Source organism: Sinorhizobium sp. CB7 (genome assembly GCF_041357635.1).
Classification (GTDB): domain Bacteria; phylum Pseudomonadota; class Alphaproteobacteria; order Rhizobiales; family Rhizobiaceae; genus Rhizobium.
This window is the reverse complement of record NZ_JAULLL010000010.1, coordinates 57126-112634: the sequence shown is the minus strand read 5'-3', so window position 1 is coordinate 112634 and position 55509 is coordinate 57126. Positions and strand designations below refer to the sequence as shown.

The following is a 55509-nucleotide window of genomic DNA, read 5'->3' as shown; positions in this document are numbered from 1 at the left end:
GGTCGAAAAGGATTTCACCACCTATGGCGAGGAAGTGAAGTTCGGCGGCGGCAAGGTCATCCGCGACGGCATGGGCCAGAGCCAAGTCACGCGCGCCGAGGGAGCGGTCGACACCGTTATCACCAATGCCGTCATCGTCGACCATTCGGGTATCATAAAAGCCGACATCGGTCTCAAGGACGGCCGCATCGTTGCGATCGGCAAGGCGGGAAATCCGGACACGCAGCCGGGTGTCAACATCATCGTCGGTCCGGGGACGGAGGCAATCGCGGGCGAGGGGAAGATCGTCACCGCGGGCGGGATGGACAGCCACATCCATTTCATCTGCCCGCAGCAGATCGAGGAAGCGCTGATGAGCGGGCTTACCTGCATGCTCGGCGGCGGTACCGGACCGGCGCACGGGACGCTCGCGACCACCTGCACGCCCGGCCCCTGGCATATTGCCCGCATGATCGAGGCGGCCGATGCCTTTCCGATGAACCTCGCCTTCGCCGGAAAGGGCAACGCTTCGCTGCCTGGAGCGCTGGAGGAGATGGTGCTCGCCGGCGCGACCTCACTGAAGCTGCATGAGGACTGGGGCACCACGCCTGGCGCGATCGACTGCTGCCTCTCCGTCGCCGATCAGTATGACGTGCAGGTCATGATCCATACCGATACGCTAAACGAGAGCGGCTTCGTCGAGGATACGATTGGCGCCATCAAGGGGCGGACAATCCATGCCTTCCATACCGAAGGCGCCGGCGGAGGTCACGCGCCTGATATCATCAAGATCTGCGGGCAGCCGAACGTCATTCCGTCCTCGACCAATCCGACCCGGCCTTACACCGTCAACACGATCGCCGAGCATCTCGATATGCTCATGGTTTGCCATCACCTCTCTCCGTCGATCCCGGAAGATATCGCTTTCGCCGAAAGCCGCATCCGCAAGGAGACGATCGCCGCAGAGGATATTCTGCATGATATCGGCGCCTTCTCGATCATCTCGTCCGACAGCCAGGCCATGGGCCGCGTCGGCGAGGTCGCGATCCGCACCTGGCAAACGGCCGACAAGATGAAGCGTCAGCGCGGGCGCCTCAAGGAAGAGAAAGGTGACAACGACAATTTCCGCGTCCGTCGCTATATCGCCAAGTACACGATCAACCCGGCAATCGCTCACGGCCTCAGTCACGAGATCGGTTCCGTCGAAGTCGGCAAGCGCGCCGATCTCGTCATCTGGAACCCGGCCTTCTTCGGCGTGAAACCGGATATGGTGCTGCTCGGCGGCTCGATCGCGGCCGCTCCCATGGGCGATCCGAATGCCTCGATCCCGACGCCGCAACCGGTGCACTACCGCCCGATGTTCGCCTCGTACGGCAAGAGTCTCACGAATTCCTCCGTCACTTTCGTCTCGCAGGCTTCGTTGGATGCCGGCATCGCTGGCAGGCTCGGCGTCGCCAAGAGCCTCGTGGCGGTCAGGAATACACGCGGCGGCATATCCAAGGCATCCATGATCCATAACAGTCTGACGCCGGAAATCGAAGTCGATCCGGAGACCTACGAAGTCCGTGCCGATGGTGAGCTCCTGACCTGCGAGCCGGCGACCGTTCTTCCGATGGCGCAGCGCTATTTCCTGTTCTGAAACGGCTGCGATCATCGGCTCCCTGCGCAGAATTTAGGCGGTCCGCTACCGCTGCCATGTGTAGCGTGCATGGCAGCGATGCGCCATGTTTTTGGTGCTGCATTGCAGCAAAATCTTGGTTAGGAAGAACTCTTAATTTTCCGGCTACGGGTTCCCAAGACCGTGGCCTCGCAACACAAGGAGAGTTCGATGATCGGCAAGAAAGTTCCCGCCGTTACCTTCCGTACCCGCGTTCGCGACGAGGCCGTCGGCGGTCCCAATCCGTTCCGTTGGGAAGACAAAACCTCCGACGATTATTTTGCCGGCAAGCGCGTTGCTCTCTTTTCGCTGCCGGGCGCTTTCACTCCAACCTGCTCGACCTATCAGCTTCCCGATTTCGAAAAGCTTGCGGGCGAGTTCAAGGCTGAAGGGATCACTGAGATCTATTGCATCTCCGTCAATGACGCGTTTGTCATGAATGCATGGGGCAAGTCGCAAGAGCTCGAAGCCGTCAAACTCATTCCGGACGGTTCGGGTGAATTCACTCGCAAGATGGGTATGCTTGTCGCAAAGGACAATCTCGGCTTCGGCATGCGTTCCTGGCGTTACGCCGCAGTCATCAATAACGGCGTCGTAGAGCAGTGGTTCGAGGAAGAGGGCTATGCCGATAACTGCGAGAGCGATCCCTATGGCGTGTCCTCGCCGCAGAACATTCTTGAGACCTTGAAATCGGTCAAGCAGGCCGCTTAACAAGCTTCTCATCATATGAGACTAGAAGGCCCGGCTCCGGGCCTTTTTCGTCCCTTGCTTCCTGCTGGCAGCGGCAGGACGATCCCGCTCGGGAGGAATTGGCAGATGCGGACCAGCGATATTGCATGGGTGGCATCGGCTTTAGGCTGTCGTTGCCGGAAAAAGCGCTGCACACCGACATGCATGAGAGGCGCCGCCGATTGGTCCTTGCACTGTGAGGCTCTATTTTGCATGGTCACAATCTAGTCAGAACGGAAGAACCATGCAGCGCGTAACGTCCTATCTGCCCGCCGGCACTCCATCCTCCAATCCCATCGGCAAGGTTGTGCTGGCTCACGACCTGCGCCATCTGCGGCGCAAGCTCCTTCATCTCGAAGATGGCACCATGGTCATGCTCGACCTCAAGGAACCGGTTCTGTTTGCAAACGGCGACCTGCTGGTTCTGGAGGACGGCGAACTGATCGAGATCGTTGCCGCGGAGGAAAAGCTGTTCGAGATCAGGGGCCGAGACCGGCAACATCTCATTGAGCTCGCCTGGCATCTCGGCAACCGCCATCTGCCCGCGCAGATCGGCGAAGATCGGATCCTGATCCTGCGCGACCACGTCATTCGCTCGATGCTGGAAGGGCTGGGCGCAACCGTGACGGAGGTGAGCGAGGCCTTCCAGCCAGCGCGCGGTGCCTATCATTCCCACGGCGGTCATGGTCACAGCCATGATCACCACCATCATTCCCACGACTGAGCTCGCATGAGCGAGGATGCTGAACTTCAGGCTCTGATGCGACTGACAGCCTGGTTATCTCCAGCTTTCCCCATCGGCTCCTTTGCCTATTCCGGTGGATTGGAGCGGGCGGTGCACGACGGACTGGTCTCGGATGCCGACGGGCTTGCAGAGTGGATTTCGGCGCTCATCCGTCATGGCTCGGTGTGGAACGATGCCGTCCTGCTGGCAGGCGCGCATGGAGCCAGCGGCGACCTCGGGCAATTGACTGAGATTGCCGAGCTTGCGGAAGCGCTAGCGGGCTCACAAGAGCGGCATCAGGAAGCGATGCTCCTTGGCGAGGCATTTCTAGCAGCCGCAGGCGCCTGGCCGCATCCGGTGCTGCAGTGGCGGGACGGGCGGATGGCCTATCCCGTCGCCGTCGGACTGGTCACCGGTATTCATGGCATTGCTCTTGAGAGCGTGCTTGCCCTATTTCTTCACGCACTCGCCTCCCAGGGGGTGTCGGCAGGCATCCGCCTTGGCATCGCGGGACAGAAGGATGGCGTGAGGATATTGGCCGGGCTCGAACATCTTATCGCGCAAACGGCAAGACTGGCGGCACGCTCAAGCCTGGACGATCTAGGCTCTGCAGCTGTGCAGGCGGATATCGCCAGTCTGCGGCACGAGACGCAGACGACCAGACTGTTTCGCTCGTGAGAAATGCGAAGTTGCGGGATATCTTGCGTCTTGCCACGGTCCTACGTCATTCGCCGGTGTGCAGCGGACAGGCGCCTGGCTATCATATTGCTTTATCGGAGTTCCAGCCATGAAATCGAGAAATGGACCCTTGCGCGTCGGCATCGGCGGACCCGTCGGCTCCGGCAAGACGGCGCTTACGGAGAAGCTGTGCAAGGCAATGCGTGCGGATTATTCCGTCGCGGTCGTTACCAATGATATCTATACGACGGAGGACGCGGAAGCGCTGGTGCGCATGCAAGCACTGCCTTCGGATCGCATCGTCGGCGTGGAAACCGGCGGCTGCCCCCACACGGCCATCCGCGAGGATGCCACGATCAACCTCCAGGCCATTGCCGGCTTGAACCAGCGCTTTCCTGACCTGGATATCGTCTTCATCGAATCCGGCGGCGACAACCTCGCGGCAACTTTCTCGCCGGATCTCGCCGATATCACGATCTATGTCATCTCCGTCTGCCAGGGAGAGGAGATCCCACGCAAGGGCGGGCCGGGAATCACCAAGTCCGACCTTCTGGTGATCAACAAGAAGGACCTCGCACCTTATGTCGGGGCCGATCTCGAAGTCATGGACCGCGACGCCAGCCGCATGCGTTCCTCACGCCCATTCGTATTTTCGGATATGAAACGTGGCGATGGCGTCAGTTCCATCGTCAATTTTCTGAAGGAGCAGGGCGGTTTGTGACGCCAAATTAAAAGCCGGCGACGCCGGCTTTTAAGATCCTATTCGGCAGCGAAGGGCGGCAGGCGGAGCACGTTGCTCTGGTCGCCGGCTGCGCTCTTTCCCCTTTCTTCCGGTCTTTCGATGGCATCCAGGCGCTCCTCGAGCGAAGCGAGCGACGTGCGGTTCTCATCGACCGCGCGTGTGAGCTCTTCCCTCGTCAAGCTTTCCTCCTCCTTTTCCTTCTTGCCGACCATGCGGCTGAAGATCCAGGCGAGCAGCCGCGACAAGTCATCCATAATCAGGAAGAAGGATGGCACGACGACAAGGCTGAGGACGGTCGAGACAATGATGCCGCCGATCACCGCGATCGCCATTGGCGCACGGAACGTGCCGCCTTCGCCAACGCCGAGCGCAGACGGCAGCATGCCCGCAGCCATCGCGATCGAGGTCATGATGATCGGGCGCGCACGCTTGCGGCCGGCTTCGATTACTGCATCGACGCGCGGCATGCCTCTATGCATCATCTCGATTGCGAAGTCGACGAGCAGGATCGCATTCTTGGTGACAATGCCCATCAGCATCAGGATACCGATCATGACCGGCATCGAGAGCGGGTTGTTGGTGAGCATCAGGCCAAGTGCGACGCCACCGATGGCGAGCGGCAGCGAGAGCAGGATGGTGAACGGCTGGATCACGTCCTTGAACAACAGGATCAGCACCGTCAGAACCAGCAGCAGGCCCATCAGCATGGCGTTGCCGAAGCTTTGCTGCATCTCGCCCTGGACTTTCGCGTCACCGCTTTCGGCCAGATGCACGCTGGCCGGGATCTTGGCATCGGCCACAATCTGGCGGAACCGGTTGGAAGCCGTATCCAGCGCCACACCCTGCGGCAGATCGGCGCCGATTGCGACGACCCGATAGCGGTTGTTGCGCTTTATGGAGCTCATCCCTTCCGAATAGTCGATATCCGCCACGCTTGACAGCGGCACAGTGCCACCGCTCGCGGTCTGAACCTTCAGCGCACGGATGGCCGCCAGATCGCGGCGCATGTCCAGCGAGGCCTGTACCCGGATCGGGATCTGGCGATCGTCGAGCGAGATCTTGGCGAGAGCGGAGTCGATATCGCCGATCGTGGCGACGCGGACCGTTTCAGACATCTGCTGCGGCGTGATGCCGAGACGGGCGGCCTCGTCCTTGCGCGGGCGGATCTGCAGTTCCGGCCGGGGGAGGGCGCCGTCAGTGCTGACATTGGCAAGCAGCGGATCGGCGCGAAGCTTCGCCTCGAGGATGCCGACTGCCTCGTTCAGATCCTTGTCGCTTCTCGACAGGAAGTTGAAGGACAGGTCGCGCTCGCCGCGGTCATTGAGCTTGGTGATGCGAACGTCCGGGATCGAGCGAAGTTTGGCGAAGACTTCCTTTTCGACGTCCCACTGCGGTCGAACGCGGCCGTGGACGGCAACCTTGGGAAGATGCGGGCCAATGACCGGGAGCGAACCCAAAACATCGTTGACAAGCTTCTTGACCAGCGAATGGTCGATCTTGTGAAGCGCAAGCGTCACGGTGGCGCGGCGCAGTTCGAGATCGCCCTTGGGTGAGGCGCCGCCGAGGACGAAGACGCTGTCGATGTCGGCGATATCCTTCACCCGATCATAGACGATGTCGGTCGCCTTTTCGGTGTCGTCCAGCCGTGCATTGGGTGGCAATTCGACTGAGAGCACGATGCGCGATGCATCGTCCGGCGGCAGAAAGCTGCCGGGCACGAACACGATCAGCGCCACGACCGAGGCGATGGAAAACAGAAACGCCGCAATCAACGTCGGATAGCGCGTGTACCATTTCTTCGTCGTTACACGCACCAGCCCCGTATACCGCCGCATGAACCAGCCGTCATTGTCGTGGTGGTCGTCGACGGCGTCCTCGGCGCGCATCAGATAGGCCGCCATCATCGGTGTGATCAGGCGTGCGACAAGCAGTGAGAAGAACACCGAGAAGGCGACGGTCAAGCCGAACTGGATGAAATACTGTCCCGGAATGCCCGGCATGAAAGAGACGGGCACGAAGACGGCGATGATGGTGAAGGTCGTGGCGATGACCGCAAGACCGATCTCGTCGGCCGCCTCGATCGCGGCGCGATAGGGCGTCTTGCCCATCTTGATATGGCGCGCGATGTTTTCGATCTCGACGATGGCGTCATCGACCAGGATGCCTGTCGCAAGCGTAAGCGCCAGGAAGCTGACGAGGTTCAGCGAAAACCCGATCAGATCCATGACCCAGAATGTAGGGATCGCCGAGAGCGGCAACGCGACGGCCGAAATCAGGGTCGCCCGCCAGTTCCGCAGGAACAACAGGACCACGATGATGGCGAGCAGTGCCCCCTCCATCAGGGTATGGATTGCCGCCTCATAGTTTCCGTAGGTGAAATAGACCGAGTCGTCGATGAGTTCGATGGAAACACCCGGGTTCTCGGCGCGTACCTTATCGAGGCTGTCGGCGACCGTCTTTGCGACCGTCACCTCGCTTGCACCTTTCGAGCGGAAGACGCCGAAGGTTACGACAGGCGCGTCGTTGAAGCGCGAAAAGGATTTCGGCTCCTCGTAGGTATCCTTGATGACCCCGAGGTCCGATAGTTTTACGAAGCGGCCGTTTGACAGGGCGATCGTGGTATCGGCGAGCTGGGCGACGTCTCGTGCGTCGCCGAGGACGCGGATCGCCTGCTCACTGCCGGCCACCTGGCCACGGCCGGAGCCAAGATCGATATTCGTTCCGCGAAGCTGCTGGCTGACACCCGCTGCCGTGATGCCGTGAGCATTGAGCTTGTTGGGATCGAGCTCGATACGGACTTCGCGGTCAGCGCCGCCATAGCGGTCGACACGGCCGATGCCGACCTGGCCCTGCAGCGCGCGTTTGACCGTATCGTCCACGAACCATGAGAGCTCCTCGAGCGTCATGTTCGGAGAGGAGACCGCGAAGGTCTGGATCGCCTGGCCTTCAACGTCCACCTTGGAAACGATCGGCTCGTCGACATCGGCCGGAAGATCGCCGCGAATGCGGTCGATGGCGTCCTTGGTGTCCTGAACGGCCTGCTCCGTCGGCACCTCAAGGCGGAACAGGACAACCGTCTGCGACTGGCCGTCGGTGATGGTCGACTGAATTTCGTCGATGCCGTTGATGCTGGCGACCGCGTCCTCGATCTCCTTGGTGACCTGCATTTCGAGCTCGGCCGGCGAGGCGCCGCTCTGGGTCACGGTGATGTTGACGACGGGGACGTCGATATTCGGAAAGCGGGTGATCGGCAGCTTATAGAAAGCCTGTACGCCGACAATCATGAGCAGGAAGAACGCCAAGAGCGGCGCTACGGGATTTCGGATTGACCAGGCTGAAAAGTTCATCGGGTCATCTTTCAATTGGACGCAGCTGGGGCATCGCGGACGGGCGTGATGCGATCGCCGTCGCGTACATAAGCACCGGCCTTGGCGACGACTTCATCTCCGGCCGCAAGTCCCTTGCGGATCTCGATATAGGCGCCGTCCTGGATGCCAGTCTCGACATTTACAAATTGCACGACATTGTTTTCGACCTTGCGGGCAGACGAACCGTCCGAGCCGGTGAGCACTGCCGTCAGGGGCAACGCAACGCCTTTGGTCTCACGGATGATGATCTCGGCGCTGCCATACATGCCGGCACGTGCCTTGCTGTCGTCGTCGATGGAGATATGCACGAGGCCGAGACGGCTGACCGGGTCGACAGTCGGCGATACGAGGCGTATGGACCCCGAGAGTTTCTCCGGACTGCCGGCAAGCACAATGAATGCCTTCTGTCCCGCCTGCATCTTCGTGATGTCGCTTTCCGAAACCTCGGCGACGAGTTCCACGGCACTGTCTCGGATCACGGTGAAGAGCGGATCGCCCGTAAAGTTGGCAATCGCGCCAACCTTCGCATTCTTGGCAGAAACGGTGCCATCGACCGGAGTCTTGACGTCAGTGCGCGCCAGCCGCAGATCCGTGTCGGCGATCTGGCTGTCCACGACCTTGAGGTCAGCTTCCGCAACGGCGATTGCCTGTTCGGCGGATTTCACACGCGCCCTGGTGGCGGCTGCGAGAGCCGTCGATGTCTCCACCTGCGAAGTCGAGGTGGTTCCCTTCTGTGCCATCGTCACGGCGCGAACACGCTGCTGTTCCGCCTGTTCGGCGTTTGCCTGAGCCTCGATGAGCTGGGCGCGTAGCTGGGCGAGGGTAGCTTCGCCTTTCGCCTTGGTGGCCTCCATCTGGCTCTTTTGCAGAAGCAGTGCGTCATCGTTCAGCGTCGCCAACACGCTATCGGCTGTCACCCTGTCGCCTACGTCGGCGTTCAGCTTGCGGATCGAAAGCCCGTCAACCTGCGGCTGGATGTAAATTTCCTCGACGGGCCGGATCGTACCGGTCGCCACAACGCGATCGACAAGATTACGGGTCTGAGCCGTGGTTACGACGATTGCCGGAAGATTCTGTTGCGGTGCTCCGACTGCCGTTTCCTGTGCAACAATTGGGCTGGCTGCGAGCATCGTCAGCAGCAGGGTCGAGGCGCGTAAAATTCCAAGTGGCGTGTAGGCCATGCATCATGATCCAGGTTGACGACATAAACATCCACTCCGCACCATTCTAATGGTTGCAAAGTGGCCTCGCTACATTTCTATTGCCTGCGAACGGGTCCCATCATCCCATCCAATTGCCGCTGTAAAGCCTCTCAAGCGACAAAATAGGCCTTGTACGTGGTAGCGATTTGCTCGATTCACAAGACTGTCAGAAAATATTCCTCACGGGCGATCCTTTATTCGTCATTGAAAGCGAGATCAATCCAGAGGCGCTTATGCATGCATTCCAATGAATGATCTCTCTCTATGACGTTTGGTCTTTTAAAGATGCGACAGCTACACGCCACTTTTTTATTGACCCTGTTACAAAATGAAAAAAACGCGCGGATACTCTTCCGCGCGTTCAGCAGCCAACGGCTCGGATTTACTTCCCGACAGCGTCCGTGATCTCGTGCGTCCAGGCGCCTGACGGCTCCTTGTTGATGATCTTCTGGTCGAGCAGTGCCTTGGCCGTACGGTCGTAAAGCGCTTCATCGAGTTTGCCGCTGCCGTCGCCGATCAGTTTGGCGACTTCGCCCATCATGCGCTTCTGATGGTTCTCGTCCTGGCCGCCATTGTCGACGACGATCTCTGCCGCTTCGTCGGGATTATCGATGGCGTATTTCCAGCCCTTCAGCGAGGCGCGGACGAACTTCACCATCTTTTCCTTGAAAGCAGGGTCCTTCAGCTTGTTCTCCATGACGTAGAGACCGTCTTCCAGAAGGTCGTTGCCCATCTGCGTATAGTTGAAGACCGTCAGATCCTCCGGCTTGAACCCGGCATCGATCGCCTGCCAGTACTCGTTATAGGTCATCACCGAGATGCAATCGGCCTGCTTCTGGACGAGCGGTTGTACGTCGAAACTCTGCTTGAGGACGGTGACGCCGTTCGGACCTCCTTCGGTCGAAAGGCCAAGCTTGTTCATCCAGGCGAAGAACGGATATTCATTGCCGAAGAACCAGACGCCAAGCGTATGGCCCTTGAAATCTGCCTCCGTCTTGATCGGCCCGTCCTTGCGGCAGACCATTTCCAGTCCGGATTTCTGGAATGGCTGGGCAATATTGACCAAAGGTACGCCCTTTTCACGGGCAACGAGGGCACCGCCCATCCAATCGACGATGACGTCGGCGCCGCCGCCGGCGATCACCTGCTCGGGCGCGATGTCGGGGCCGCCGGGCTTGATTTGGACGTCAAGTCCTTCCTCCTCATAGTAACCTTTGTCCTTGGCGACATAGTAGCCGCCGAACTGGCTCTGGGTGACCCATTTGAGCTGCAGGACGACCTTGTCGGCGGCCATCGCCTGGACCGCGGCAAGCGACATTGCGCCCGCCATCAACGAAATCATCAGCTTTTTCATCCCGTTTTTCCTTTTTCCCTCTGAAGTTATGCCGTGATCCCAAGAGGATCTCGGCCGCGTCTAGCCACCACGGATAGACGGATGCCAGAATGTCGTGGCTCTTTCGGCAAGCGCGACGAGGCCGTAGAAGATGGAACCCGCCAGCGCGGCAACCGCGATTTCCGCCCAGACCATGTCCACGTTCATCCGGCCGATCTCGGTCGAGATGCGGAACCCCATGCCGACGATCGGAGTGCCGAAGAATTCCGCTACGATGGCACCGATCAGGGCAAGCGTCGAGTTGATCTTGAGCGCGTTGAAGATGAAGGGCATTGCCGCAGGCAACCTGAGCTTAAGCAGCGTCTGGGTATAGTTTGAGGCATAGGTGCGCATCAGATCGTGTTCCATCAGTCCCGCGGCGGAAAGACCTGCGACCGTGTTCACGAGCATCGGGAAGAAGGTCATGACGATGACGACGGCCGCCTTGGATTGCCAGTCGAAGCCGAACCACATGACCATGATCGGCGCCACGCCGATGATCGGCAGCGCGGACACCATATTGCCGATCGGCAGAAGGCCGCGGCGCAGGAATGCGATCCTGTCTGCCAGGATGGCCGTGAGAAAGCCGGCGACGCAGCCGATGGCATAGCCGATGAGGACCGCCTTGAAGACCGTCTGACGAACGTCGGCGCCGAGTATGGGCAGTGACGCAGCGATCCGGACGCCAATCGCGCTCGGCGGTGGGAGCAGAATGAAGGGAATTCCTGCGCCGCGCGTGACCGCCTCCCAGATGATGAGGATCCATGCGCCGAAGATTGCCGGGATCAGCAATCGGAGCGACCATTGTGCCAAGGCGGAAGCCGGGTACATGCCCGAAAGCAACGTGACGCATCGCCAGGCTAACAGCCAACTTGCAGCCAGAAGAAGAAAGAAAGGCGCGCGCGCCAGGCCCTCATGACCGGCGATACCAGTCAAAAGCAGCCAGGCCGCCTCATGGGCGCCGAGAAAAAGGATGGTCGCGGCGATCGCGGGCGGCAAACCGACCTGTGAAAGAAGCGCCGAGATGATGACGAGGAAGAAAATGAGAATGACGACGCCGGAGGAAAGCTCCTCGGCACCTCCCTCCTTCAGCAATGGCAGCGTCAGGGCGGCGACTATACACAGGAGCAGCGCGAGCATATTCTGCCAGGCGGGTGTCAGGATTTTCATGCCGGCCTCCCGCCCATCGAGCGGTCCACGATGCGCGCGATGATGCCGACGATGGTGACTAGAGCCGCTGCCAGCACGGAGCCAGCGATCAGGGCGGCCCAGATGTCGATGGTCTGGCTGTAATAGGAGCCGGCGAGCAGCTTCGATCCGATGCCCGCCACCGCGCCGGTCGGCAATTCGCCGACGATCGCGCCGACGAGGCTTGCGGCGATTGCCACCTTCATCGATGTGAAAAGGTAAGGCACGGAAGCCGGCACCCGGAGCTTCCACAGGATCTGGACCGTGCTGGCATTGTAGGTGTGCATCAGATCGAGATGTGTGAGTTCGGGCGAGCGCAGTCCCTTCACCATGCCAACGGTCACGGGAAAGAAGGAAAGGTAGGTGGAGATCAGCGCCTTCGGAAGCAGGCCGGTGATGTTGACGGCCGCGAGCACGACGATGACCATTGGCGCGATCGCCAGGATAGGCACCGTCTGCGAGGCGATGATCCAGGGCATCAAGCTGCGGTCGAGCGTGCGCATATGGACGATGCCGATGGCAATGGCGATGCCGAGCAATGTGCCGAGAGCAAAGCCCAGCAAGGTGGAGGAAAGCGTCACCCAGCTATGGTAAACGAGGCTGCGATTGCTGGAGACCCTCCTCAGGAAGGTGTTCTCGAAGACATTCTGCGCCACCTGATGCGGTGCGGGCAGGACAGGCTTCGGCTGGGAAAGGGTCCTTCCGATGAACTCGATCATGCCCGGCGTCTGGCCGGAGCGGCTATCCATGTCGCGTTGGAATGGCGCGTTCAGCATCACGGCGAAGACGTACCAGATCGCGATCAGGATCAGCAGGATTGTCGTCACCGGAACAAATTTTTCCCTGAAAAACAGCTCCTTTTCCATGATCACGTCTTTCCCTGCATTGGAAACAGCATCAGCACCATCGAGACGATGCCGAGACCGACCCCGGCCAGCTGCATCGTGTTCAGCCGCTCGTTGAAGATAGCGAAGGCGATGATATTGATGAGGAGGAGTTGGGCGACGGCTGAAGCCGAGATTGCCAGCCCAAGGCCTGCTTCGCGCATCAATCGCACCATCATCAGGTTGCCGACGCAGTAAAGTGAGAGCGACAGGATGAGGAGGTACAGGTTGCTGTTGGCAATATAGGCGCGTGAGGTCGTTGCGGCACTCAGAAATACCGCGATTGCGGCTGCAAGCCAGAGGAGGAACTGCGGCTTCATGAACCCAGACACCTCGCGAACATCTCATTCCTCATAGCTATGCCCCGCCCGCAGGCCTTCACGCACACGATGGGCGATCTCCAGGAATTCCGGCGTCTCGCGAATGTGAAGAGGGCGCTCGGCAGGAAGTGTGGATTCGATGACATCGGTGACCCGCCCGGGACGGGGCGACATCACGACAATCCGGGTGGAGAGATAGACTGCTTCGGGGATCGAATGCGTGACGAAACAGATCGTCTTGTTGGTACGCGCCCAGAGCTTCAGCAGTTGCGCGTTCAAATGGTCGCGGACGATCTCGTCGAGCGCACCGAAAGGTTCGTCCATCAGAAGCAGGTCGGCATCAAAAGCGAGCGCCCGGGCGATCGAGGCGCGTTGCTGCATCCCACCCGAAAGCTGCCACGGGTATTTCTTCTCGAAGCCGGATAGGTTGACGAGTTCCAGCGTCTGCGCGATGCGCGCCTTCCGCTCCGCCTTGCTGTAGCCCATGATTTCCAGCGGCAAGGCGATGTTCTTCTCGATCGTCCGCCAAGGATAGAGCGCTGGTGCCTGGAAGACGTAGCCGTAGGCACGGGCCTTGCGAGCCTCCTCAGGCGTCATGCCGTTGACGGCGATGTCGCCGAGCGTCTTTTTTTCGAGATCGGCGATCACGCGCAGAAAGGTGGTCTTGCCGCAGCCCGAGGGGCCGATGAAGGAGACGAAGTCGCCTTTCCTCACCTCAAGATTGACGTTGCTGAGGGCGTGAACGGGGCCGTCACTGGTTTCATACGTAAGACACAGGTCCTTTGCGGACACCACGGAAAAACTCGAGGAACTCATGAAGGCTTACCGCTCTTGTTTTCACAGCATCGGGAAGACGTATTGCGTGATATTCTTTCCGCGAGCAGGAATAAAGACGGCAAGCTCGGAGGCTCAGCCGCAATTCTAATGGAGGATGACGATGGATGCGAAATCAAAACCTACCTGCCATATTGTTCGCCCGAACCACACCTATGACGGGAAGCAGGGGCTCAGCTATTTCGAAGGGATCGCGGCGCAAACGGTCGGTTCGACAGGCATCTGCATGCATCTCCTGACGATTCCGCCGGGTATTCGGGCCAAGGCGCATCTGCATGAGGCGCATGAGACGGCCATCTACATGCTCTCCGGCGAGGCGCACACCTGGTACGGCGATCGGCTCGAAAACCATGTCGTCGTGCATGCGGGCGAGCTGTTCTACATCCCGGCCGGCGTGCCGCATCTGCCGGCGAACCTCAGCAGCACGCCCTGCACGGCTATCATTGCCCGCACCGACCCGAACGAGCAGGAAAGCGTCGTTCTGCTGCCGGAGCTGGATGCACTCGTTGAAACATGAGCCCAAAGAAGGGCCCATGAAACGCACACGTGAAGTGGCATTGCCAATGCTTCGCCTGAGATCGGCGCGTTTGGCGCGCCGTTCCACACGGCCTTGGTCGCCTCGTTTCTCTGGACACTTCTCCCCGGTGGGGAGAAGTGGAAGGAAGAGAATTTCCGACATGACGGGCACGAGCGAACAGTGTTGGTCCGAGGATGCCAAACGTTACACCCCGCTTGCCGGAATGCCGCTGCGCTGAACCTTGCGCGGCGCAGTGACGTCCTTCCACTTCGACAGCGACTTGGCGACTGCGGTAAATGGCTCGCGCCGGACGAATTCGCCGTGGCCTTCGCGAGTCTTTATCGCATCCTCCTCGATGGCGACGACCCCGCGTGTCAGGGTGTAGCGTGGTAGACCGGTCACCGTCTTGCCCTCGAAGACATTGTAGTCGATCGCTGATTGCTGCGTCTTCGCAGCAATCGTCTTCGATCGGCTCGGGTCCCAGACGACAATATCCGCGTCGGCACCGACGAGGATTGCGCCCTTCTTCGGATAGATGTTGAGGATCTTGGCGATATTGGTCGAGGTCACGGCCACGAATTCGTTCATCGTCAGGCGTCCGGTGCTGACGCCATAGGTCCAGAGCATCGGCAGACGGTCTTCGAGGCCGCCGGTGCCGTTCGGGATCTTGGTGAAATCGCCAAGGCCGAAGCGCTTCTGTGCGGTGGTAAAGGCGCAATGGTCGGTCGCGACGACCTGCAGCGAGCCGGACGCGAGCCCTGCCCAGAGACTGTCCTGGTGCAGCTTGTTGCGGAAAGGAGGCGACATGACGCGGCGGGCGGCATGGTCCCAGTCGGGATTGGCGTATTCGCTTTCGTCGAGCGTCAGATGCTGGATCAGCGGTTCGCCATAGACGCGCATGCCCTTGGCGCGCGCGCGGCGGATTGCTTCATGCGCCTGCTCGCATGAGGTATGGACGATATAGACGGGGGCGCCGGCCATGTCGGCGATCATAATGGCGCGGTTCGTCGCTTCACCTTCCACCTCGGCAGGACGGGAATAGGCATGGGCTTCCGGACCGTTGTTGCCTTCGGCGAGCAATTTCGCCTGCATCTGCGCCACGACGTCGCCGTTTTCCGCATGGACGAGGGGAAGCGCGCCGAGTTCCGCGCAGCGCTGGAAGGAGGAGAACATCTCGTCGTCATCCACCATCAGCGCGCCCTTGTAGGCCATGAAATGCTTGAAGGTGTTGATCCCCTTGTCCTTGACCACCGTCTCCATCTCGTTGAAGACCTGCTCGCTCCACCAGGTGATTGCCATGTGGAACGAATAGTCGCAATTGGCGCGGGTCGACTTGTTGTCCCACATCGTCAAAGCTTCCAGCATCGACTGGCCGGGCGAGGGGAGCGCGAAGTCCACGACCATGGTCGTGCCGCCAGCCAGAGCGGCACGCGTTCCGCTCTCGAAATCGTCGGAGGAATAGGTGCCCATGAACGGCATTTCGAGATGGGTGTGCGGATCGATGCCGCCCGGCATGACATAACAACCGGAAGCGTCCAAGGTTTCGTCGCCCGCAAGGTTTGGTCCAATTTCGACGATCTTGCCGCCTTCGATTTTCACATCCGCCCTGTAGGTCAGGTCGGCGGTTACGATGGTTCCGTTCTTGATGACTGTGCTCATTCCCCGAACTCCTTGTCGCTGCGCGGCGCTTGCGTCAGCTGATTATCCAATGACTGGCGGTAGCGGATGCAGCCCCGCATGAACTGCGGCCAATCCGGCACGATCTGACCGCCTGGCGGCGAATCCGGAAGCAGCGCCCACAGATCGGGATGATGCCAACAGAGTTCGTGGCCGGAGGAATCCCGATGAACGCGTATGGCGTGCCGCATCGCCCGCGCAGCCGCCAGGAGATCGGTATGGCTCATCCGATCCAGATCTGCGTCGGGGTCGCTTGTCACGCGACCATCTCCGCCGTTTCGAGGACGGCGTGGAAGAGCACATCGGCTCCGGCCGTCGCCCATTCCTTGGAGATCTCCTCAGCCTCGTTATGCGACAGCCCGTCGACGCAGGGGCACATGACCATGGTAGTGGGCGCTACTCTCGCGGCCCAGCAGGCGTCGTGACCCGCGCCGGAAATGAGGTTCATATGGCTGTAGCCGAGTCTCTCGGCGGCGCCGCGTACCCTGCTGACCAATGTCGGATCAAAGGTCACGGGCTCGAAATGCCCGATCGCCTCGATCGAACAGCCGACAGCGAGGGCATCGCAGATCTTCGGCGCCTCGGCCTCGATTTTTGCTCGCATGCCATCGAGCTTCTTCTGGTTGGGCGAGCGGATGTCGACGGTGAAGATCACCTTGCCGGGCAATACGTTGCGCGAATTCGGCGTGAAGAAAACCTGGCCGACGCCACCGACGGCGCCGGGCTGGTTCTCCATCGCCACGCTTTGCACCATCTCCAAGATCCTCGCCATGGCCAGGCCGGCATTGACGCGCAGATCCATCGGCGTCGAGCCGGTGTGGGCTTCCTTGCCGGTCAGGGTGAATTCCAGCCACCATAGACCTTGACAGTGGGTGACGACGCCGATCGTCTTCTCCTCCGCCTCGAGGATTGGGCCCTGCTCGATATGATACTCGAAATAGGCGTGCATCCTGCGGGCGCCCACCTCCTCGTCACCCTGCCAGCCAATCCGCTTCAGCTCCTCGCCGAAGGTCTTGCCTTCCGGATCCTTGCGTCCATAGGCGTATTCGAGCGTATGGGCGCCCGCGAATACGCCGGAGGCGAGCATTGCCGGAGCAAAACGCGCGCCTTCCTCGTTAGTCCAGTTGGTAACGACGATCGGATGTTTGGTCTTAATGCCAAGATCGTTCATTGTGCGCACGACTTCGAGAGCGCCGAGCACACCCAGAACGCCGTCATACTTGCCGCCGGTCGGCTGCGTATCGAGATGGGAGCCGACATAGACCGGCAGTGCTTTGGGATCGGTGCCGGGGCGGGTCGCAAACATGGTGCCCATCTTGTCGACGCTCATGGTCAGGCCGGCGTCATCACACCATTTCCGGAAAAGGGAACGGCCTTCCGCATCGGCATCCGTCAAGGTTTGGCGATTGTTGCCCCCCGCAATGCCGGGTCCGATCTTCGCCATTTCCATGATTGCGTCCCAAAGTCGGTCGCCATTGACGCGCATGTTTTCGCCTGGTGCTGCCACCATATGCAGTCCTCGCCTATTTGTTCGGGCATGCTGACTCTGCACGCCTGCTTGTTCCCGTGGCCATTCCAGGCGCTTTTGTTTTTGTGTTGCGCCCGGGAAACGACAGTTGCCTTTATTTGGCATCTGGCTGATAATTTGACCGACTGGTAAACATTACAACTTCCATTGCGACGCTCAAGACGAAAATCACCAAAAATGCAGACAAAATTACAGGCGTTTGCCTAAATTAATGGCAAGAATGCCCTGTGATCGTCGTGAGCGAAAGGGTTGAATCTGAAGGGGAAACAGAAACGACATGGCGATTCCGAGAGCGGCGAAGACCCAGCGCCGGACGCGCATTCAGGAAGAAAAGGAAGAGCAGATTCTGGAGGCCGCGCTGGACGTGTTTTCCGTCCATGGCTTTCGCGGCTCGACCATCGATCAGATCGCCGAAGTCGCCGGCATGTCGAAGCCCAATCTCCTCTATTATTTCCGGACCAAGGAGGCGATGCACCGGGCGCTGATCGACCGCGTGCTCTTTACCTGGTTGGAGCCACTCAAAGCTCTGGATGCAGAAGGCAATCCGGAAAACGAGATTCGCAGCTATATCCGTCGCAAGCTGGAAATGGCGCGTGAATATCCGCGTGAAAGCCGCCTGTTCGCCAATGAGATGCTGCAGGGTGCGCCACATGTCGAAGACGAACTCAAAGGGCCGCTGAAAAGCCTGGTCGACGAAAAGGCGGAAGTCATCCGTGCCTGGGCCAAGGCCGGCAAGATCGTCGAATGCGATCCCTATCACCTGATCTTCTCGATTTGGTCGACGACGCAGCATTATGCGGACTTCGATGTCCAGGTTCGCGCCGTACTGGGGCAGGAGCATTCCGGGGAAGGGCGCTTCGAGGACGCGGCGCGCTATCTCGAGCAGCTTTTCCTTCATGGCCTCATACCGAAACGCGGAGCGACCTGAGTTTGTGCGCATACAATTAAGAAATTACGTTATGAATTATCTATAAATCTTTGTAATCAAGAAAATATTTTCTTCTCAAAAATGATTTCCCCGAAAATCGGCGCCCGATTTTCGGGGGTGCTTCGTTCCTGATCCTGCTTATCTATTCAGCCGCTTGCCGCGCCATGGGATTATTGGGATGCGTGGTCCAGTTGGCATAGTTCGGATCGACGACCTTGCCGGTGCGCTTGTCGAGCGTGCCGGCTGCGAGCGGTTCCATGGTGATGCAGTTCTCGACGGGACAGACACTGACGCAGAGATTGCAGCCGACGCATTCCTCTTCGATCACTTCGAAATGGCGCACGCCGTTGACGAAGCTGGTGATCGCCTGATGCGAGGTGTCTTCGCAGACGATATGACAGCGCCCGCACTTGATGCAGGCATCCTGATCGATCTTCGCTTTGGCGATATAGTTGAGGTTCAGATATTGCCAGTCGGTGACGTTTGGAACGGCACGGCCGATGATGTCATCGAGCGTGCGGTGACCTTTCGCGTCCATCCAGTTGGAGAGGCCGGAGATCATTTCCTGCACGATCTTGAAGCCATACGTCATGGCGGCAGTGCAGACCTGCACGTTGCCGGCCCCGAGAACGAGGAATTCGGCCGCGTCGCGCCAGGTGGTGATGCCGCCGATGCCTGAAATCGGCAGGCCCTGGGTTTCGTGATCGCGGGCGATCTCCGCCACCATGTTGAGCGCGATTGGCTTCACCGCCGGGCCGCAATAGCCGCCATGCGTGCCTTTTCCGCCGACTGTCGGGTTCGGGGCAAAGCTGTCGAGATCGACGGAGACGATCGAATTGATCGTATTGATCAGCGAGACAGCATCCGTGCCGCCCGCCTTGGCGGCACGTGCCGGCTTGCGGATGTCGGTGACGTTCGGCGTCAACTTGGTGATGACGGGCATACGCGTATACTGCTTGCACCAGCGTACGACCATCTCGATATATTCCGGCACCTGGCCGACCGCAGAGCCCATGCCGCGCTCGGACATGCCGTGCGGACAGCCGAAGTTGAGCTCGATGCCGTCGGCGCCGGTTTCCTCCACGAGCGGCAGGATGGCCTTCCAGGCGTCCTCGACACAGGGCACCATGATCGAGGCGATCAGCGCCCGATCCGGCCAGTTCATCTTCACCTGCTTCATTTCCCGAAGATTGGTGTAGAGGTCGCGGTCGGTGATGAGCTCGATATTGTTGAAGCCGAGCAGCCGCCGGTCGGCGCCCCAGATCGCGCCGTAGCGCGGGCCGTTGACGTTGACAACCGGCGGCCCCTCTTCGCCGAGCGTCTTCCAGACGACGCCCCCCCAGCCAGCCTTGAAGGCGCGCTCGACGTTGTAAGCCTTGTCCGTTGGCGGCGCCGAGGCCAGCCAGAACGGGTTAGGGGATTTAATGCCGACGAAATTGTTGGTGAGATCAGCCATGGTTCATCTCTCCCTCAGGCGACGGCGCTGGCCGGTTTGACTGCCACGGTGAGCACGCGGTGGATCGATTCGGCCGCATCGCGGCCGTGGGCGACGGCGGAGACCGTCAGGTCCTGACCGCCAAGGACACAATCGCCACCGGCCCAGACACCGTCGAGCGACGTGCGCCCTTCGCCATCCACGACAATTCGGCCGCCCTGCATGCGCAGGGCTCCGAGACCCGATGCATCGAAGGTCTGACCGATCGCCTTGAAGATCTGGTCGGCAGCGATCGCGCCGGTCTCACCGGTCGTGGCCAATCGGCCTTCGGTGAGCTTGGTATACTCGACTTCAATGCCGGCGACCTTGCCGTTGCGGGCGATGATCGACTTCGGCGCCAGCCAATGGCGAATGATGACGCCTTTGGATGTGGCCAAATCCTGCTCGAACTCCGATGCGTTCATATGTTCCTTGCCGCGGCGGTAGCAGATCGTCACTTCCTCGGCGCCAAGCAGCTTGGCCTGCACCGCGGCATCGATCGCCGTCATGCCGCCGCCGAGAACGACGACGCGTCTGCCGATTGCTACCTCGGCCTTGTCTTTTGCCTGGCGGAGCGCTGCAATGAAGGCGACCGCGTCATCGACACCTTCGAGACTTTCGCCGTCCACACGTAGCGCATTGACGCCCGCGAGCCCGATGGCGAGGAAGACGGCGTCATATTGCAAGGTCAGATCCGCGAGCGAAAAGTCGTCACCGAGCCGCTGGTCGTGGCGCATGTCGATGCCGCCGATCGAAAGCACGTAATCGACTTCCTTCTGGGCGAAGTCGTCGACCGTCTTATAGGTGGCGATACCATATTCGTTGAGGCCGCCGGCCTTCGGTCTGCTGTCGAAAATCACCACCGAATGGCCCTTCATCGCAAGACGGTGGGCGCAGGCGAGACCCGCCGGTCCGGCGCCGACGACCGCGATTGTCTTGCCCGTGGGTGCGGCGCGCGCGTAGAACTGCTTGTTCTGCTCCATGGCTGCGTCTGTCGCGTATCGTTGCAGCCGACCGATTTCGACCGGCTTTTCTTCGGCGGTGTTGCGCACGCAAGCCTGCTCGCAGAGCTGTTCGGTGGGACAGACGCGGGCGCACATGCCACCCAGAATGTTCTGGTCAAAGATAGTTTTCGCCGAGCCAAGCGCATTGCCTGTCGATATCTGGCGGATGAAAAGCGGGATGTCGATGGAGGTGGGACAGGCCGTCATGCACGGCGCGTCATAACAGAAATAGCAACGATCTGCGGCAACCAGCGCCTCGTGATTGTCGAAGCGTGGATGGAGATCGGAAAAGTTCGCTTCATACTCGGCGGAAGCAAGCCTGCCGGCATGAATCCCACTTTCCAGTCGTTCCATTGAAGTTCCCTCATTATAGTAAACGGCTGATATTTTAGACGGTAGCTCAGTATAAAAATTTTATCAAATGGTAAAACTTCACCGGATACGCCTATCTGCCCGACGGAACTGCGCAGAGGTCCTGACCGTTCTTATTTTCGAAGCGCCGTGGGGCGAAAAAAAATTAAAAAAATTTATAATCCCTGGAACTATTGCTTCGGCCGCTCGTTAGGTGGGTATCCGGAGGATAATCGCATCGACCCAACATGCGCGCCCCAACCCATCCTCCGGACATACTCACGGTCCCCTCCCGGTGAGTGAAGACAGCTAGTGCGCCGCCCTCGCACTGGCTGTTTTCGTGTGCGGGGATATCTGTTGAAGGAGAGCGTCGTATCGGAATTTCGATCTGCGCACGCGCAGGTTCTGCCTCTCATTGTCCTCTCGTTCCCCTTGCGGGGAGAGGGGGGCAAAACTCTCAACGAATCCGATAGTTGCGGATCAAAATCGAGCGCCGCGACAGCCCCTCATCCGACCCTTTGGGCCACCTTCTCCGCGCAGGCGGGGCGAAGGGGGAGTCGCACCCTCCGTCATCCCTCACGGGCGATGGTTTGTAGCCGCCGTCTGCTCGATTGTCCCCTCTCCCCGCGCGCGGGGAGAGGGCTAGGGTGAGGGGCAGAACTCTCGCCGAATCCGATAGTTGCGAACAAAAATTCGAGTACCGCGACAGCCGCTGTACCCTTTTAGATGCGGTTCCTCATCCGCGTGTTCGAATTCTCCTAGAAACTCTACGAGCGTTTCAGGATTTCATATTCCGTCTCGGGGATCGTGATCCGGTATTCGATATGATCCGGCGCCACCAGAAATGCGGCTTGCGCGTTCATGGAGGTCGGTGCGATGCGTTCTAGGATCATTCGGCCGAAAGTGTTGCCTTCCAGTTCGAGGCCTGCATCCGCGCGTGACACTTTTTCATTCCACTTGACCTCAATGGCGTTACGTCCCTCGAGCGTCGTCTCGGCGCAATTCAGCTTGATAGCAGTCGAGCCTCCGGAAATCGCCCCATGGGATGCCGAGTTAACGATGAGCTCATGTAGCGCAAGGCCGAGGTGAACCGCCGCATTTGGCGTCAGATGCGCATTGACCCCAAATATCGGCATCGCCGTGCCCGCGTCGGGCCAGTAGGGAGCGAACTGTTTCTCCGCCAATTCGAAAAGATAGGCACCACGCCAGCTCGAATCCGTGATGAGGTCTTGCGAATTGGAGAGGGACTGAAGACGGCCGCGAAACTTGACCAGGAAATTATCCACGGAAAGCGTTTGCCTCGCCGTCTGTGTGGCGATGCCCTGAATGATCGCAAGGAGGTTCTTCGATCGGTGCGAAAGCTCTCGCAGGAGCGACTTCAGGATCTTTTCGCGATGACGGATCTCCGTCACTTCCGAGATGACGGTCAGTATGCCATAGGATGGGCTGCTACCGACCCGTTCGATCTTGAGTTCGAAGGTTCGTGTTTCGTCCGGATCGACACTCTCTATTTCAGCATTGGCAGATTTGCCGTCCTTCAGGACTTGCAACTTCAGCGGCAAAAGACGCTCGCCGTCTTTCTCTCCAAACAGATCGACATCGTTCGCGCCGGGGAAGAAGGCGGGCTTCAGGTGTTCGGGGAGATTTTCGGCATATCGGATCGCCAGGGCGGAATCCTGATAAATAACTGAAATGCCGGCGCTACTTAGCGCCCGTTCCATCATTGCGGCCTTGCTTTCCCGCGAGAAAGACGCGCCGGACAATGGTTCAGTCTTGTTCACTCAGCCGCCTTTCCTCGGTTTCTCGCGACGTCGCTGGCATTCGCCTGAAGAACCTGACGTTACTTATACCCATATAACCATGCGTTGCAAAATTTTTAAGCGTCCCAGTGTTACCGGAACGCTTCCCACTCCGCATATTTGCAACGGGTTGCAAGTCGTTCAGGCAGCCACCTTTGTCGACTCGTTGAAGAACAAAGCCTGACTGATCAAGGCCTTCACCATGTCGGGATTGAAAGGTTTGGTCACCAGGAAGGTCGGTTCCGGCCGCTCGCCCGTCAGTAATCTTTCCGGGAATGCTGTTATAAAAATAACCGGTATACTGGAATTTTTCAGGATGTCGTTGACAGCATCGATTCCTGAACTGCCGTCTGCAAGCTGGATGTCGGCGAGAACCATATTGGGTTTGGTCGCGTTGTAGAGGGTGACAGCTTCGCTGTGGGTCCGGGCTATACCCGTAACCTTATGGCCAAGGCTTTCGACCATCTGTTCGATATCCATGGCGATCAGAGGCTCATCTTCGATGATCATGATATCGGTTGCGACCTGACGCGAGATTTCCTGCGACGCCTGGTCGAGCAGCCGCATGACATCTTGCTCTTCGACATCCAGGATCTCGGCGATCTCCGGGATATGGAAACTCTCGACCGAGGCGAGGATGAAGGCCTGACGCGCAACCGGTGACACCTTGGCGAGATTGAGCGAGGCGCGTTGTTCCCAAGCATAGGGGGAAGTCGGTTCCGGGATCTGGATCGCAGTGGAACCGAAGAGGCTCGTGAAAAGTTTATAAAGTGCGACGCGATCGTTCGCGGTATCCGGAAAAATCGAGATATCGGCTATGATCGCTTCCAGTACTGCCGCAACATAAGCATCGCCAGATGTCTGTGTTCCGGTAAGAGCGCGAGAATAGCGACGCAGATACGGAAGATGCGGCGCGATTCGAGTCGAAAGTGTCATTAAATAACTCCCATCAGCGGGGCCCCTCAGAGGCGCGATAATAAGAATGAACGTTATCATCCCAAAAAAGTTCCAAAGTGACGGAACTTTTTTTATTTCCGGGCATTATGGTTGCCGACACAGGGGGCGGATTTATACGCTCGGTTGCCGAAATGAGGGTTCGGCTCTTGTGGCATCATCCGTAGGCCCGATCAGGCCCACGAAACAAGCGGAAATGGCCAACGAATGAAACACATGAGAAGTGGCGAGTTAATGACGACGCAAAAAAACGAAGAAACAAACAATCGGCGGCCTGATCTTAGAGCTGGTGATATACTAGATCCGAACAATCAGATCGGTATGCGGCTGCGTTCGCTTTATGCCGCAGCGCAGGACGAGGCGATTCCGGACCGCTTCCTGGATCTGCTTGAAAAGCTGGATCAGGCCGAGCGCCTGGCGTCAGCCAAAGTGGCTGATTAGGACGTGCCCATGGAAGAGGCGAAGACAAGCTTCAAGCGCGAGCTGTTGGCGGCTTTGCCCAGCCTTCGTGCGTTCGCCATCTCGCTTATCGGGCGTCATGATCGTGCCGACGATCTCGTTCAGGATACGATCATGAAGGCCTGGGCCAAGCAGGACCATTTCGAGATGGGCACCAACATGAAGGCCTGGCTGTTCACCATTCTCAGAAATGAATTGTACAGTCAGATGCGCAAGAGCGGCCGCGAGGTGCAGGACAGCGACGGCCTGTTCACTGAATCGATGGCAACACATCCCGCCCAGTACGGTGCGCTGGATCTGGAAGATTTCCGCAAGGCACTCGACAAGCTGCCAGCGGATCAGCGCGAGGCGATCATTCTGGTCGGTGCGTCGGGTTTTTCCTATGAGGAGGCGGCCGAAATCTGCGGCTGCGCGGTCGGCACCATCAAGAGCCGTGTAAATCGCGCCCGTCAGCGGCTGCAGGAATTGCTGCAGATCAGCGGAGAAGCGGACTTCGGTCCGGACGCGACATCCGCGCCCCTGACCTCAAAGGCATTCGCATTCTAGAGCGGTTCTGCTTTATCGTGGAATTGCAGAACCGCTCTACCCTTTGTTTTTACGCAATTCCGAACGGAAAACCGCGTTCCGCACTTTTCCTGGAATTGCTCTAATCCGTAGGAGGAGCATGAAAGAGCCGGCGATCCACCATGTGGAGCGCCGGCTCTTTACGCTAAGTCGATAAATCCCGGATGCTTTGCAATCAAGGAATGACGGCGTCCTTTGCGTGGCGTCATCACTCCTTCTTCGATCCAACGAAGCTCGAGGCAAGAAGTGCCATGACCACTGCCGCAGTCAGCATCGGCTGTGAGCGAACCATTCCCAATCCGGCTGTCGCAGCAGTTTCCAGGGCGAGCCGGCGTTCACGGGCTTTTCGAGCTTCCTGGGCATCGACGATCGCCATGATGACCAGAACAATCAGTCCCAGGAGGAAGGCGGCGGCGGCGATGAAGAGCGCCGCTCCGGCAGCGCCATAAAGCGGCGTGAGCCAGACGGCGGCCGCGACCATCGCGAAGACATAGGCGGTCAGCAGCAGCAGTACTACGATTGCCAGAAAAATACCGTTGCGCCGCGTGCGCACAACGGTTCTATGCAGGCTGTTTGTCAGCAGCAGGCTAAGGAGCGGGTGCAGCATCATCTTTCTCAGCGGCGACGGGCGAGAAAGGCAAGCGTCAGGCCGACGACAGCGGCGGCTGCGACGGTTGCGGCCGGATGGCGACGCACCGTTTCGCGCATTTCGCGGGCACCACGAATGGATCCATCCTGAAGGTCACGCAGCATATCCTCACCCCTGCTGATCAGTTCGTCGAAGCCGGTTTCGGCCTGATCACGAAGCTTATGCCGCTGGCTGGCTGCGTTCTTTCTGACGAGGCTCGCGAGCGATGCGATCTCGTCACGCAGTTGCGCGATCTGATCCTCGATCCCCGCTTCGATGTCATGCAGCGTGCTGGTGCCGTTGCGCTTGCCGCGGATAGAGTGGAGGATGGAAGATGGCATGATTGTCTCCCTTTTTCGGGCGCGTGATGGCCGTTGCGGTTAGCCCGGACGATCGCACACGGAAAGCCGGTCGGCATTGATCCATGCCGTTGACGAATGAACGTCGGAGTGCATCAAAGGTTCCAGATAACCCGGCAGTTGCGCCCAAAGCCCATCGCGTCAAAAGAGATTCACGCATGACGCCCGAAAACCGCGCTTACTTTTCGGCATGCCCCGCTAGCCTGCGTCTTTCAGTGCGCTATGGGCAAGGACGAATGGGGTGCCATCGGAGGGGATCTTATTGACCCGCAAACGGCAGCCGAAGACGGAGAGCAATCTTTTATCGGTCAGCACATCGCGAATTGGTCCGGTTGCTGACAGCTGGCCGGACTTCAGCAGCACCATTTGGTCGGCAAAAAGAGCCGTCAGATTGAGATCGTGCATGACGGCGATGACGCCGCCGCCGCGCTCGCAAAAGCTTCGTGCGAGCGTCATGATCGTCAGCTGATGGCTGATGTCGAGACTGGAAACCGGCTCATCGAGAAGCAACCAGCAAGGGAGGCCGTCAACTACCGGCTCCGATATCTGGCAGAGCACGCGAGCGAGCTGGACACGCTGCTGCTCGCCGCCTGAAAGTTCCTGATAGAGGCGGCCTTCGAAGCCCGCCAGATCGACGGCGGTGAGCGCTTCGGCAGCGATCCGGTCGGCCTGTTCCGGTCGACTGTTCCTGCCGGAAGCAAGTCCCATGCGCACGATCTCGCGCACAGTGAAGGGAAAGGAGATCGCGCTTGCCTGCGGAAGCACGCCGCGCATCGTGGCGAGCCGCCAGGGTTCCATCGTGGTGACTTCGGCGGAATTGATCCGGACGGAGCCCTCGTAGCCGAGTTCACCGGAGATCGCCTTCATCGTCGTCGTTTTGCCGGAGCCGTTGGGGCCGGCGATGGCGGTCAATTCGCCCGGCCGAGCGGTGAAGGAAACATCACGCACGACGGATGTGCCGGACAGGCGGACGGAAAGGCCGGAAACTTCGATCATGGAACAAACTCAAAGGCTGAGGCGCGAACGGTTGCGCAGCAGAATCCAGAGAAAGAACGGTCCGCCCACGCCGGCCGTGACGATGCCGATAGGCAGTTCAGCAGGGGCGACGACGGTCCTGGCGAAGACGTCGGCAAAGATCAGCAGCGAGCCGCCGAGAAGGGCGGAAGCCGGCAGCAGGAAACGGTTATCCGGACCGATCAGGAGGCGCAGGACATGCGGTACGATAATGCCGACGAAACCGATGCCGCCGCTGACGGCGACCGAAGCTCCCGTCGCAGCTGCGACCGCGACGATGGCGGTATTCTTGAGGCGCTGCACGGGAATGCCCATGTGGAACGCCGCCGCTTCGCCAAGCGTAATTGCGTTCAGTCCCCGCGCCATCAGAGGAAGGCTCAGGAAGGAAATGAGGATAATCGGCGCGGCGGCCGCTATCTTGATCCAGGTGGCGCCGGCGAGCGATCCCATGCTCCAGAAGGTCAGATCGCGCAGCTGCTTGTCGTCAGCCATGTAGATGAGGATGCCGGTGATGGCGATCGCCAGCGAACTGACCGCTATGCCCGCAAGCAGCATGGTCGCAACGGACGTCTGTCCGTGCCGTGTTGCAACCCTGTAAAGGAGAATGGTGACGACGAGGGCACCGACGAAAGCGGCGACGGGAAGGGTGAAAATACCGAACATCCGGTAGGCCGGGGCAGCGACCGTCGAGCCGAGCACGATCATGGCGACCGCACCGAGGCTCGAACCGGCGGTGACGCCGATCAAACCCGGATCGGCGAGCGGATTACGGAACAGTCCCTGCATGACCGCGCCGGAAACGGCAAGCGCTGCGCCGATCAGAAAGCCAAGGATCGCGCGGGGCAGGCGGATATCGAGGATGATGATGCGGTCCCGCGCACTGAGGACGGACTCGCTTCCATTCCTGCCGAGGGGGCCCCGGATGACGTCGACGACCGAGGCATCCGACGCGCCGCTCGTCATTGAGAACGTCAGCGAAAACAGCGCACCTGCCGCAAGGAACGCAATGACGATCAATGCCAGTTGTGAACGATCGCCCGTGCGGTAGCGCTCGCGAAAACGCGCTGCCGATCGTGTTGGCCGCAGTTTTGGGATGGCTACATGTAGTGACATGTTCAGCCTCCGTAAATGGCAGCGTTCAGCTCCCGCACCGCACTTGCCGTTCTCGGGCCGAAGCCCAAAAGATGGAGCCCATCCATGCGGATGATCGCCTTCCGCTGCGCCGCGGGCGTCAGCGCAATTGCCGGCTGCCTCAGCAGCTCGTTGTCACTCGATGCATGCTCGCCTCCCCTGGTCATCATCAGGATGACGTCCGGTTTCGCCTCTATGATGGCTTCGTCGCTGAGCGGTTTATAGCCCGGGAAGTCGCCGACGGCATTAGTGGCACCGGCAAGCCTGATGATCCCGTCGGCCGCCGTGCCAGAGCCCGAAGCCATGATCTTGCCGCCCTGCGTGCTGAGGATGAAGAGAACGCGCCTGCGCTCCGTTTCCGGCCGCTTTGCCGAGTCGGCGATCGCCGCATCGAGGTCGGCCGCGACCTTCTCCTCCAACGCCTTCGCCTTGTCGTCGACGCCGAGCAGGGAGCCGATCCTGTCGATCTTCGTCAGGATGCCGTTACGATCGAAGGTGCTGGGTACGGTCTCAAATGGGACGCTCGCACTGCGCAGCACATTCAGCGCTTCCGGCGGACCGGACCCTTCGACGGCTATGATGGCAGTCGGATTGACGGCGAGGATGCCTTCCGGCGAAAGCGCGCGCATATAGCCGATATCGGGCAGCTTGGATGCGCCCTCCGGATAAAGACTTGTCGAGTCGCGGGCAATCAGCCTGCCTTCCTCACCAAGCGCATAGACGATTTCCGTTACGTCGCCGCCGATGGAGACAAGCCGTGACGTATCGATCTCTCGGGAATCGGCGGCGTGGGCGGCCCTGACCGGCCCATATCCGCCGTTCGATATGATGCCGGGGATAAGCGGCATCACCAGGACGGTGGCGGTGAGGACAATTTCCCAAAGCCCTATGCGTCGGAGATTCCTTGGCATCTTCATGGTGCTTCCTCGCTATGCCGCCACACTTGCGCGGGCCTTCGGGAGACCCTCGACGATGGTGCGCCAGTCGCCGCGCTCACCGGAACCTTCATGTCTCTTGCCGAAGAACTGGATGATCATCTCGCCGCTGGCGTTATAGGCCTCCAGCGAAGTGACGTGCCCGTCCTTGGTCGGCTTGCGCACCGCCCAGGCTTCGGCAATGTGATCCTGGCGCAGGTGCAGATGGAACGTCGGATCCATGATGTTGATCCAGGGACCCATGGCCTGGACGTTGAAGATCGGTCCGGAGTGGATCTGCACGATGCCGTTATTTGCCACGAAGCACATGATCGGCAGACCTTCCTTCGCGGCGGCATGCATCATATCGGCAACGGCGGTGTTCTCCAATTGCCAGGCGAAGTCCTCGCCAACGGTGCGGATCGCTGCCTGTCGGCCGATCCTGAGCTTCTTCAGCATGCCGAAGAATTCGTGCGTGTCGGTCATCCTGCTCCAGTGATCGCGAAGCTCGTCGCGGCTGACGTCTCCATCCTCGTCGAGGTCGTTGGTGGAGGCAATCTCGACGAATTCCTGCGACTGATCGTCCAGACGGAGATCGGCGACGATCACATGATAGGCCTCGACATTGGAATCCGGCCGCAGATGCACCTTGTGGACCGCGTTGCCCGCTTTGTCGAAGAACTGCAGACTGAGCCGCTCCCGATCACGATCCCTCTTGGTCACGGCGAAACCATGCGCCCAGCGGCTTGGGAAAATACGAAGATCGATATTCTCGCCAAGCACAATTGCGGCCGACGCGCCGGCTTTGATATTTTCGTAGATGCCGATCTTCTCGTGAACGGCACTTTCGTTGCGTGAGAGGGCCATGACCTCGCCGAGCTCGGCTACTCTCTCCAGAAAGCGATTGGCATCGCCATCGATGCGGATCGCCGTCAAGCCTACCTCGGCCGCGGCCAGGGCTGCTTCCGAAATGCCGAGACGACCGGCTATGTCGCGTTCGCGCATTTGCGGGTTTTCTGCGCGGAAGCTGCGGATAGCTGCCGGTGTCGGTCTTGTTTCTTCTGTCATGTCAAACCTACTTGTTAAGAATGAGCTTGCCTTGCCGGGTGATCTTCATCCGGTAGAGGACCCCCTCATGGCGAATAATGATTTCGCTTTGTCCGCAAAAAATATCGGCGCTTTCCAGCACCCTGGTTTCGGCCGCGAGCTGCGTCGCCCGCGCCTGCGGTTGTCTGTATGTATCGAGCTTTTCAGCCACCATTTCGGCTTGCTTTTTCCGCGCAAATTCAAAGGACCGTTGGTCCCGGTTCAGAGATAATTATCTTGACTTTCTTACTCATAGTTTTTTAAAGACGCAATAGAAGACAATTACAGTCAAGTTTGTTTTTGTAGCTTGGCGAGGGGCGCCTCGCTCACGCCGCGTGGTGGATATTGGAGAGTGCTGATGCTGTCGAAAGAGATCGTTGTGTTCCTGAGCGCAGCCATGTTTGCCGTCTCTTCGGAAAGCGTACTGGCTCAGGATGCCGCGGCGACGGCTCCGGCAGCGCCTGAGGCGCCTCCGGCAGCCACTCTCAACGTCGATCTCAACGCACTGACGCCCTCACAGAAGGGATGCATGATGACCTTCGTGGCCCAGAACAATCTGGCCGCGCCGGTCAACAAGATCTCGTTCGAGCTCGCCTTCTTCAACGACAAGAACGCCGTCGACCGAATCACGGTGCTCGATTTTCGCGACCTGCCGCTCGGGAAGAAGCGCGTCCGCCAGTTCGATATGCCGAATGTGAAGTGCGAAAGCGTCACCCGCATCCTCATCAATGATACGCCGGTCTGCGACGGACCGGAAAAGGGCGCGTGCATGAAGGGTCTCGTCACCCGCTCGCAGATTTCAGTTCCGTTTGAAGGGTAAGCGGTCGACGCCGGAAGCTATCCGGCGTTTCTCAGCGGCAGGAGTTAAGCGACCAGTTTGCAAGTGGTCCGAGGCACAGGACATGGTGAATTCAGCGAAGTCCAGATCGAAGAACGCTTTCGTGGCGGATACGCAAAATGTCGGCAGTTTGAACGACAACAATCCGGGAATGCATCCGGGTCATCAATTGTCGGATCTCGATGGGGTGCCCCGACAGCCTGCCGGTGAATCCGTCGTCCATTATGGGCGTTTCGCGCAGATCGGATCTTTTCCCGAACACCCATCAGACCGTGATCCTGCAACGAAGACCGATGCGCCAGAGATGGATGCGTCGCCGGAGAGGCACGCGGAAGGTATCAAACCCGGCGGGAAACGGGTCACATTTGCCTGTCTTGCTTCTGCATTCTTTCATATGAGCCTGGTTCTCGCGATCGCGGTGGTAGTTGGAGCACCTCCGCAGCTGCCGGACAACGAGGCCGGCGAGGTTGTGAACCTTATCATGCTGGGCGCTTCGGAGATGGATGAGGCTGCAGCCGGCAAACCCGAGGAGGACCCTCCACCGGAGGAGATCGTGCCCGAAGCGGTACAGCCGGAAATAGTTCAGACTACCGAGGTGCAGCCCACCGAAGTTCAGCCGACGGAGGTGCAGGAGGTGATGCCTCAGGCCGCCGAAACCGTTGAGGCTGAGCCGAGCGAACCTACCCAGCAGACGCAAGAGATCTCACCCGAAACCGTGACGGCCGCTGAGCCGGAAGTGTTGACATCGCTCGGGCCAGCGGAGACTTCGGTGGTTCAGCCGATGGCAGCCGCAGTGCCCGACGAAGTAAGCCCTGTCGAACCTCAGGAGCCCGTTGAAGTACTGCCGGAACCGCCTCCACCACAAGATGTAGCCGTGCCGGTCGCGAAACCGCAGACGACGAAATCGATCGAAAAGCCGAAGGAGGTTGTGAAGAAGCCGCCACCCAAGAAGGCGAAGGTTGTTGCCGGCTCCGATGGCGAAGGCAATCGGAATTCCACGAAGGGATTCGCTGATGGGACGGAAACCGGAAAATCCGATCAGAATTCCAAGGCGGCAAAGGACAAGTATGGCTCCAAGGTAACAGCGCGGATTCGCCGCGCGCTGCGCGGAGCGCCGGCGGAGTACACGCGCATGGAAGTTACTGTGTCTGTCCAGATCCGAATCGAATCCGACGGAGCACTGACGGCTCTTTCAGTGGTGCGCAGTTCTGGCGTCCCGGATTTGGATCAGTTTGTGCTCGATGCCGTGCGCCGCGCTGCACCTTTTCCGACAATTCCCGCCGACGTCGTCAAACCTGCGATCTTTACCCAGGCGATCGGAGTTAAACGGTGACATTCGTGAAGGAAAATATGACTTCTATCCTCAACTTTATACTTTACTCTAAAAATCAAGTTTAATAAGGTCCCGTTCGTGCACGGAAAGCGTGCCTTTGAAACGCGACAGGCGAACGGGTGGATATATGGCTCGAAAGGCGAAGAGGGGATCGAACCGCGACGACCGGGATATCGTGGTGGAGCCTTCGGGGCAGCAGTCCGGCAAGTCACGGCTGGATGGCCGCAGTTTTCTCTATGTCGGCGGGCGTGATTGCCAGGTGGCGCATCTGCGACAGATCGCCAGCAGCTTCGGCGCCGAGCTCATTCATCATGACGGCGGCCTGCGTGAGGCGGTCTCGCGTATCGACACGGTTCTGCCATCCGTCGACTGCGTCTTCTGCCCGATCGACTGTATCAGCCATGATGCCTGCCTGCGGGTGAAGACCGGCTGCAAGAAATTCGGCAAGGCCTTCATTCCGCTGCGCAACGGCAGCAAATCCAGTCTGGAGCGCGCGCTGCAGACCATGAACGAACGAGATAATTCCAGATGAACAGCAAGCGCCCGGAAGGGTTTCTCATGATCGGCCTGCACAAGCTGGCCGCACAGAATGGCGACGGCCTGGTGCCGGAACTCTACGAGCTTCTCACCAGGAATGCCGGCGATCCGCATCATGCCAATGTGACCGAGTTTCCGATCCACGAGGCGCGCATGCCCGGCGAAACGTCTGAGATCCGGTCGAATGGCGATAACGTCATTGCATTCCGGCAGCGGACGTTCGAAGCTTCCGGAAGGAAGCAGAAGAACTGAGGTAGGCCGATGTACATAGCCATGAACCGGTTCAAGGTGTCGACCGGATCCGAGGAGACGTTCGAGGCGGTTTGGAAAAATCGGGATTCGAGCCTGCCGCAGGTTCCGGGTTTCGTCGAATTCCGCCTGCTTCGCGGCAGGGCCAACGAGGAAGAGGGCTACACGCTCTTTGCCTCGCACACGATCTGGCGCAGCGAGGAAGATTTCCAGAACTGGACGAAATCGGAGAACTTTCGCATGGCGCATCGCAATGCCGGCGAGCACAAGGCCATGTACAAAGGCCCGCCGGTTTTCGAAGGCTTCAATGTGGTCGAGGGAATTTGAGGCAACGCGGCGTTCGTCGTTCCGGCGAATTCCTAAAGCCTGTCGCGTGAAGGTAGGCTCACGCGACAGGCTTTAGCTTCTTTCATGCATGTCGTTGCCGCAAAACCGCTGCACACTTTTGCGCGACATGCATTACAGCGCTCTTTCCATAAAGACAGTGATGGGCTTCAGGCTTGCTGGAACCGTGCGAAAATGGCCGCTCTTTTTGAAGCCGAAGGCATCGTAGAGGGCTATGGCCTCGCTCATAAATGTGACTGTTTCCAAACGGACGATCGCGTATCCATCGCGGCGCATCGCGTCCAAGCACGCGGTCATCAAGCCTCTGGCAACGCCTTTGCCTCGTGCTTCCGGTCGAACATACATTTTCTGCAATTCTGCAATTCCGTCATCTGACTTCGAATAGCCAGCACACCCGGCAAAATTTTTGTCTATGCGCGCCAAAAAGAAACCTGCATCGCGTTGGCTGAACTTCTTCATCAGGGTTTCGGGTGTGTGTCCGTAGATGTATTCGATCAATTCAGCATCTGGCACTCCGAACTTGCGAGACTGTTCGGCGTCCCATTTGCTCATGGCGTCGATAAGCGCGCATGCCTCTTCGAAATCAGCAAGAGAGCCTATTGCGCGGATTTCCATCAACTTGTCCCCCATGCCGGTCCTGAAAAGTGCCCGGCGAAAGAAGGTCGCCCAAGCGCTCGCCAAAGGCAAGGAGTGTCACTACCAGCCAAAAGGATGATCTAAGGAGTGAGTGCCAGGGGACGCGGCGCCAATAGCGGCTACTGTAGCTAGCGCCCGTTCAGCGTTGAAGAGTAATGACCTTATCGGAAGTGTTTACCATCACTACAGGATGAGGGATCGATCGACAGCTTCATGTGATGCGCGATCTGCCTCCGATGTTCGTCCCAGTCGCGGCAGATGATCATCGAATTGCTCCATGTCAGCCCTGGCGCCCAGCGCGACGCTGGATCCTCAGCCAGGACGGCGCCCGAATTGTGGTCCCGGAAGGAACGCGCCGATTGCAACCGCAATCCAGCCTACGATCATGGCGAGACCGCCAATTGGTGCCGCGAAAAGAAACAGGCTGGCCATGCCGTAATGCCTGACCACGAGATCGAGGCCGAACAGCAATGTCCCCAGGCCGAGCAGCAGACCGGCAACAGCTGCGGTGCGGATACGATCAAAGCCCGCGTGGAGTGCGAGAAGGGCAGGGGCGTGTGCCAGGCACATGGTCGAAGCTGAACCGAGAAGATGGGTATCGCCGCCATGTGAAGCTGCGGCCGCAAGCGCCACGCCGGCAGCGCCGAGGACGCCCGACAATACCAGGACGAGCGGACGGATCGTGCCATTGATGCTCATGCGGATTCCTGTTCGCTGTTCTGCATGTGATGGGCGAGGCGTTCGACCGGATCCCAGATGATCGACCGCAGCTTCTCGCTCTCGATGGTCTCCTCCATGGCTCGGCGAAAGCACAGCAGCCATTCGTCACGCTCGAGAGGGCCGATCGTCGCCACGAAGTGTCGGCTTCGCAGTCTCGGATGACCCCGTTTTTGAATGTAGAGCTGCGGGCCACCGAAATAGCCGGTCAAATACTCGAAGAGCTTTTCCTCGCTCCCGGCCAGGCTCGGCGGATGGATCGCGCGGACATGCTTTGCTTCCGGCAGCGTGTCCATCAGTTCATAGAATCGCTGTGTCAGTGCGCGCACGGTCTTTTCGCCGCCGATCGCCTCGTAAAGTGTAATCGTCTCTTCCGTCAGGATCGTAACTCCCAATGCGCCTTTGCCTTCATGCCCTGTGGAAGATCTGTCCGCAATAAATATGCGGATGGCTGCGGCATTTGGCGTCAAATCGCAAATCCGATCGGAAAACTGTCATCGATGCAGCGTATGCCTGAACACAGTTTCCCGAAGGATTTGACAAAACCGTCCAGGCGGTATCTTTTGGTCCCATGTCAGAAGCGCATCATCGCAAGAAACAACCCGCTCTTGTCCGCCGGCAACTGCTGCAGGTCGCAGCACGTCTTGCCTCGGAGCAGGGGATTTCGGCAGTGACGCTTGACGCCGTCTCTGGCGCTTCGGGCGTCAGCAAGGGTGGATTGCTGCATCATTTTCCGAACAAGAACGCCCTTCTCGATGCGCTGTTCGATAGGCTGCTCGAGGGGCTGGATGCCGATATCGAGGAGATGATGCGAAACGATCCCTTGCCGCATGGCCGTTTTACACGCGGCTATCTCGGTGCCGTTGCCAGGCTAAGAGAGCGGCCGGCCGAATCGAGCGGCTGGGCGCAGGTAACGATAGCTCTGCTTGCCGAGCCGCGTTTACGCCAACGCTGGCACGACTGGGTTCGCATGCGCAGTGAGGAATATGTCGGCACGGATTCATCCGTCGATGCTCAGCTCGTCCGCCTTGCGGTGGACGGACTGTGGCTTGCAGACATGATCGAGAGCCACGGCATGGATGACGGCACGCGGCAGGCACTTGTCAATCGGCTGATTGAGATCACTACAGCGCCGTGCGCCTCTTCAGACGCACAAAGGTCGCGGTAGAAATTTGAATTGCTTCGTCGGAAGGAGCACCCCGCATGAATTCCACTGCCGCCGTCTATGCCATGCTTTTCCTCGCGATCGTCCTGGAGGTCGTGGGTACGACGGCACTGCAGATGTCGCAGCAGTTTACCCGTCCGTTGCCGACGCTGGTGCTTGTCGTCTGTTACGCCGCGGCATTCTATTGCCTGTCTTTCACGCTTCGCAGCATTCCCGTCGGTATCGCCTATGCGATCTGGAGCGCGCTTGGAATTGTGCTGATTTCGCTGGTCGGCCTCGTCGTTTTCAAGCAGAAGCTCGATCTGCCGGCGATCGTCGGCCTGGCACTGATCATCGGCGGCGTTCTGATCGTCAACATCTTCTCGAAATCCGTCTCCCACTGATTTTTGCGCGGGACGTCACCTTTATCGCGCCGAGCCGCGCTCTATCTGTTGTTGCGTTTTGCGTTGCAAAGCCCGCGAGAAAGCTGCGTTGAGCGGGAACCTTGCGCGCCCTTATTCTTTTTGTGCCTATATCCATTGTTTTGAGGAGACAGCCATGGCCATTCGAGCAATCGTCTGGGGAGAGAATATTCACGAGCATACGAGCGACGTTGTTGCAGGTATCTACCCTGACGGCATGCACAACACGATTGCCGCGGCATTGAATGCCGATTTCCAGATCGAGGCGACGACGGCGACCCTGCAGGAGCCCGAGCATGGCCTCAGCAAAGGACGGCTCGCGGCGACCGATGTGCTCATCTGGTGGGGACATAAGGATCACGGCGCGGTCAAGGACGAGATCGTCGAGCGTGTCGCCGCCCGGGTGTGGGAGGGCATGGGTCTCATCGTTCTGCATTCGGGCCATTTTTCCAAGATATTCAAGCGGCTGATGGGAACGCCCTGCGCGCTGAAATGGCGCGAGGCCGGCGAGCGCGAACGGCTGTGGATCGTCAATCCGCACCATCCCATCGCCGCGAATCTCGGCGAAAACTTCGTCCTGGAAAACGAGGAGATGTATGGGGAGCCGTTCTCCGTTCCCGAGCCGTTGGAAACCATCTTCATCTCATGGTTCCAGGGCGGCGAAGTCTTCCGCTCGGGCATGACCTGGCGGCGCGGTGCGGGCAGCATCTTTTATTTCCGACCCGGACATGAAACCTACCCGACCTATCACGATGCCAATGTACGCAAAGTGCTCGTTAACGCCGTCAAATGGGCCCACAATCCGCAAGGGGCGTTGACGACCATTCACGATGCTCCAAATGTCCCTGTCGAAAACGCGCCCGAGCCAATCACGGAGCGTGGCCCGAAACTGCACAAGGCCGGGGAAACCGGCTATCGCTGAGGAATATTCATGCGTCTCCTAATTGTCGGTACGGGCGTCATGGCGAAGAACCAGCTCGCTCATTTCACACGCATAGACGGTCTCGAGATCGTCGCGGCGGTCGATCCGGATGCCGCGCGTCTTGCGACATTCGCCGACACTTTCGGTATCGAAAAGCGCTTCCTCTCGCTGGACGATGCCATCGCATGGAATGGCTTCGATGCCGCCAGCAACATCACGCCCGACCGGCTGCATCATCCGACCACGCTCGCTTTGATCGCAGCCGGCAAGCATGTCCTCTGCGAAAAGCCGCTGGCGGAGAATTACGAGCAGGCGCTGGAAATGACTGAAGCCGCGGAAAGGGCCGGCGTCATCAATATGGTGAATCTGACCTATCGCAACGTGGCACCCCTGCAGAGGGCGCGACAGATGGTGCTCGCTGGCGAGATCGGCACTGTCAAGCATGTCGAGGCCTCCTATTTGCAAAGTTGGCTGGTGTCCAAGGCCTGGGGCGACTGGCGCACGGAATCGACCTGGCTCTGGCGATTGTCGACGGGGCATGGCTCGAACGGAGTTCTGGGCGATGTCGGCATCCATATTCTGGACTTTGTCGCCTATGGCGCGGCCACCGACATCGATCACGTCTTTGCCCGGCTGAAGACCTTCAACAAGGCACCCGGCGGTCAAATCGGCGAATACCTTCTCGACGCCAATGACAGTTTCACCATGTCGGTCGATTTCGCCAACGGCGCGCTCGGGATCATTCATGCAAGCCGCTGGGCGACCGGTCATCTGAACGAACTGAAGCTGCGTGTCTATGGTGAGAAAGGCGGGTTGGAGGTCACGCATCGCACGGGCGAATCCGAACTTCGCGGTTGTCTTGGGGAAGATGTGGAAAGTGGCGCTTGGAAGATCATAGAGACCGCCCCGGTGCCCACCAATTATCAGCGTTTTGTCGAAGCGGTCGTCAGCGGGGTCCAGGCGGATCCGAACTTTCGTCACGCGGCCAATCTTCAGAAGGTTCTCGATCTTTCTATGATCACCGAAAGAGAGCGGCGGGAGCTCAAAGTCTGAGTCTGGCGCTGGCAGCAATTGTCGAGCAGATGATTCCGGATGACGGCCCTTCTCTGCAAGCTTTAAGAAATACGGCCTTCGGTTGAAACTTTTTTTGGGATCAGAGCAGCTTTGTAACTATTACGTTATTTCGCGTATTTGTATCGCCTTATAAACATAATAGCGATAAGCATGGTCTCCGTATTCTTGTTCCTTGCTTTGCGTCTGTTTCGGTCTGCGAGTGATGGGGATGTCTTCGCTCCGGTATTGCGTGCAAGCAAAGCATCATTGGCTCCAGGCCGTAAGGTTGGGAAATTATGCGCCTGAATGTAGAGGCTCTCGACAGAGCGTCCGATGAATTCCTGACCGCAGCGCTCGAACCTGCCCGATGGAAGCCAATCCTTGAAGAGGTCTGTGAGGCGACCGATTCGTACGGCATCAATATCGTTCCGATCGTCGGCCGTTTTCCGCAGACCATTGTTGCCACGGATAGTCTCGCCCCCGCCATGGAGTGCTATTTCAATGACGAGTGGCATCAGCGCGATTTCCGGATTCTGCAGGTTCCCGCCCTCCAGAGAACAGGCATCGTGATAGAGCAGGACTTTGCTTCGGAAGAGCACTTCAAGAGGATGGACTACTATAAGGCTCAAGCCGAATTCGGATTGCGGTGGACGGCGTTGCTTGGCTTTTCATCGGGGGACGATCTTCTTGTCTTCGCTTTGCAGCGGCAGATCGATGACGGTCCGTTCGAACGTGAAGAAGCGATAATCTTTCAGAAACTACGGCAGAAACTGATGATCTCGGCTGCAATGATGCGCAATATTTCGGAGAGTGAAGTCAAGGGCATGTCGGCCGCATTCGAGATGGCGAATGTGGCCTGCATCTTTTTCGATCGCAAAGGGTTGGTGACGACGCTGAATGACCGCGCGCAGGCGATGCTTGGGCCGGATCTGCAGATCGTACAGGGGGAACTGCGCCCGCAGAAGGCCGACGAAGCGGCATGCTTCAATCGAAAGCTGAAGTCCGTTCTCGGAATGACCGCTCCTTTCGAGACCGATGAGCCAGAGATCGTGCTTCTGACGCGCGAAGGCAGGCGTCCGCTGATCGCGCGCATGCAGCGGATCGGCGGCAGCATGCAGGACGTATTTTCGCATTCCTGCGCGATCGCTCTTGTGGAAGATCTGGAGGAGAAGGTCGCGCAGCGTCCGAGCACGCTGACGAAAATGTTCGGCTTGACGCGCGTGGAAGCGGAAGTGGCGCTTCTGCTTGCACAGGGACACAGCGCGCATGAAATTGCCGAGCGCCGCGCCATAAGCTACGAGACGGCGCGCGCGCATCTGAAGTCGATTTACCGCAAGACCGACACCAAAAGGCAGGCAGAGTTGTCCCTGCTGTTGTCAAAGATCAGGATCGGTTGATCCTCAAGGTCTGCAGTCAGAGCCGCTTCAAATGAAGAAGTAGAACACAGGTGGAAACCGGTGGAAGGATTCATGTGCCGCGGTGGTCCGATCCTTCCGGTAACACTTTTGGATTTTTGATAAAATCAATGAAGGCGCGAAGCGACGGCGGCATCTGCCGCCGGCTCGGGTAATAGAGATAGAACCCGGGAAAAGGCGGCGTCCAGTCTTCGAGCAGGCGCACCATCCTGCCGGCGAGAACATGTGGTCCGGCCTGAGAGTCAAAGAGATAGCCTATCCCGACGCCGTCGATCACCGCGCGGACGATGACCTCCGGTTCGGTCACGATCAGCGGTCCCGTCACTGCCGCTTCCAGCTTCTCAGTGCCGCGTTCGAATTCCCAATGGTAGAGACTGCCCACGGTCGGCCAGCGAAAATTGATGCAGCGGTGGTTCTGCAGGTCACGCGGGGTTTCCGGTGCGCCGTAGCGCTCGATATAGGAAGGAGCGGCGACGGCCATCATTTCGAGGTCGCCGCCGAGCTTCACGGTGACCATATCCTTCTCCACCATTTCGCCGAGCCTGATGCCGGCGTCGAAACGGCCTGAAACGATATCGACCAATCTGTCGTCGACGACGATATCGAGAACGATATCGGGGTAGGCACGGTGGAATGGACCGATGAGTGGTGCCAGATGCTGGATTGCCGCGATGCGCGACGCGTTGATCCTCACCGTACCCGAAGGCACATCGCGCAAGGTGCGCACATCCGCAACCGCCGCGTCGAGATCGGCAAGGGCCGGAAGGAGGCGTGCAAGCAGGCGTCCTCCTGCTTCGCTCGGCGCGACGCTGCGTGTTGTCCTGTTCAGCAGCCGGATACCTAGTCGCTCCTCGAGCCCGCGGATGGTCTGGCTCAGCGCCGAGGCCGACATGCCGAGTTGGTTTGCCGCGCGCACGAAGTTTCCCTGCTCGACGATAGCCGCGAAGGCTCTGAGTTCGGCGTAATCACTGCCCCTCATTATGCTCTCTTTTTTAAATGGCCCATACCAATAATATAACATTATCGTAATGATCGAAAAGGCTCATCCTGCTGCAGACAACAACAGGGAGATAGCCATGACCGACAGATTGTCCCTCGATAGATACCGTCTGCTTGGCCGCTCGGGCCTCAGGGTTTCGCCAATGGCGCTCGGCACCATGACCTTCGGCACCGACTGGGGCTGGGGTGCGGACGAGCACGAATCACGCCGCATCTTCGATGCCTATGTGGATCGCGGCGGCAATTTCATCGATACGGCGAACCAGTATACCGGCGGTAAGTCCGAACGTTTTGTCGGAGAGTTCGCCGGCGACCGTCGCGAGCAACTGGTGATCGCGACGAAATATACGCTTACCGCTCGGCCCGCCGATCCGAATGCCGGTGGCAATCACCGAAAGAGCATGGTCCAATCCGTCGAGGCGAGCCTGAAACGGCTGAATACTGACTACATCGACCTTCTCTACCTCCACGCCTGGGATTTCATGACGCCGGTGGAAGAAATCCTGCGCGGCATGGATGATCTGGTGCGAGCCGGCAAGATTGTTTACCTCGGCATTTCCGATACGCCTGCCTGGCAGGTTTCGCGTATGCAGGCAATCGCCGATCTGCGCGGCTGGTCACCGCTGGTGGCGCTTCAGATAGAGTACAATCTCATCGAGCGCACGGTGGAACGCGACCTCATCCCGATGGCACGTGAAATGGGGCTTGGCGTCATCCCCTGGTCTCCGCTTGGGTCCGGCGTCCTGGCCGGCAAATACAGCAGGGCCGATCTCGATATCGGGAGCGGAAGCGCGAGCGCTGCCGGTACACGCAAGAATGTGGCCGCCGCCAACGCCTCGCTCACTGAACGCGGTCTTGCGATTGCCGATGTCGTGAAGGCTGTCGCGTCCGAGATGGGCAGGACGCCCGCACAGGTGGCGCTCGCATGGACGTTGTGCAATCCGGCCGTCACTGCGCCGATTGCGGGCGTCAGGACGCTGGCCCAACTCGAAGATAATCTCGGCGCGCTCGATATCAGCTTCACCGATGATCAGCGTAGCAGACTGGACAAGGCAAGCGCCATAGAGCTGGGCTTTCCGCATGATTTCCTGGTACGTCCGATGCCGAAGAGCGTCATATACGGCGATGTGAAAATCGAAAAAAGAGTGTGACACGCTGGCGGCTCACAGTCTGTGAGCCTTCGCGATCGATTGAGGTGGCCGCCGCGTTTTTTGGCGTGGCGGCAAGGCCACTCAACAGATGGCTCAGTCACGCAGGCGCTGCGGGGCTAGCGACATTGATTGCGAATATGCCTGCGGTGAACGGTTTCCCGGCATATTTTCTTCCAGCACCAACGTTTTCAAGTCATCGGAGCGAATGTCCAGCGCTACGACACGCTGAAGTTTGTCAATTTGCCACACGGCATAACCTAGCTTTGAGCTATATCCGCAATCGCATCCACAGTCATCTCCAGGAATGTTTCGAGGTAATTCTGGTAGAAACATAATCTGTGGCTTAGGTAATTTGTAGCAGTGCCCCTCATAAGCGTAACCATATATTACACCTATACTTTTGATATAGTTTTGATAATCATCACCATATCCGCTATTTGGCATATTTATGCTAATTGGCATGGAGAAATTTTTATTATCGAATTGAGACGCAACTATTATGCCTCGTTGTATATATTTTGTAATATTGTCGGTGTTTTCGTCAATTTTTCTGCCCGCATATGCAACAATCTCATCGAATATCTCTTGAATTTTATCAAAGTCGCTGGCGAAGTTGTCCTTAAAGGTTTGGTTTTCTTTAATATTTGCCTTTATTTTATCTAAATCTTCGTTCGCTATCGCGACCTTTGGGGTGGTAGCAGCTGGTCTACCATACAATCTAATCTCGCTTGGATTATAAATTTTATACTCCACGTCCTTCAGATTCTTTGGGGGAGTGCTCACCCAGGGATTTCCACAACAGTCGCTCATTTTCCCCTCCTTCAAGGTTCATCCTGAATTGCATATCTCGCGCCATGCGAAACTAGCCTCCAGCGGCCCTGCCGCTGCTCGATCAGCCGAGGCGATGATGGCGCGTGCCGCCTGATCAATGCTCATCGTGTCCGGATCGAGCATATTCAGCGAAGCGGCAAGCGCCTTGCCGACCAAGTCTCGGGCGCTGGCGAGTGCAAGCTTGAAATAGAGCGGCCGCAACTGAAATGCTTCGGCCGTCAATTGGCGGAACTCGTCGAATTCGTCCAGCGTCAGCTTTCGAAGATCGACATCCAGGAGGCGTCGGTCGGCGCAACCCGCGGCGACAAGGTTGCGATGATAGATATCAACAATGCTGTCGAATATGGCGCCCACGAAGGGGAGGCCGCGATCGTGAACCTCGCGCGTCACCTCCGACATCCGGCGGAAATTGGTGGCAAGGCGGATCTGAGTCTCCGGGCTCGTTTCGGCAAAGCGGTTCAACTCGTTATAGAGGAGCAGATTGCCTCTGGTGCGCCGCAGAAGCCGGTCGATCGCGGAATCAAAATTCAGAAACGTGATCAGTGAAACACAGTCGGAAAAAGCCTCGGAGAAGGGGAAGAAATCGCTTTCGCGGGTTAAATCGATGGGAACGCCCACCTCCGAAAAAAGGATGAGATGGCCGACCTCATGCGCGATGGCATCGAGGTTCAATGCGTAGGGTCGGGGCAGACCTCCCGCGTGCGAACAGCCCAGTTCCAGAAATCCATAGCCCGCATGCGCATTGTCCCAATCGACGAAGGGGACGATTTCAAGCCGCGGAAGAGCTCGTTCGAAGAACCATCGGATGCGCCGCCCCAGATAACTCTGCCAAACGTCGAGAACGAAATGCACGCATCCATAGGCGTGCGCGCCGAGATAGGGCCGCGACTTCGGATCGAGGCTGTCGAAATGACGATCCGGGCCTGCTCTGACCGGCGCACGCCTCACGCCCTCAAATGGCGGCAATCGGTCCATGCCGTATGGCGGTTTGTCGAAAAGCGGATCTGCGACATACATCAGGACGTCGCTGGGGCCATCGTTGATCTCGTCGGGCGGCGTCGAAAGCCAGACGCGATCGGGTTGTTCGTAGCCCGGAATGAATGGAGGCTGCGGAAAAATCCAGAAACGCGTTCCTACACGTGTTTCCTCTTGCTGAAGAGCAGCATCTCGAAGATCATCCATCGTACAATTGCCCTTTCAACAAGGAAAATCCGGCAATTATACATTCACGTTATAGGTGTTGATCAGTTTTGTGTCAATACCGGAGGAATCTAAATCTCTAATAAACGTATTAGTTGTAATGAAGAACTTTTCAACGCTCTCTTTATTTTGCTGTGTTGCCAATTCATGCGCCATTTTAAGAGCCAGAAGTGCGTCGATCTTTTTCTGCCGTACCATCTCCTTTCGCAGAGCGGTCAGTCGGTTCGCTGGCCACTTCGCCTCGCGCAAAATGGTCGTCATCGAACGATCGCGGAAGTTGGTTCTCCGGGCAAGGGATGTGAGCAGGTCCCGCTCCGCAGTGGTAATGACATTGCGCCGCATAAGGTGAGAAAATGTCCGCTGGAGATCAATCAGGGAATCCGTCAGGGGCAGGAAGCCGAGTTCCGCCGGTGCCGATTGAACGGCAACCGCATCATCCGGAGTAAGCGGCCATCGACGATACCATCTGTAGATCAGGCCGACGCCGACCATGCCGAAATGGTGCAGTTCCGCAGCACGCAAGGCTCCCATGCTCGCGGCACCGATCATGACGATCCCCTGCGCCATCGCCCACAGGATCTCTTTGTGCCGAACAGCGGGCCGATCCTCGAACTGTCCGTCTATGAGGACCATCGCGCGCGGATGGAAAGCATGGGCGGCCAACAGGATATCGCCCTGGGACGCGGGCTGCAAATAGATGGCATCGAGAACAGCCTCAGCATCTGCCAGTTGCAATGTCGGGCCGAGGAACACCAAAATCGGAGCCTTGCCATCGGAGTTGTTCATGGGTCCATCACCGCAAGATCGAGAAGGGACGGGCTCCCGGAAGCACCGTGCGCACGCATTGAATGCCCGTTTCGGCATCCGACGCTACGGATACCGCAAGTATGGGACCCAAACCGGCGGAGGTAATTCTATCGATCAGCTCGCCAAGGTCGGAAACGATGCGCGTTCTGGTTAATGCACTTGGCATCGTGGAAACTCCCTCGAGAATGAGACTGCGGGCCTTCTCGACAATGACGTTGGTTCGTTTCGTGTAGTGTCTCGTCGTCTGGTCATCGCGAGCACCGGATATGGCGCCAGCCCGCGTCGCCAAAGCTTCGAGCAAGGCGCTCTTAGCCGCAATCTCGATAGTGGAACCGGCGGCGTAGCCTTCTGTAGGTAGGGCCAGGATCGGTTCCCGGGCGCCAGCCTCAATTGTCTGACACCAGACGACTGGCACCTCCGCCGTCGATACGGCGCACCAGAAGCCAACCGATATTCCGTGCTCGCCGGCAAGCGACAATATGTGATCAACCGTGCCGCCCAGACCGCGGGACGCAATCCGCATCCGATCGAAAAAGCCATGAGTGGCAAAGGCACGCGCCATGGCGTCGCGTTCGATACATTCGAATATACCATGTAGAAACGCGTCGTAGACCGTCCGATGGCAGGCAAGACCTGTAGTGCTGCGCAGGAACAGACCGTCATGGGCGAGAGGGGGATCGGTGTAGCACGTATGAACGAGTTCCAGAGGAACCGGCTGTATCGAGCCTGCGAGCACATCGACACCATTGATCCAGGCGGTCCTTATTGTCCGCCAACCATTTAGATGATCAGGCAGAACCAGATTTTCAAACAGTCCCGCGACAATGCCCAGCTCGTCCGCGGTGGCGAGAAAGACACGGTCCGGCGGAATCGATTCGGCGTAGAAGCGCTCGAGCGACTCCATGATTGCGCCAATTGCCGCTTCCGTGGGCGAAAAGCCTCGCCCAAGCGACGTGACCTCCGATTGGGCGCCTGGGCGCACAGCCTGAGCGACCGGGAGGCCGATGCGGTCAAGACCAGTGAGATCGGCAAGCCGGGTTATCCGCGCGCGGCGGGCAAGCGGCAGAATTGCCCGGAAAGTCTGGTCGGCGTGTTCGGCAGCCCGATGCTCCGCCAGAGGCAGGTGCAGGCCCGAAACGATTGCCTCGCGAAACTCCATCGTTGGGCCCTCGCAGCCACTAAATGACGATACCGAGCTCCCCGATCGAGCGGCTCGCTCTTTGCAACAAGGCTATCGCGCCCTGACTTTCGGCAATCGCCACGGCCGAGCGCAGGTCCGCGGCGACCACATCGTTGCCCACATCGCTGCGGGCGCCAAGAACGGCGCGGCATCGATGCAATTCGGCAAGCCAATAGGCATGACCGGTTTGCCGGGCCCTGTCGATCGCCTCGTTTGCCACTTCAATCGCTGATCCGTATTCACCCGCGAGCCCCAGCATGGTGGCATGCATGTAGAGATAGATCGGCAGATCGATGACGGCCCCGAGCTGGCGCAGGAGCGCGAGCCCGTCACGAAACATGTCGTGTCCGCTTGCGAGGCTTTCCTTGTGAGCGTCGGCCCACCCTCCGAAGAGAAGCGAGAGGCCGGACAGGGACTGCATCTCGTGCCTCTTCGAGAATTCCATCATTCTTCCCGAAATGTCAGTGAGGCGCTCGTAATCGTTCCGGTAGAAGGCCGATACCGCTTCGGTGTCGAGCGAGTGCGCCTTGCTTGGGGCATGCGCAATCCGATCGGCAAATGCAACCATCTCCGAAAGAGCCGCATCCGATGCTTCCCGCTGTCCTGTCAGCCACAGGGAAAGGGCCAGTTGCCCGAGACCGCAGACCTTCGCGTCATGGCCGCCGAACAATGTCCGGGCAGTCTTGGCCGATCGCTCGTCATAGAGAGCCAGGCCTGCCGTTATCGCATCCTGGGTTTCCCGATGCCGCCCGAGATTGAAATCGATTGCCCAAATGCAATGTTTCACCTGGAGCCTTATTTCGGGATCGTCCACCTCCGACAACATTGTCTGGACCTGAAGGGCGCGATCATGCATGACGCGGAAATCTGCCCCGGTAAGCCACCAGCCCCAGTAGATCGGAAACCATTTGGACTGACTTTCCTTCGGCTGGCGTCGAGCGATCGCCACACCGTCCTCATAAAGCTTGCGGGCAGGCGGCGAATTCAATCCAACGAGCCCCGTCAGCACCGGCCCAAGCGCTGTGAGTGCCGAAAGTTGCAGGGATTCGACGAGGTCCCCGTCGCCCATCTGCTCGCACAGTGCCAGAGCATGTTCGAGGTAATGACGTGCCTCTATCATTGCCGAGCGGCTCGAACTTTCCTTTCCCGCGGAGATGAAGAGATTGACTGCATCTTCGAGCAATCCAGCACGTTCCGCATGTTCGGCAAGGGCGCCGGTATCGATCCAGGCCGAAATCCGGCGGTCCTGGCTGACGACGGTGAATATTCGCCGATGCATCACCTGTCGTTGCCTCCGCAACAGCCCGTTATAGATCGTCTCCTGGATCAGCGCATGCCGGAACCCATAGGTTACGGTGCCTTGCGTCCTGATCTGCGTCAGGAAGCCTGTCTCGCACAGCGTATTGGCCGCATTTGTCAGTGACTTCTTGCCGAAGTCCGGCAAACAGGCGCGAAGCATCGGCAGCGTGAAGCGAGCGCCGGCAACTGCTCCGGCGCGTGCGACCTCCCTGACCGAACCCAGATGAGAGAGCCGGGAGTCCAGTATTCCTTCGAATGCCGATACATGCGTGGCTGAAGACTTTCCGGACATCTGCGCCGTATCCGGCTCGGCACTTTCGGAAACCCACTGGCAGATCTCCTCGATGAAGAGGGGAATACCGCCTGAAATTCGCTCCGTCATCTCGATGAACTCGGGCAATATGGCCAACCTGTCGGTCGGCCACCTTGTCTCTATCGCCAGTCGTGTTTCCTCGCGATCGAGGGGCTGCAGTGGGATACGGGTCGGATTTGCTTCTGCCAGCCAGTCCGTCGGAGGGCCGGGACGGGCCGTGACCACGAGGAGGACAGGGAACTGGCGGACGACACGTGCCGCTTCGGCGAGCAGATCCTGCGAGGTGGGATCTATCCAGTGTATGTCTTCGACCGCAATGACGATTGGTCCATTCGCGCACAAGGCTTCCAGCGAGCGAGACACAGCGCTACGGGCTTTTTGGTGAATTGCCTTGGGATCGCTGCTGGATAAACGTTCGTTTCGTCCCAATGCTCCCAAAAGATACGTAAAAATTTCAATAACTTCTTGTTCCTTGATCCCATGGCGCTCGAACTGGCTCGCCACAGTTTCTGCCGTCAGCCGCAGGTGGCCGCCGGCTTCGGACATCGCCCCGGGAAAACTGTGCAGCAGAGGGTGAAGGGTCGAGCGGGCTCCGCCCGGCAGACATTGAAACAAAAAGGATTTCGATCGGTCGTCACGCGTTATTCCACGGATCTCGCGCAACAGGCGCGACTTCCCGATCCCGGCCTCGCCTTCGATCGCGAGTATCTCTCCAGAGCCCGCAAGAACATTTTTCCAGGCATGGGTAATAGCGGCAAGCTCACTTTCACGGCCGATGAAAGGACCGCCGAGTCGTCCGAAAGCATAAAATCTGTCGACCTCGGTCTTATGTCCGAGCGCGCGCCAGACCTTCTCCGGCTCGACAAAGCCTTTCAATGTCCTGGTGCCCTCGAATATGAAGGCATGGGACCTGCCTGCAAGATTTCGTGTTTCCTGCGAGACCAAGACGCAATCCGGTGCGGCAATGGCCTCCAGGCGGGTAGCCATAGCAAGGGCTGCACCGGAAACCGGTTCATGCATCCAATTTTCCTGCTGGGTTTCCTGGATCAGCGCGACGGAAGTCGCAATTCCGATGCGCACACGCAAATCATTGCGCCCGAATTCACGAGCGACACGTTTGCAGGCTTCGATGATCGCCAGCCCCGCACGAATTGCGATCGATGCCACGTCCCTTGGGCCAAGTTCTATCGGAAACAGAGCAACACCGCCGTCGCCCGCTTCCACCCGGATGATGCCGGAGCGTGAGGTAATTTCCTGCTTTGCCGCCCGTTGAAAAGCAGCAATCAGCTCGTGGAAATCTTCGATGTCCAGCAGGTGGAGAAGCTGGGTCGATCCCACCAGATCATAGCAAAGTGCCGTTACGACCCGTCGCTCGCTTCCATATTCAGACGAGCGTGCCCGGCGCTTGGGCGACTTCCTCGATTGCCCCGGCGTATGGACTGGAGTTTCCCTCGGCATCCGTAGCTCTGCCTTCTTGCGTGCTTGCCGGATCTGTACCCTTCATCGGCTGAGTATAGCATAGCATGACGCAAATTGTGGTGATCCTCAGTATTGCTAAGATGTTTTACTCCGCTCTATTCGTGAAAAATCCCGCGACCGCCGGAATAAAGCGACAATCCGATTGTCTACCTGATCGACTCGTCTGCACACGACAACATGTCGGCACTGAGGCATCAACCATCGAAGGACCGATCTCATGAAATTCGCCGCGCCGCTTTCACTTGTCGCCGCTCTATCATATCTTCTTGCCGGTCCGGCGATGGCGCATGCCCATCTTGAGGCGGCAACACCTGCGGCCAATGCCACGGTCAGTGTCTCTCCATCCTCACTGGAGCTTACCTTTTCCGAGGGGTTGAACTTAGCCTTCTCCGGTGTGGACGTTACGAATGCCAAAGGAGTAACGATTGCCACCGACAAGGCTACCCTCGGCGGAACGGACGGGACGGTGCTGACGGTCCCGATCCATTCGGCGCTCCAGCCGGGCGTCTACACGGTCAATTGGCACGTCCTATCGAATGACGGCCATAAGACGCAGGGCAGCTACAGTTTTACCGTCAAGCCATGACTGCTCCCGGAACGGCCTGGATCGCCTGCCGCTTTCTCCACGACGCCACGTTGATCTTTCTGTGGGGGTCGTTCGGCTATCTTGCGGTCGGCGTTCCCAAGCATCTCTCCGGAGAAATAGCCGAACGGCTTCGAGGAATTTCGCTTGCTGCGATTGCCACAGTCATCTTAACGACCGTCGCCAGCTTGCCCGTACAGACCGCGCTCATCGCGGACGGATGGGTTGATGCATTCAATGGGAAGACTGTCTGGTCGGTTTTAACCCTGACCGGGGCAGGGGGAGCATGGATCGTCCAGGCGATCGGTTCTTGCGCGCTTCTTGTGATCGTCGCCTTTTTCCATACTCGTCGCGGTGCTCTTCTTGCCTTCGTTTCAGGCCTGATGCTTGCGGGATTGGCGCTGAGTGGGCACGCGGCGATGCATGGGGGCCTCCTTGGATATCTGCACCCGATCAACGATGCCCTGCACGTGCTTTCCGCCGGTGCTTGGCTCGGAGCACTACTGCCGTTTCTGCTGATCATCGGCAGGCTAGATATAGCTGGCGATCACACGGAGGTTGTGGTCGCACTGCGACGCTTTTCCTGGCTAGGGCACGGGGCGGTGGCATTGGTGCTGCTGTCCGGCATCGCTAATACGCTGCTCGTCCTTGGAAAGCTGCCATTGGACTGGCGTCTGCCCTATCAGGCGAAGCTCTTGCTTAAAATCACTGCAGTCATGGTGATGACCATGTTGGCGGTCATCAATCGCTATGTCTTCGTGCCGCGCCTGCAGGCTCACCGATATTCCACTGTGCGAGCGCTTAAATTCGCGGCGATGTGTGAGATCTGCCTTGGCGTTTTCGCTATTGCCCTGGTTTCTGTGTTCGGCACCGAAGATCCGGTTTGATAGGGCTGTCCTAGAGCCGGATGATTTCAGGTCGCTTCGACCTGAAATCTGAATCCGTCTCTAAATCAAAAAGTTAAAGCGGGATGTTGCCCGAAAAACGCACGCACTTTTCGGCATCCCGCTAGCGGCTCTCAGAAAAAGATCATTGAGGCGGAATAAACCCGCGCCGCCATTGTCTACCTCCTTAGACCCGCCCGCCCTCCAATATCACGGAGCCCAGCATGATCGCATATCCCAAAAGCAGAACCATAGCGACGGCGGCATCGATCCTTGTCGTTCTATCCGTCACAGGGCCCGCTTTCGCGCATGACCCGGGACAACATCAGCAGGAAGCTGCTGCATCAGCGGACACGACCGATGCGGAAAAGCCGTTTCTTGCGGAAAACGACGCGGCGATGACGAAAATGATGAACGGCATGGCCGTGAAGCCGACCGGCGACGTCGATCGTGATTTCGTCGAGATGATGATCCCGCATCACCAGGGCGCCATCGACATGGCGCAGGCGTTGCTGCGCTACGGCAAGAACGAACAGTTGCGGCGCATCGCGCAGGAAATCATCGTCGATCAGCAGCAGGAAATTGCTGCCATGCGGCTTGCGCTCGGCGATCCGCTGCCGCCGTCGGCGGCGGCACCCACACAGGTCAAGCCGCAGCCGTCCAACTCTTCCGAGAACAACACGTCCGTGCCGGGGGGCATGCCGATGATGAACATGAAAATGGGCAATTGAAAAGGAACCCGTCATGAAGTGCATCCTCCCAACGCTCGGCCTCCTCGCAGGAACCATGCTGGCGCCGCTCGCCGCGACTGCAGGCCAAGCTCCCGGCGCAGCCTCCGATCCGGATATCCCGGTAAGCCATAAGGACCGCGTCTATGCGGCCGAGCAGTTCTCCAACACCGTTTCCGTAACCGATCCGGAAAGTAACAAGCTCCTCGGAGTCATTCGGCTTGGCGATCCGCAACCAGGCAACCTCAGCCCGCTTTATAAGGGACAGGTGCTCGTTCATGGCATGGGCTTCTCGCCGGATCACAAGATGCTCGCTGTCGTCTCGATCGGCTCCAACTCGGTCACTTTCATCAATACGGCGACAAATGCGGTCGAGCACACGACCTATGTCGGCCGCTCCCCACATGAGGCGTTTTTCACGCCTGATGGTAATGAAGTCTGGGTGACGGTTCGCGGTGAGGATTATATCTCCGTCATCGATGCTCATACATTCGAAGAAAAGCTGCGGATCAAGGTGCCGGCTGGCCCAGGCATGCAGATATTCTCGCCGGATGGCAAATACGGTTATATCTGCTCATCCTTCAATCCTGAGACCGTCGTGGTTTCGGTTGCCGATCACCAGGTCGTCGGACACATCAGGCAGGAAAGTCCCTTCTGCCCGAACATTGCTGCAACGCCCGACGGCAAGCAGGTCTGGTTCACACTGAAGGATACCGGCAAGACACAGGTCTTCAACGCACAGGCGCCGTTCGATTCGATCAAGACGCTGGATACCGGACCGATCACCAATCACGTCAATATCGTCCATAATGCCAAGGGTAACTTCGCCTACATCACCGTCGGCGGCCTCAATGAGGTAAAGGTCTACAATACCGATACGTTCGACCTGGTTGCAACCATCCCCGTCGGTAACCTGCCGCACGGCGTGTGGCCATCGGGCGACGGCACCCGCGTTTATGTCGGCCTCGAAAATGCCGATGCGCTGGCCGCGATCGATACGCTGACGAACAAGGTGATTGCCACTATTCCGATCGGTCAGGCGCCACAGGCAGTGACCTATGTTCCGAATGCGGTGCCCGTGGGCGACGGCACGGCGAACCTGCAGCCGCTCGGCGTCGCAGGGCAAGCAGCCCATCTCTCCCTGCGTGTGCCAAATCAGAAGGACGGTGCTGCTCCAACCAGTGTCTCGCTCTTCGATCAGGGTCTCTCGCAAGTTCTCCAGGCCTCGGTGACCGGCCTTGATCCGAAGAACTCCTATGTGCTTGCCCTCTCTGAAAAGCAGGACGGCAGCGGCGCTCTGCAGCCTCTCGCCTCCTTCATGACCAATCCCGCCGGCTCGGCCATCGTCAACGCCGTCGGCCCGATCCGGCAGATCGTCCAGAGCGACCAGAAGGCGGAGCGGCGGTATCTCGTCATCACGACCGCAAGCGACAAGGGACCGGGCGAGGTCGTGCAGGTCCAGGCGAAGTAGACACCATATCCGTCCGCCATCAACCGCATGATAGGATGGCGGACGGATGCTAGGATTAATGAGCTAGAGCGTCCTTCGCGCGTTTGTCTGAACGCACGGCGCTCTAGGAAAGCGAAACTCTCATGAGCGACATTCTGCTGCTTGTCGAACCGCTGATCCCTGTGCTCCGGCGTTATGCGCGGGCATTGTTGAGGGACCCAGTGACGGCGGACGATCTTGTCCAGGACTGTCTGGAACGGGTGGTGAGCCACTGGCACCGACGCCGCAATGACGATCCGCGCACCTGGGTATTTGCCATTCTTCACAATCTTGCAATCAACCGCCTTCGGCAGAAAGAGCGGCGTGGCGAGCATCTTCCGTTCGATGAGGTGGATGAGGCATCGCTTGCCGACCAGCCGACACAGGAGGATGCGCTGTTCGGCAAGGAGATTCTCGATGCCCTGAATCAACTGCCGGAGGAGCAGCGCAGCGTGCTGCTGCTGGTATCGGTCGAGGATTTGTCCTATTCGCAAGTAGCGGAAGTGCTTGCGATCCCGATCGGCACGGTCATGTCGAGACTGTCACGAGCCAGGGAGCGGCTGCGGCTGACCCTGGAGAATTCCGGAAAATCCGCGGGAAGACCGGGAGCGCATCTGCGGAGAGTGAAATGAGCACGAAACCAATCACCGAAGACGACCTTCACGCCTATGTCGACCGGGCGCTCGATGATACGCGGGAGGCGGAAGTTTCCGCTTATCTTGAAGCACATCCGGATATCGCGGCCCGTATCAAGAGCTACGACACGCAACGCCGCGATCTGCGGACAGCTCTGGACCCGGTGGCCGACGAACCGGTTCCGAGCCGCCTCAATCTCGCACACATGATCGAGGCAAGGCGCCAAAGGATGCTTGCGCCTTGGCGCATGGTCGCGGTGGCGACCGTGCTGCTGGTCGCCGGCGGCTCCGGCGGCTGGCTGCTGCACGGTCTCTATCAGCCTCTTTCGGAAGGCGTGATCGCGCTCGCCCACGAGGCTTCGAACAGCTACAGCGTCTATGCGTCGGACCGGATCCGGCCGGTGGAGCTGCGCGCGGAACATGCCGCCGAACTCGTGGACTGGGCCTCGCAGCGCATGGGCCGCAAACCGGTGCTGCCGGATCTCTCGCAATCCGGTTATCGCTTCATGGGTGGACGGATCATCTCGACGCCTCACGGGCCGGGCCTGATGCTGATGTATGACGATGACCGCGGAACGCGTCTCGTCATGTTCACACGACCAATGGCCGTCGATCGGGACAGGTCGATGGCCGCCCATTCCGAAGGCGATATCGGCGGATGGAGCTGGGCTTCGGACGGAATGGGATACAGCCTTGTCGGATCGCTTCCGACGGATGTGCTGCATCCGCTTGCCGACGAGGTGCGGCGGCAGGTTGCCATAAGTTCCTGAACGAACGATTTGCGGTGGCGACCGGTCCAGCCGTTACAAGTCACGAGCGCTGGAGCGTTTCAGCTTTTCATGGAAACGTGGAACCGCTCTAACCTTTGGTTTTACACAATTCCGGACGGAAAACCGCTGCGCACTTTTCCTGGAATTGCTTTAACGCTTTCGGGTGGTGGCGACGGCGAAGCTGATGAAATGTGCAAGCCCGAGCACCGCCAGGGCGCAAACCGCCAGAGCATAACCGCCTGTCAAGTCATACAGGGAGCTTGCAATCAGCGGCCCGCTCGCCATTCCGGCACCGGAAGCAAAGCGGCAAATGCCGAGCACGCCGGCCAGTGCCGTCAGGCTGACGATGAGACGGGCACCATTGGCCAGGAGCACCTGTTGTCCTCCAAAAGCGACACCGAGGACGAGAGGGTAGACGAACAGCATGGCTTCATTGTCGGGGCCGATCACGAGCAGCAAGGTCAGAAAGGTGAAGATGGCACCAACGGCCGCAATCAGCATGGTCCGCCCGGGACCCCAGGCGTCGCAGATCCAGCCCGAAGCAAGTCGCCACATGAACACGACGAGACCTGCTATGGCGGCGAGCCAGACCGCCTTGTCTTCCCCGATATTCAATTCATCGAATAGCGCAATCTGCTGCGTCAGAAGGCCGTGATAGACTGCGGATCCACAAAAGTAGCTGATGATCAGTGCTGCAAGCAGGTAGAAGGATGGACCTGACGCGAACTTCGGCGCGGGCGCATCGCGTGTGCCTTTGATCCGGTCCATCATGAACAGATGCAGCGGTATGCCGATCACTGCGATTGTCACGCCGATCGCCAGATAAGCGCTTCGCCATCCGAAGTTTTCGATCAGAAGGTGAAGCAAAGGCAGGCCGAGAAAAGCGGCAAGGCCGGAGCCGGCATCGGCAATCGCCATGGCGGTTGCCGGGCGGCGCCGAAAGCGCCCGGCAAGGACGGTGAAAATGGCATAGGAACTGGTGCAATGGGTGCCGAGACCGGCGAGGATCCCAAACATCAGCCAGAATTGCTCGATGCTGTTGACCGTTGCCGTCAGCCCGTAGGCGATGGCGAGGAGCAGCGCGGCTGCCGCGAGCAGCGGGCGGCTGTCGTATCGGCCAAGAAGATAGCCGAAGAAGGGTGCGGTAATGGCATTGATGAGGGCAAAGGCGCCATAGGCGCCCGAGATCGCTGCACGCGGCCAGTGAAACTCGGCCTCGAGGGCGACGAGAAAGAGGCCGAAGGAGTTCCAGACCAGGCCGGATACCATCATCAGCAGGAATGCAGCGGCGAGGCGAACACGCTTCGCCCACTGCACCTGTACCCGCCGCACCGAGGCTTCGGTTTTTCCTGATGCGAAGATTGCATTCATGGCTCAGTTTACGCGGTAGCGCTTGACCATGTCCCAGTCGAGCTCGATGCCGAAACCCGGACCTTGTGGCACCTGGATGATGCCGTTCCTGGGGTTGGGTCTGTTGGCTATCAGG

The 55509-nt window shown here is 58.8% G+C and carries 58 protein-coding genes (2 of these 58 running past the window's edge); 26 read left to right on the top strand and 32 right to left on the bottom strand.

The features are described 5' to 3' along the window. The 5 genes from ureC to ureG form a co-directional block, all read left to right on the top strand. Positions 1–1618, top strand: the 3' portion of a protein-coding gene (gene ureC / locus AAE029_RS19680; RefSeq protein WP_371074567.1) for an urease subunit alpha. Its footprint begins 95 nt before the window's first position; 1618 of the gene's 1713 nt are visible here — the last part of the coding sequence; the start codon falls outside the window, past its left edge; it ends in the stop codon at positions 1616–1618. A 189-nt stretch (positions 1619–1807) separates the two neighbouring features. Then, positions 1808–2347 carry a peroxiredoxin gene (locus tag AAE029_RS19675; protein WP_371074566.1) on the top strand — a complete coding sequence of 180 codons (540 nt, stop codon included), beginning with the start codon at positions 1808–1810 and terminating at the stop codon, positions 2345–2347. Between the two features lie 262 nt (positions 2348–2609). Continuing rightward, the gene (gene ureE, locus AAE029_RS19670; protein WP_371074565.1) at positions 2610–3089 is read left to right on the top strand and encodes an urease accessory protein UreE; all 480 of its coding nucleotides are present in this window, start codon (positions 2610–2612) and stop codon (positions 3087–3089) included. A 6-nt stretch (positions 3090–3095) separates the two neighbouring features. Beyond that, the gene (locus AAE029_RS19665; protein WP_371074564.1) at positions 3096–3767 is read left to right on the top strand and encodes an urease accessory protein UreF; all 672 of its coding nucleotides are present in this window, start codon (positions 3096–3098) and stop codon (positions 3765–3767) included. A gap of 109 nt (positions 3768–3876) precedes the next feature. Beyond that, positions 3877–4488, top strand: coding sequence for an urease accessory protein UreG (ureG, locus tag AAE029_RS19660; protein ID WP_371074563.1), 612 nt, complete (start codon positions 3877–3879; stop codon positions 4486–4488). Positions 4489–4526: 38 nt separating this feature from the next. Here ureG and AAE029_RS19655 read toward each other — a convergent pair whose 3' ends face one another. The 7 genes from AAE029_RS19655 to AAE029_RS19625 form a co-directional block, all read right to left on the bottom strand. After that, positions 4527–7856 (bottom strand): efflux RND transporter permease subunit, encoded by a 3330-nt coding sequence (locus tag AAE029_RS19655; protein WP_371074562.1) that lies wholly within the window; start codon positions 7854–7856, stop codon positions 4527–4529. A gap of 11 nt (positions 7857–7867) precedes the next feature. After that, positions 7868–9058 (bottom strand): efflux RND transporter periplasmic adaptor subunit, encoded by a 1191-nt coding sequence (locus tag AAE029_RS19650; protein WP_371074561.1) that lies wholly within the window; start codon positions 9056–9058, stop codon positions 7868–7870. Between the two features lie 403 nt (positions 9059–9461). Continuing rightward, positions 9462–10433 carry an ABC transporter substrate-binding protein gene (locus AAE029_RS19645; RefSeq protein WP_371074560.1) on the bottom strand — a complete coding sequence of 324 codons (972 nt, stop codon included), beginning with the start codon at positions 10431–10433 and terminating at the stop codon, positions 9462–9464. A 60-nt stretch (positions 10434–10493) separates the two neighbouring features. Continuing rightward, entirely contained in the window at positions 10494–11621 is a 1128-nt protein-coding gene (locus AAE029_RS19640; RefSeq protein WP_371074559.1) for an ABC transporter permease, read from the bottom strand. Next, positions 11618–12505, bottom strand: coding sequence for an ABC transporter permease (locus AAE029_RS19635; RefSeq protein WP_371074558.1), 888 nt, complete (start codon positions 12503–12505; stop codon positions 11618–11620). The genes AAE029_RS19640 and AAE029_RS19635 overlap by 4 nt, the downstream gene beginning before the upstream one ends. A gap of 2 nt (positions 12506–12507) precedes the next feature. Next, on the bottom strand, positions 12508–12843 hold the full coding sequence (locus AAE029_RS19630) for a hypothetical protein (RefSeq protein ID WP_371074557.1): 336 nt from the start codon (positions 12841–12843) through the stop codon (positions 12508–12510). 24 nt (positions 12844–12867) lie between these two features. Next, on the bottom strand, positions 12868–13659 hold the full coding sequence (locus tag AAE029_RS19625; RefSeq protein ID WP_371074556.1) for an ABC transporter ATP-binding protein: 792 nt from the start codon (positions 13657–13659) through the stop codon (positions 12868–12870). 121 nt (positions 13660–13780) lie between these two features. Between AAE029_RS19625 and AAE029_RS19620 the strand changes: the two genes are divergently transcribed. After that, positions 13781–14194: a cupin domain-containing protein gene (locus AAE029_RS19620; RefSeq protein WP_371074555.1), complete on the top strand. Its 414-nt coding sequence runs from the start codon at positions 13781–13783 to the stop codon at positions 14192–14194. A gap of 204 nt (positions 14195–14398) precedes the next feature. Here the strand turns inward: AAE029_RS19620 and hydA are convergent, their stop codons facing one another. Genes hydA through AAE029_RS19605 form a run of 3 tightly spaced genes read right to left on the bottom strand, consistent with a single transcriptional unit; the run spans position 14399 to position 17381 of the window. Continuing rightward, on the bottom strand, positions 14399–15853 hold the full coding sequence (gene hydA, locus AAE029_RS19615) for a dihydropyrimidinase (RefSeq protein WP_371074554.1): 1455 nt from the start codon (positions 15851–15853) through the stop codon (positions 14399–14401). After that, entirely contained in the window at positions 15850–16131 is a 282-nt protein-coding gene (locus AAE029_RS19610) for a hypothetical protein (protein WP_371074553.1), read from the bottom strand. The genes hydA and AAE029_RS19610 overlap by 4 nt, the downstream gene beginning before the upstream one ends. Next, on the bottom strand, positions 16128–17381 hold the full coding sequence (locus AAE029_RS19605) for a Zn-dependent hydrolase (protein WP_371074552.1): 1254 nt from the start codon (positions 17379–17381) through the stop codon (positions 16128–16130). Before AAE029_RS19605 ends, AAE029_RS19610 begins: the two co-directional genes overlap by 4 nt. 295 nt (positions 17382–17676) lie before the next feature. On the opposite strand from AAE029_RS19605, the gene AAE029_RS19600 reads away from it, so the two are divergent. Then, positions 17677–18327 (top strand): TetR family transcriptional regulator C-terminal domain-containing protein, encoded by a 651-nt coding sequence (locus AAE029_RS19600; RefSeq protein ID WP_371074551.1) that lies wholly within the window; start codon positions 17677–17679, stop codon positions 18325–18327. 142 nt (positions 18328–18469) lie between these two features. Here AAE029_RS19600 and preA read toward each other — a convergent pair whose 3' ends face one another. From preA to AAE029_RS19580, 4 genes are all read right to left on the bottom strand, one after another. Beyond that, positions 18470–19783 (bottom strand): NAD-dependent dihydropyrimidine dehydrogenase subunit PreA, encoded by a 1314-nt coding sequence (preA, locus tag AAE029_RS19595; RefSeq protein ID WP_371074550.1) that lies wholly within the window; start codon positions 19781–19783, stop codon positions 18470–18472. A gap of 14 nt (positions 19784–19797) precedes the next feature. Further along, positions 19798–21159, bottom strand: coding sequence for an NAD(P)-dependent oxidoreductase (locus tag AAE029_RS19590; RefSeq protein ID WP_371074549.1), 1362 nt, complete (start codon positions 21157–21159; stop codon positions 19798–19800). Positions 21160–21923: 764 nt separating this feature from the next. After that, positions 21924–22919, bottom strand: a complete 996-nt coding sequence (locus AAE029_RS19585; protein ID WP_371074788.1) for a sensor histidine kinase — start codon at positions 22917–22919, stop codon at positions 21924–21926. Positions 22920–23096: 177 nt separating this feature from the next. Then, the gene (locus tag AAE029_RS19580; protein WP_371074548.1) at positions 23097–23891 is read right to left on the bottom strand and encodes a response regulator; all 795 of its coding nucleotides are present in this window, start codon (positions 23889–23891) and stop codon (positions 23097–23099) included. Positions 23892–24143: 252 nt separating this feature from the next. Here AAE029_RS19580 and AAE029_RS19575 point away from each other — a divergent pair, with 252 nt between their 5' ends. Both AAE029_RS19575 and AAE029_RS19570 read left to right on the top strand, forming a co-directional pair. Next, complete coding sequence (locus AAE029_RS19575) at positions 24144–24350, top strand: NepR family anti-sigma factor (protein WP_371074787.1); 207 nt, start codon at positions 24144–24146, stop codon at positions 24348–24350. 9 nt (positions 24351–24359) lie between these two features. Further along, complete coding sequence (locus AAE029_RS19570) at positions 24360–24914, top strand: RNA polymerase sigma factor (protein WP_371074547.1); 555 nt, start codon at positions 24360–24362, stop codon at positions 24912–24914. Between the two features lie 226 nt (positions 24915–25140). Here AAE029_RS19570 and AAE029_RS19565 read toward each other — a convergent pair whose 3' ends face one another. The 7 genes from AAE029_RS19565 to hemP form a co-directional block, all read right to left on the bottom strand. Continuing rightward, positions 25141–25539 carry a hypothetical protein gene (locus tag AAE029_RS19565; RefSeq protein ID WP_371074786.1) on the bottom strand — a complete coding sequence of 133 codons (399 nt, stop codon included), beginning with the start codon at positions 25537–25539 and terminating at the stop codon, positions 25141–25143. A gap of 8 nt (positions 25540–25547) precedes the next feature. Continuing rightward, complete coding sequence (locus AAE029_RS19560) at positions 25548–25901, bottom strand: hypothetical protein (RefSeq protein ID WP_371074546.1); 354 nt, start codon at positions 25899–25901, stop codon at positions 25548–25550. Between the two features lie 216 nt (positions 25902–26117). Next, positions 26118–26915: a heme ABC transporter ATP-binding protein gene (locus AAE029_RS19555; RefSeq protein ID WP_371074545.1), complete on the bottom strand. Its 798-nt coding sequence runs from the start codon at positions 26913–26915 to the stop codon at positions 26118–26120. 9 nt (positions 26916–26924) lie between these two features. Then, on the bottom strand, positions 26925–28046 hold the full coding sequence (locus AAE029_RS19550; protein ID WP_371074544.1) for a FecCD family ABC transporter permease: 1122 nt from the start codon (positions 28044–28046) through the stop codon (positions 26925–26927). A gap of 2 nt (positions 28047–28048) precedes the next feature. Next, positions 28049–28981, bottom strand: a complete 933-nt coding sequence (locus tag AAE029_RS19545; RefSeq protein ID WP_371074543.1) for a hemin ABC transporter substrate-binding protein — start codon at positions 28979–28981, stop codon at positions 28049–28051. A 12-nt stretch (positions 28982–28993) separates the two neighbouring features. Continuing rightward, positions 28994–30046 (bottom strand): hemin-degrading factor, encoded by a 1053-nt coding sequence (locus AAE029_RS19540; protein ID WP_371074542.1) that lies wholly within the window; start codon positions 30044–30046, stop codon positions 28994–28996. Positions 30047–30053: 7 nt separating this feature from the next. Beyond that, positions 30054–30239, bottom strand: coding sequence for a hemin uptake protein HemP (gene hemP, locus AAE029_RS19535; protein WP_371074541.1), 186 nt, complete (start codon positions 30237–30239; stop codon positions 30054–30056). Between the two features lie 222 nt (positions 30240–30461). Here hemP and AAE029_RS19530 point away from each other — a divergent pair, with 222 nt between their 5' ends. The 5 genes from AAE029_RS19530 (at position 30462) to AAE029_RS19510 (ending at position 33348) form a co-directional block, all read left to right on the top strand. Beyond that, entirely contained in the window at positions 30462–30884 is a 423-nt protein-coding gene (locus tag AAE029_RS19530; RefSeq protein ID WP_371074785.1) for a hypothetical protein, read from the top strand. A 121-nt stretch (positions 30885–31005) separates the two neighbouring features. After that, positions 31006–32235 carry a TonB family protein gene (locus AAE029_RS19525; RefSeq protein ID WP_371074540.1) on the top strand — a complete coding sequence of 410 codons (1230 nt, stop codon included), beginning with the start codon at positions 31006–31008 and terminating at the stop codon, positions 32233–32235. Between the two features lie 127 nt (positions 32236–32362). Next, positions 32363–32767, top strand: coding sequence for a DUF2325 domain-containing protein (locus tag AAE029_RS19520; protein ID WP_371074539.1), 405 nt, complete (start codon positions 32363–32365; stop codon positions 32765–32767). After that, positions 32764–33024: a hypothetical protein gene (locus AAE029_RS19515; protein ID WP_371074538.1), complete on the top strand. Its 261-nt coding sequence runs from the start codon at positions 32764–32766 to the stop codon at positions 33022–33024. Before AAE029_RS19520 ends, AAE029_RS19515 begins: the two co-directional genes overlap by 4 nt. 9 nt (positions 33025–33033) lie before the next feature. After that, the gene (locus tag AAE029_RS19510) at positions 33034–33348 is read left to right on the top strand and encodes an antibiotic biosynthesis monooxygenase (protein WP_371074537.1); all 315 of its coding nucleotides are present in this window, start codon (positions 33034–33036) and stop codon (positions 33346–33348) included. Between the two features lie 132 nt (positions 33349–33480). Here the strand turns inward: AAE029_RS19510 and AAE029_RS19505 are convergent, their stop codons facing one another. The 3 genes from AAE029_RS19505 to AAE029_RS19495 form a co-directional block, all read right to left on the bottom strand. Further along, on the bottom strand, positions 33481–33981 hold the full coding sequence (locus AAE029_RS19505) for a GNAT family N-acetyltransferase (RefSeq protein ID WP_371074536.1): 501 nt from the start codon (positions 33979–33981) through the stop codon (positions 33481–33483). Between the two features lie 333 nt (positions 33982–34314). Then, the gene (locus tag AAE029_RS19500; protein ID WP_371074535.1) at positions 34315–34701 is read right to left on the bottom strand and encodes a DUF423 domain-containing protein; all 387 of its coding nucleotides are present in this window, start codon (positions 34699–34701) and stop codon (positions 34315–34317) included. Then, entirely contained in the window at positions 34698–35099 is a 402-nt protein-coding gene (locus tag AAE029_RS19495; protein ID WP_371074784.1) for a group II truncated hemoglobin, read from the bottom strand. Before AAE029_RS19495 ends, AAE029_RS19500 begins: the two co-directional genes overlap by 4 nt. A 191-nt stretch (positions 35100–35290) precedes the next feature. Between AAE029_RS19495 and AAE029_RS19490 the strand changes: the two genes are divergently transcribed. From AAE029_RS19490 to AAE029_RS19470, 5 genes are all read left to right on the top strand, one after another. Next, positions 35291–35887, top strand: coding sequence for a TetR/AcrR family transcriptional regulator (locus AAE029_RS19490; RefSeq protein ID WP_371074534.1), 597 nt, complete (start codon positions 35291–35293; stop codon positions 35885–35887). Between the two features lie 35 nt (positions 35888–35922). Then, complete coding sequence (locus AAE029_RS19485) at positions 35923–36267, top strand: multidrug efflux SMR transporter (RefSeq protein ID WP_371074533.1); 345 nt, start codon at positions 35923–35925, stop codon at positions 36265–36267. A gap of 154 nt (positions 36268–36421) precedes the next feature. After that, positions 36422–37207 carry a ThuA domain-containing protein gene (locus AAE029_RS19480; protein WP_371074532.1) on the top strand — a complete coding sequence of 262 codons (786 nt, stop codon included), beginning with the start codon at positions 36422–36424 and terminating at the stop codon, positions 37205–37207. 9 nt (positions 37208–37216) lie between these two features. Further along, positions 37217–38260 (top strand): Gfo/Idh/MocA family protein, encoded by a 1044-nt coding sequence (locus AAE029_RS19475; protein ID WP_371074531.1) that lies wholly within the window; start codon positions 37217–37219, stop codon positions 38258–38260. Positions 38261–38556: 296 nt separating this feature from the next. After that, positions 38557–39657: a helix-turn-helix transcriptional regulator gene (locus AAE029_RS19470; protein WP_371074530.1), complete on the top strand. Its 1101-nt coding sequence runs from the start codon at positions 38557–38559 to the stop codon at positions 39655–39657. A gap of 70 nt (positions 39658–39727) precedes the next feature. Here the strand turns inward: AAE029_RS19470 and AAE029_RS19465 are convergent, their stop codons facing one another. After that, positions 39728–40654: a LysR family transcriptional regulator gene (locus tag AAE029_RS19465; RefSeq protein ID WP_371074529.1), complete on the bottom strand. Its 927-nt coding sequence runs from the start codon at positions 40652–40654 to the stop codon at positions 39728–39730. Between the two features lie 97 nt (positions 40655–40751). Between AAE029_RS19465 and AAE029_RS19460 the strand changes: the two genes are divergently transcribed. Then, positions 40752–41825: an aldo/keto reductase gene (locus AAE029_RS19460; RefSeq protein ID WP_371074528.1), complete on the top strand. Its 1074-nt coding sequence runs from the start codon at positions 40752–40754 to the stop codon at positions 41823–41825. A gap of 93 nt (positions 41826–41918) precedes the next feature. On the opposite strand, the gene AAE029_RS19455 is transcribed toward AAE029_RS19460, so the two are convergent. The 5 genes from AAE029_RS19455 to AAE029_RS19435 are packed head-to-tail and all read right to left on the bottom strand — an operon-like array spanning position 41919 to position 48913. Further along, positions 41919–42635, bottom strand: coding sequence for a hypothetical protein (locus AAE029_RS19455; RefSeq protein WP_371074527.1), 717 nt, complete (start codon positions 42633–42635; stop codon positions 41919–41921). 18 nt (positions 42636–42653) lie between these two features. Further along, positions 42654–43838 carry a hypothetical protein gene (locus AAE029_RS19450; RefSeq protein ID WP_371074526.1) on the bottom strand — a complete coding sequence of 395 codons (1185 nt, stop codon included), beginning with the start codon at positions 43836–43838 and terminating at the stop codon, positions 42654–42656. A 36-nt stretch (positions 43839–43874) separates the two neighbouring features. Further along, positions 43875–44642: a TfuA-like protein gene (locus AAE029_RS19445; RefSeq protein WP_371074525.1), complete on the bottom strand. Its 768-nt coding sequence runs from the start codon at positions 44640–44642 to the stop codon at positions 43875–43877. Positions 44643–44649: 7 nt separating this feature from the next. Then, positions 44650–45822 carry a YcaO-like family protein gene (locus AAE029_RS19440; RefSeq protein WP_371074524.1) on the bottom strand — a complete coding sequence of 391 codons (1173 nt, stop codon included), beginning with the start codon at positions 45820–45822 and terminating at the stop codon, positions 44650–44652. A 19-nt stretch (positions 45823–45841) separates the two neighbouring features. Further along, positions 45842–48913 (bottom strand): AAA family ATPase, encoded by a 3072-nt coding sequence (locus tag AAE029_RS19435; RefSeq protein ID WP_371074523.1) that lies wholly within the window; start codon positions 48911–48913, stop codon positions 45842–45844. 238 nt (positions 48914–49151) lie between these two features. Between AAE029_RS19435 and copC the strand changes: the two genes are divergently transcribed. The 6 genes from copC (at position 49152) to AAE029_RS19405 (ending at position 54023) form a co-directional block, all read left to right on the top strand. Further along, entirely contained in the window at positions 49152–49520 is a 369-nt protein-coding gene (gene copC / locus AAE029_RS19430) for a copper homeostasis periplasmic binding protein CopC (RefSeq protein WP_371074522.1), read from the top strand. After that, positions 49517–50404, top strand: coding sequence for a copper homeostasis membrane protein CopD (gene copD / locus AAE029_RS19425; protein WP_371074521.1), 888 nt, complete (start codon positions 49517–49519; stop codon positions 50402–50404). The genes copC and copD overlap by 4 nt, the downstream gene beginning before the upstream one ends. A 221-nt stretch (positions 50405–50625) precedes the next feature. After that, positions 50626–51132 carry a DUF305 domain-containing protein gene (locus AAE029_RS19420; RefSeq protein ID WP_371074520.1) on the top strand — a complete coding sequence of 169 codons (507 nt, stop codon included), beginning with the start codon at positions 50626–50628 and terminating at the stop codon, positions 51130–51132. A 13-nt stretch (positions 51133–51145) separates the two neighbouring features. Further along, positions 51146–52600 carry a YncE family protein gene (locus tag AAE029_RS19415; RefSeq protein ID WP_371074519.1) on the top strand — a complete coding sequence of 485 codons (1455 nt, stop codon included), beginning with the start codon at positions 51146–51148 and terminating at the stop codon, positions 52598–52600. Between the two features lie 122 nt (positions 52601–52722). Continuing rightward, positions 52723–53250, top strand: coding sequence for an RNA polymerase sigma factor (locus tag AAE029_RS19410; RefSeq protein WP_371074518.1), 528 nt, complete (start codon positions 52723–52725; stop codon positions 53248–53250). Further along, positions 53247–54023, top strand: a complete 777-nt coding sequence (locus tag AAE029_RS19405) for an anti-sigma factor (RefSeq protein WP_371074517.1) — start codon at positions 53247–53249, stop codon at positions 54021–54023. The genes AAE029_RS19410 and AAE029_RS19405 overlap by 4 nt, the downstream gene beginning before the upstream one ends. Positions 54024–54173: 150 nt before the next feature. On the opposite strand, the gene AAE029_RS19400 is transcribed toward AAE029_RS19405, so the two are convergent. Further along, entirely contained in the window at positions 54174–55394 is a 1221-nt protein-coding gene (locus AAE029_RS19400; protein ID WP_371074516.1) for an MFS transporter, read from the bottom strand. A 3-nt stretch (positions 55395–55397) separates the two neighbouring features. Continuing rightward, a protein-coding gene (locus AAE029_RS19395; RefSeq protein ID WP_371074515.1) for a mandelate racemase/muconate lactonizing enzyme family protein crosses the window boundary here: on the bottom strand, positions 55398–55509 show its 3' end. 995 nt of this gene lie beyond the right edge of the window; only the last 112 of its 1107 coding nucleotides appear in the window; its start codon lies beyond the right edge, outside the window; the stop codon is at positions 55398–55400.

Bases quoted from the DNA above. Each gene is read 5' to 3' on its own strand.
- AAE029_RS19675 (WP_371074566.1), top strand. From the start codon at position 1,808: ATGATCGGCAAGAAAGTTCCCGCCGTTACCTTCCGTACCCGCGTTCGC.
- ureE (WP_371074565.1), top strand. From the start codon at position 2,610: ATGCAGCGCGTAACGTCCTATCTGCCCGCCGGCACTCCATCCTCCAAT.
- AAE029_RS19665 (WP_371074564.1), top strand. From the start codon at position 3,096: ATGAGCGAGGATGCTGAACTTCAGGCTCTGATGCGACTGACAGCCTGG.
- ureG (WP_371074563.1), top strand. From the start codon at position 3,877: ATGAAATCGAGAAATGGACCCTTGCGCGTCGGCATCGGCGGACCCGTC.
- AAE029_RS19655 (WP_371074562.1), bottom strand. From the start codon at position 7,856: ATGAACTTTTCAGCCTGGTCAATCCGAAATCCCGTAGCGCCGCTCTTG.
- AAE029_RS19650 (WP_371074561.1), bottom strand. From the start codon at position 9,058: ATGGCCTACACGCCACTTGGAATTTTACGCGCCTCGACCCTGCTGCTG.
- AAE029_RS19645 (WP_371074560.1), bottom strand. From the start codon at position 10,433: ATGAAAAAGCTGATGATTTCGTTGATGGCGGGCGCAATGTCGCTTGCC.
- AAE029_RS19640 (WP_371074559.1), bottom strand. From the start codon at position 11,621: ATGAAAATCCTGACACCCGCCTGGCAGAATATGCTCGCGCTGCTCCTG.
- AAE029_RS19635 (WP_371074558.1), bottom strand. From the start codon at position 12,505: ATGGAAAAGGAGCTGTTTTTCAGGGAAAAATTTGTTCCGGTGACGACA.
- AAE029_RS19630 (WP_371074557.1), bottom strand. From the start codon at position 12,843: ATGAAGCCGCAGTTCCTCCTCTGGCTTGCAGCCGCAATCGCGGTATTT.
- AAE029_RS19625 (WP_371074556.1), bottom strand. From the start codon at position 13,659: ATGAGTTCCTCGAGTTTTTCCGTGGTGTCCGCAAAGGACCTGTGTCTT.
- AAE029_RS19620 (WP_371074555.1), top strand. From the start codon at position 13,781: ATGGATGCGAAATCAAAACCTACCTGCCATATTGTTCGCCCGAACCAC.
- hydA (WP_371074554.1), bottom strand. From the start codon at position 15,853: ATGAGCACAGTCATCAAGAACGGAACCATCGTAACCGCCGACCTGACC.
- AAE029_RS19605 (WP_371074552.1), bottom strand. From the start codon at position 17,381: ATGGTGGCAGCACCAGGCGAAAACATGCGCGTCAATGGCGACCGACTT.
- AAE029_RS19600 (WP_371074551.1), top strand. From the start codon at position 17,677: ATGGCGATTCCGAGAGCGGCGAAGACCCAGCGCCGGACGCGCATTCAG.
- preA (WP_371074550.1), bottom strand. From the start codon at position 19,783: ATGGCTGATCTCACCAACAATTTCGTCGGCATTAAATCCCCTAACCCG.
- AAE029_RS19590 (WP_371074549.1), bottom strand. From the start codon at position 21,159: ATGGAACGACTGGAAAGTGGGATTCATGCCGGCAGGCTTGCTTCCGCC.
- AAE029_RS19580 (WP_371074548.1), bottom strand. From the start codon at position 23,891: ATGACACTTTCGACTCGAATCGCGCCGCATCTTCCGTATCTGCGTCGC.
- AAE029_RS19575 (WP_371074787.1), top strand. From the start codon at position 24,144: ATGACGACGCAAAAAAACGAAGAAACAAACAATCGGCGGCCTGATCTT.
- AAE029_RS19570 (WP_371074547.1), top strand. From the start codon at position 24,360: ATGGAAGAGGCGAAGACAAGCTTCAAGCGCGAGCTGTTGGCGGCTTTG.
- AAE029_RS19565 (WP_371074786.1), bottom strand. From the start codon at position 25,539: ATGCTGCACCCGCTCCTTAGCCTGCTGCTGACAAACAGCCTGCATAGA.
- AAE029_RS19560 (WP_371074546.1), bottom strand. From the start codon at position 25,901: ATGCCATCTTCCATCCTCCACTCTATCCGCGGCAAGCGCAACGGCACC.
- AAE029_RS19555 (WP_371074545.1), bottom strand. From the start codon at position 26,915: ATGATCGAAGTTTCCGGCCTTTCCGTCCGCCTGTCCGGCACATCCGTC.
- AAE029_RS19550 (WP_371074544.1), bottom strand. From the start codon at position 28,046: ATGTCACTACATGTAGCCATCCCAAAACTGCGGCCAACACGATCGGCA.
- AAE029_RS19545 (WP_371074543.1), bottom strand. From the start codon at position 28,981: ATGAAGATGCCAAGGAATCTCCGACGCATAGGGCTTTGGGAAATTGTC.
- AAE029_RS19540 (WP_371074542.1), bottom strand. From the start codon at position 30,046: ATGACAGAAGAAACAAGACCGACACCGGCAGCTATCCGCAGCTTCCGC.
- hemP (WP_371074541.1), bottom strand. From the start codon at position 30,239: ATGGTGGCTGAAAAGCTCGATACATACAGACAACCGCAGGCGCGGGCG.
- AAE029_RS19530 (WP_371074785.1), top strand. From the start codon at position 30,462: ATGTTTGCCGTCTCTTCGGAAAGCGTACTGGCTCAGGATGCCGCGGCG.
- AAE029_RS19520 (WP_371074539.1), top strand. From the start codon at position 32,363: ATGGCTCGAAAGGCGAAGAGGGGATCGAACCGCGACGACCGGGATATC.
- AAE029_RS19515 (WP_371074538.1), top strand. From the start codon at position 32,764: ATGAACAGCAAGCGCCCGGAAGGGTTTCTCATGATCGGCCTGCACAAG.
- AAE029_RS19510 (WP_371074537.1), top strand. From the start codon at position 33,034: ATGTACATAGCCATGAACCGGTTCAAGGTGTCGACCGGATCCGAGGAG.
- AAE029_RS19505 (WP_371074536.1), bottom strand. From the start codon at position 33,981: ATGGAAATCCGCGCAATAGGCTCTCTTGCTGATTTCGAAGAGGCATGC.
- AAE029_RS19500 (WP_371074535.1), bottom strand. From the start codon at position 34,701: ATGAGCATCAATGGCACGATCCGTCCGCTCGTCCTGGTATTGTCGGGC.
- AAE029_RS19490 (WP_371074534.1), top strand. From the start codon at position 35,291: ATGTCAGAAGCGCATCATCGCAAGAAACAACCCGCTCTTGTCCGCCGG.
- AAE029_RS19485 (WP_371074533.1), top strand. From the start codon at position 35,923: ATGAATTCCACTGCCGCCGTCTATGCCATGCTTTTCCTCGCGATCGTC.
- AAE029_RS19480 (WP_371074532.1), top strand. From the start codon at position 36,422: ATGGCCATTCGAGCAATCGTCTGGGGAGAGAATATTCACGAGCATACG.
- AAE029_RS19475 (WP_371074531.1), top strand. From the start codon at position 37,217: ATGCGTCTCCTAATTGTCGGTACGGGCGTCATGGCGAAGAACCAGCTC.
- AAE029_RS19470 (WP_371074530.1), top strand. From the start codon at position 38,557: ATGCGCCTGAATGTAGAGGCTCTCGACAGAGCGTCCGATGAATTCCTG.
- AAE029_RS19465 (WP_371074529.1), bottom strand. From the start codon at position 40,654: ATGAGGGGCAGTGATTACGCCGAACTCAGAGCCTTCGCGGCTATCGTC.
- AAE029_RS19460 (WP_371074528.1), top strand. From the start codon at position 40,752: ATGACCGACAGATTGTCCCTCGATAGATACCGTCTGCTTGGCCGCTCG.
- AAE029_RS19455 (WP_371074527.1), bottom strand. From the start codon at position 42,635: ATGAGCGACTGTTGTGGAAATCCCTGGGTGAGCACTCCCCCAAAGAAT.
- AAE029_RS19450 (WP_371074526.1), bottom strand. From the start codon at position 43,838: ATGGATGATCTTCGAGATGCTGCTCTTCAGCAAGAGGAAACACGTGTA.
- AAE029_RS19445 (WP_371074525.1), bottom strand. From the start codon at position 44,642: ATGAACAACTCCGATGGCAAGGCTCCGATTTTGGTGTTCCTCGGCCCG.
- AAE029_RS19440 (WP_371074524.1), bottom strand. From the start codon at position 45,822: ATGGAGTTTCGCGAGGCAATCGTTTCGGGCCTGCACCTGCCTCTGGCG.
- AAE029_RS19435 (WP_371074523.1), bottom strand. From the start codon at position 48,913: ATGCCGAGGGAAACTCCAGTCCATACGCCGGGGCAATCGAGGAAGTCG.
- copC (WP_371074522.1), top strand. From the start codon at position 49,152: ATGAAATTCGCCGCGCCGCTTTCACTTGTCGCCGCTCTATCATATCTT.
- copD (WP_371074521.1), top strand. From the start codon at position 49,517: ATGACTGCTCCCGGAACGGCCTGGATCGCCTGCCGCTTTCTCCACGAC.
- AAE029_RS19420 (WP_371074520.1), top strand. From the start codon at position 50,626: ATGATCGCATATCCCAAAAGCAGAACCATAGCGACGGCGGCATCGATC.
- AAE029_RS19415 (WP_371074519.1), top strand. From the start codon at position 51,146: ATGAAGTGCATCCTCCCAACGCTCGGCCTCCTCGCAGGAACCATGCTG.
- AAE029_RS19410 (WP_371074518.1), top strand. From the start codon at position 52,723: ATGAGCGACATTCTGCTGCTTGTCGAACCGCTGATCCCTGTGCTCCGG.
- AAE029_RS19405 (WP_371074517.1), top strand. From the start codon at position 53,247: ATGAGCACGAAACCAATCACCGAAGACGACCTTCACGCCTATGTCGAC.
- AAE029_RS19400 (WP_371074516.1), bottom strand. From the start codon at position 55,394: ATGAATGCAATCTTCGCATCAGGAAAAACCGAAGCCTCGGTGCGGCGG.